This is a genomic window from Azospirillum sp. A23, assembly GCF_042938965.1.
Classification (GTDB): Bacteria; Pseudomonadota; Alphaproteobacteria; order Azospirillales; family Azospirillaceae; genus Azospirillum; species Azospirillum melinis.
In genome coordinates, this window is record NZ_CP170663.1 from 565,438 (window position 1) to 621,266 (window position 55,829).

The 55,829-nt window shown below is 67.9% G+C and carries 51 protein-coding genes and 3 pseudogenes (1 of these 54 running past the window's edge); 37 read left to right on the top strand and 17 right to left on the bottom strand.

Annotated features, from left to right (window positions below; all coding sequences use genetic code 11):
- Nucleotides 1–352: the final stretch of a cytochrome c oxidase accessory protein CcoG gene (ccoG, locus tag ABNQ40_RS02330; protein ID WP_109051182.1), read on the top strand. 1,130 nt of this gene lie to the left of the window's left edge; only the last 352 of its 1,482 coding nucleotides appear in the window; its start codon lies off the left edge, out of view; its stop codon occupies nt 350–352.
- Nucleotides 353–483: 131 nt separating this feature from the next.
- Entirely contained in the window at nt 484–1,980 is a 1,497-nt protein-coding gene (locus ABNQ40_RS02335; RefSeq protein ID WP_109051181.1) for a PLP-dependent aminotransferase family protein, read from the top strand.
- On the opposite strand, the gene ABNQ40_RS02340 is transcribed toward ABNQ40_RS02335, so the two are convergent.
- Nucleotides 1,977–3,197, bottom strand: coding sequence for an ROK family transcriptional regulator (locus tag ABNQ40_RS02340; RefSeq protein WP_391345442.1), 1,221 nt, complete (start codon nt 3,195–3,197; stop codon nt 1,977–1,979). The genes ABNQ40_RS02335 and ABNQ40_RS02340 overlap by 4 nt on opposite strands.
- A 450-nt stretch (nt 3,198–3,647) precedes the next feature.
- On the opposite strand from ABNQ40_RS02340, the gene ABNQ40_RS02345 reads away from it, so the two are divergent.
- The 20 genes and pseudogenes from ABNQ40_RS02345 to fabG all read left to right on the top strand — a co-directional run bounded on the left by ABNQ40_RS02345 (nt 3,648) and on the right by fabG (nt 22,946).
- Entirely contained in the window at nt 3,648–4,958 is a 1,311-nt protein-coding gene (locus ABNQ40_RS02345; protein WP_109051179.1) for a sugar ABC transporter substrate-binding protein, read from the top strand.
- A 127-nt stretch (nt 4,959–5,085) separates the two neighbouring features.
- Nucleotides 5,086–5,958, top strand: a complete 873-nt coding sequence (locus ABNQ40_RS02350; protein ID WP_109051178.1) for a carbohydrate ABC transporter permease — start codon at nt 5,086–5,088, stop codon at nt 5,956–5,958.
- Nucleotides 5,959–5,960: 2 nt separating this feature from the next.
- Nucleotides 5,961–6,791 carry a carbohydrate ABC transporter permease gene (locus ABNQ40_RS02355; protein WP_109051177.1) on the top strand — a complete coding sequence of 277 codons (831 nt, stop codon included), beginning with the start codon at nt 5,961–5,963 and terminating at the stop codon, nt 6,789–6,791.
- Between the two features lie 13 nt (nt 6,792–6,804).
- On the top strand, nt 6,805–7,833 hold the full coding sequence (locus ABNQ40_RS02360) for an ABC transporter ATP-binding protein (RefSeq protein ID WP_109051176.1): 1,029 nt from the start codon (nt 6,805–6,807) through the stop codon (nt 7,831–7,833).
- A gap of 26 nt (nt 7,834–7,859) precedes the next feature.
- Entirely contained in the window at nt 7,860–8,633 is a 774-nt protein-coding gene (locus ABNQ40_RS02365) for an L-iditol 2-dehydrogenase (protein WP_109491101.1), read from the top strand.
- A 71-nt stretch (nt 8,634–8,704) separates the two neighbouring features.
- A pseudogene (locus ABNQ40_RS02370) lies at nt 8,705–10,171 on the top strand (mannitol dehydrogenase family protein); the annotation flags it as partial.
- A gap of 72 nt (nt 10,172–10,243) precedes the next feature.
- Nucleotides 10,244–11,170 (top strand): annotated as a pseudogene (locus ABNQ40_RS02375) (PfkB family carbohydrate kinase); the annotation flags it as partial.
- Nucleotides 11,171–11,602: 432 nt separating this feature from the next.
- Entirely contained in the window at nt 11,603–11,878 is a 276-nt protein-coding gene (locus ABNQ40_RS02380) for a phosphopantetheine-binding protein (RefSeq protein ID WP_282187213.1), read from the top strand.
- Nucleotides 11,878–12,519 carry a hypothetical protein gene (locus tag ABNQ40_RS02385; protein WP_109051172.1) on the top strand — a complete coding sequence of 214 codons (642 nt, stop codon included), beginning with the start codon at nt 11,878–11,880 and terminating at the stop codon, nt 12,517–12,519. The genes ABNQ40_RS02380 and ABNQ40_RS02385 overlap by 1 nt, the downstream gene beginning before the upstream one ends.
- A 10-nt stretch (nt 12,520–12,529) precedes the next feature.
- Entirely contained in the window at nt 12,530–13,903 is a 1,374-nt protein-coding gene (locus ABNQ40_RS02390; protein ID WP_391345447.1) for an AMP-binding protein, read from the top strand.
- 11 nt (nt 13,904–13,914) lie between these two features.
- On the top strand, nt 13,915–14,250 hold the full coding sequence (locus tag ABNQ40_RS02395; protein WP_199235396.1) for a hypothetical protein: 336 nt from the start codon (nt 13,915–13,917) through the stop codon (nt 14,248–14,250).
- On the top strand, nt 14,247–15,224 hold the full coding sequence (locus tag ABNQ40_RS02400) for an acyl-CoA synthetase (RefSeq protein ID WP_109051171.1): 978 nt from the start codon (nt 14,247–14,249) through the stop codon (nt 15,222–15,224). The genes ABNQ40_RS02395 and ABNQ40_RS02400 overlap by 4 nt, the downstream gene beginning before the upstream one ends.
- Nucleotides 15,208–15,813, top strand: coding sequence for a LolA-related protein (locus ABNQ40_RS02405; RefSeq protein WP_109051170.1), 606 nt, complete (start codon nt 15,208–15,210; stop codon nt 15,811–15,813). The genes ABNQ40_RS02400 and ABNQ40_RS02405 overlap by 17 nt, the downstream gene beginning before the upstream one ends.
- A complete protein-coding gene (locus tag ABNQ40_RS02410) occupies nt 15,810–18,170 on the top strand; it encodes an MMPL family transporter (RefSeq protein WP_109051169.1) in 2,361 nt (786 codons plus the stop codon). The genes ABNQ40_RS02405 and ABNQ40_RS02410 overlap by 4 nt, the downstream gene beginning before the upstream one ends.
- Nucleotides 18,163–18,972 carry a polysaccharide deacetylase family protein gene (locus tag ABNQ40_RS02415; protein WP_109051168.1) on the top strand — a complete coding sequence of 270 codons (810 nt, stop codon included), beginning with the start codon at nt 18,163–18,165 and terminating at the stop codon, nt 18,970–18,972. Before ABNQ40_RS02410 ends, ABNQ40_RS02415 begins: the two co-directional genes overlap by 8 nt.
- Nucleotides 18,965–19,774 (top strand): class I SAM-dependent methyltransferase, encoded by an 810-nt coding sequence (locus ABNQ40_RS02420; RefSeq protein ID WP_109051167.1) that lies wholly within the window; start codon nt 18,965–18,967, stop codon nt 19,772–19,774. The genes ABNQ40_RS02415 and ABNQ40_RS02420 overlap by 8 nt, the downstream gene beginning before the upstream one ends.
- A 10-nt stretch (nt 19,775–19,784) precedes the next feature.
- Nucleotides 19,785–20,978, top strand: a complete 1,194-nt coding sequence (locus ABNQ40_RS02425) for a beta-ketoacyl-[acyl-carrier-protein] synthase family protein (RefSeq protein ID WP_391345449.1) — start codon at nt 19,785–19,787, stop codon at nt 20,976–20,978.
- Nucleotides 20,978–21,790: a beta-ketoacyl synthase chain length factor gene (locus ABNQ40_RS02430; RefSeq protein ID WP_199235394.1), complete on the top strand. Its 813-nt coding sequence runs from the start codon at nt 20,978–20,980 to the stop codon at nt 21,788–21,790. The genes ABNQ40_RS02425 and ABNQ40_RS02430 overlap by 1 nt, the downstream gene beginning before the upstream one ends.
- Complete coding sequence (locus tag ABNQ40_RS02435) at nt 21,781–22,230, top strand: hydroxymyristoyl-ACP dehydratase (protein ID WP_109051165.1); 450 nt, start codon at nt 21,781–21,783, stop codon at nt 22,228–22,230. Before ABNQ40_RS02430 ends, ABNQ40_RS02435 begins: the two co-directional genes overlap by 10 nt.
- Nucleotides 22,227–22,946: a 3-oxoacyl-ACP reductase FabG gene (fabG, locus tag ABNQ40_RS02440; RefSeq protein ID WP_109051164.1), complete on the top strand. Its 720-nt coding sequence runs from the start codon at nt 22,227–22,229 to the stop codon at nt 22,944–22,946. Before ABNQ40_RS02435 ends, fabG begins: the two co-directional genes overlap by 4 nt.
- On the opposite strand, the gene ABNQ40_RS02445 is transcribed toward fabG, so the two are convergent.
- The 3 genes from ABNQ40_RS02445 to ABNQ40_RS02455 are packed head-to-tail and all read right to left on the bottom strand — an operon-like array spanning nt 22,927 to nt 25,753.
- Complete coding sequence (locus ABNQ40_RS02445) at nt 22,927–23,712, bottom strand: glycosyltransferase family 2 protein (RefSeq protein ID WP_247879954.1); 786 nt, start codon at nt 23,710–23,712, stop codon at nt 22,927–22,929. The genes fabG and ABNQ40_RS02445 overlap by 20 nt on opposite strands.
- A complete protein-coding gene (locus ABNQ40_RS02450) occupies nt 23,709–24,491 on the bottom strand; it encodes a 1-acyl-sn-glycerol-3-phosphate acyltransferase (RefSeq protein ID WP_109051163.1) in 783 nt (260 codons plus the stop codon). The genes ABNQ40_RS02445 and ABNQ40_RS02450 overlap by 4 nt, the downstream gene beginning before the upstream one ends.
- The gene (locus ABNQ40_RS02455; RefSeq protein ID WP_109051162.1) at nt 24,440–25,753 is read right to left on the bottom strand and encodes an NAD(P)/FAD-dependent oxidoreductase; all 1,314 of its coding nucleotides are present in this window, start codon (nt 25,751–25,753) and stop codon (nt 24,440–24,442) included. The genes ABNQ40_RS02450 and ABNQ40_RS02455 overlap by 52 nt, the downstream gene beginning before the upstream one ends.
- A 547-nt stretch (nt 25,754–26,300) precedes the next feature.
- On the opposite strand from ABNQ40_RS02455, the gene ABNQ40_RS02460 reads away from it, so the two are divergent.
- Complete coding sequence (locus ABNQ40_RS02460) at nt 26,301–27,080, top strand: class I SAM-dependent methyltransferase (protein ID WP_247879953.1); 780 nt, start codon at nt 26,301–26,303, stop codon at nt 27,078–27,080.
- Nucleotides 27,081–27,223: 143 nt separating this feature from the next.
- Nucleotides 27,224–27,679, top strand: coding sequence for a hypothetical protein (locus ABNQ40_RS02465; protein ID WP_109051160.1), 456 nt, complete (start codon nt 27,224–27,226; stop codon nt 27,677–27,679).
- A 52-nt stretch (nt 27,680–27,731) separates the two neighbouring features.
- Here the strand turns inward: ABNQ40_RS02465 and rpoH are convergent, their stop codons facing one another.
- On the bottom strand, nt 27,732–28,691 hold the full coding sequence (rpoH, locus tag ABNQ40_RS02470; protein WP_109051159.1) for an RNA polymerase sigma factor RpoH: 960 nt from the start codon (nt 28,689–28,691) through the stop codon (nt 27,732–27,734).
- Nucleotides 28,692–29,414: 723 nt separating this feature from the next.
- Between rpoH and ABNQ40_RS02475 the strand changes: the two genes are divergently transcribed.
- Both ABNQ40_RS02475 and ABNQ40_RS02480 read left to right on the top strand, forming a co-directional pair.
- On the top strand, nt 29,415–30,668 hold the full coding sequence (locus ABNQ40_RS02475; protein WP_109051158.1) for a polysaccharide pyruvyl transferase family protein: 1,254 nt from the start codon (nt 29,415–29,417) through the stop codon (nt 30,666–30,668).
- 8 nt (nt 30,669–30,676) lie between these two features.
- Nucleotides 30,677–31,822, top strand: coding sequence for a hypothetical protein (locus ABNQ40_RS02480; RefSeq protein ID WP_109491098.1), 1,146 nt, complete (start codon nt 30,677–30,679; stop codon nt 31,820–31,822).
- A 42-nt stretch (nt 31,823–31,864) separates the two neighbouring features.
- On the opposite strand, the gene ABNQ40_RS02485 is transcribed toward ABNQ40_RS02480, so the two are convergent.
- Nucleotides 31,865–32,827, bottom strand: coding sequence for a LysR family transcriptional regulator (locus ABNQ40_RS02485; protein ID WP_391345452.1), 963 nt, complete (start codon nt 32,825–32,827; stop codon nt 31,865–31,867).
- 97 nt (nt 32,828–32,924) lie between these two features.
- On the opposite strand from ABNQ40_RS02485, the gene ABNQ40_RS02490 reads away from it, so the two are divergent.
- Both ABNQ40_RS02490 and ABNQ40_RS02495 read left to right on the top strand, forming a co-directional pair.
- Entirely contained in the window at nt 32,925–33,938 is a 1,014-nt protein-coding gene (locus tag ABNQ40_RS02490; RefSeq protein WP_391345453.1) for an NAD(P)-dependent alcohol dehydrogenase, read from the top strand.
- Nucleotides 33,939–34,014: 76 nt separating this feature from the next.
- A pseudogene (locus ABNQ40_RS02495) lies at nt 34,015–34,447 on the top strand (DUF1810 domain-containing protein).
- A 10-nt stretch (nt 34,448–34,457) separates the two neighbouring features.
- Here the strand turns inward: ABNQ40_RS02495 and ABNQ40_RS02500 are convergent.
- From ABNQ40_RS02500 to ABNQ40_RS02520, 5 genes are all read right to left on the bottom strand, one after another.
- Nucleotides 34,458–35,582, bottom strand: a complete 1,125-nt coding sequence (locus ABNQ40_RS02500; protein ID WP_391345454.1) for a malate/lactate/ureidoglycolate dehydrogenase — start codon at nt 35,580–35,582, stop codon at nt 34,458–34,460.
- Between the two features lie 148 nt (nt 35,583–35,730).
- Nucleotides 35,731–37,407 (bottom strand): methyl-accepting chemotaxis protein, encoded by a 1,677-nt coding sequence (locus ABNQ40_RS02505; RefSeq protein ID WP_391345455.1) that lies wholly within the window; start codon nt 37,405–37,407, stop codon nt 35,731–35,733.
- A gap of 85 nt (nt 37,408–37,492) precedes the next feature.
- Nucleotides 37,493–38,113: a histidine phosphatase family protein gene (locus ABNQ40_RS02510; RefSeq protein ID WP_109050098.1), complete on the bottom strand. Its 621-nt coding sequence runs from the start codon at nt 38,111–38,113 to the stop codon at nt 37,493–37,495.
- Nucleotides 38,114–38,124: 11 nt separating this feature from the next.
- Nucleotides 38,125–39,279, bottom strand: coding sequence for an alpha/beta fold hydrolase (locus ABNQ40_RS02515; RefSeq protein ID WP_391345456.1), 1,155 nt, complete (start codon nt 39,277–39,279; stop codon nt 38,125–38,127).
- A 120-nt stretch (nt 39,280–39,399) separates the two neighbouring features.
- A complete protein-coding gene (locus ABNQ40_RS02520; RefSeq protein ID WP_391345715.1) occupies nt 39,400–40,764 on the bottom strand; it encodes an MFS transporter in 1,365 nt (454 codons plus the stop codon).
- A 905-nt stretch (nt 40,765–41,669) separates the two neighbouring features.
- Between ABNQ40_RS02520 and ABNQ40_RS02525 the strand changes: the two genes are divergently transcribed.
- From ABNQ40_RS02525 to ABNQ40_RS02535, 3 genes are read left to right on the top strand one after another with little or no spacing between them, the layout of a single operon-like run.
- Nucleotides 41,670–42,035, top strand: a complete 366-nt coding sequence (locus ABNQ40_RS02525; protein ID WP_391345457.1) for a ferrous iron transport protein A — start codon at nt 41,670–41,672, stop codon at nt 42,033–42,035.
- 36 nt (nt 42,036–42,071) lie between these two features.
- Nucleotides 42,072–43,994 (top strand): ferrous iron transporter B, encoded by a 1,923-nt coding sequence (locus tag ABNQ40_RS02530; RefSeq protein ID WP_391345458.1) that lies wholly within the window; start codon nt 42,072–42,074, stop codon nt 43,992–43,994.
- A gap of 3 nt (nt 43,995–43,997) precedes the next feature.
- On the top strand, nt 43,998–44,207 hold the full coding sequence (locus tag ABNQ40_RS02535) for a hypothetical protein (protein ID WP_247879916.1): 210 nt from the start codon (nt 43,998–44,000) through the stop codon (nt 44,205–44,207).
- 16 nt (nt 44,208–44,223) lie between these two features.
- On the opposite strand, the gene ABNQ40_RS02540 is transcribed toward ABNQ40_RS02535, so the two are convergent.
- Both ABNQ40_RS02540 and ABNQ40_RS02545 read right to left on the bottom strand, forming a co-directional pair.
- Nucleotides 44,224–44,904: a pentapeptide repeat-containing protein gene (locus ABNQ40_RS02540; RefSeq protein WP_109050887.1), complete on the bottom strand. Its 681-nt coding sequence runs from the start codon at nt 44,902–44,904 to the stop codon at nt 44,224–44,226.
- A gap of 73 nt (nt 44,905–44,977) precedes the next feature.
- Nucleotides 44,978–46,894, bottom strand: a complete 1,917-nt coding sequence (locus ABNQ40_RS02545; RefSeq protein WP_109050888.1) for a methanol/ethanol family PQQ-dependent dehydrogenase — start codon at nt 46,892–46,894, stop codon at nt 44,978–44,980.
- A gap of 478 nt (nt 46,895–47,372) precedes the next feature.
- Here ABNQ40_RS02545 and ABNQ40_RS02550 point away from each other — a divergent pair, with 478 nt between their 5' ends.
- A complete protein-coding gene (locus ABNQ40_RS02550; protein ID WP_247879917.1) occupies nt 47,373–48,707 on the top strand; it encodes an ATP-binding protein in 1,335 nt (444 codons plus the stop codon).
- The gene (locus ABNQ40_RS02555; RefSeq protein WP_109050889.1) at nt 48,704–49,336 is read left to right on the top strand and encodes a response regulator transcription factor; all 633 of its coding nucleotides are present in this window, start codon (nt 48,704–48,706) and stop codon (nt 49,334–49,336) included. Before ABNQ40_RS02550 ends, ABNQ40_RS02555 begins: the two co-directional genes overlap by 4 nt.
- A gap of 6 nt (nt 49,337–49,342) precedes the next feature.
- Here ABNQ40_RS02555 and mntR read toward each other — a convergent pair whose 3' ends face one another.
- Nucleotides 49,343–49,780: a manganese-binding transcriptional regulator MntR gene (gene mntR / locus ABNQ40_RS02560; protein WP_109050890.1), complete on the bottom strand. Its 438-nt coding sequence runs from the start codon at nt 49,778–49,780 to the stop codon at nt 49,343–49,345.
- Nucleotides 49,781–49,894: 114 nt separating this feature from the next.
- Between mntR and ABNQ40_RS02565 the strand changes: the two genes are divergently transcribed.
- The 3 genes from ABNQ40_RS02565 to ABNQ40_RS02575 all read left to right on the top strand — a co-directional run bounded on the left by ABNQ40_RS02565 (nt 49,895) and on the right by ABNQ40_RS02575 (nt 52,680).
- Nucleotides 49,895–51,253 (top strand): Nramp family divalent metal transporter, encoded by a 1,359-nt coding sequence (locus ABNQ40_RS02565; RefSeq protein WP_109050891.1) that lies wholly within the window; start codon nt 49,895–49,897, stop codon nt 51,251–51,253.
- A 77-nt stretch (nt 51,254–51,330) separates the two neighbouring features.
- On the top strand, nt 51,331–51,768 hold the full coding sequence (locus tag ABNQ40_RS02570) for a hypothetical protein (protein ID WP_391345460.1): 438 nt from the start codon (nt 51,331–51,333) through the stop codon (nt 51,766–51,768).
- Nucleotides 51,769–51,852: 84 nt separating this feature from the next.
- Nucleotides 51,853–52,680, top strand: coding sequence for a MetQ/NlpA family ABC transporter substrate-binding protein (locus tag ABNQ40_RS02575; RefSeq protein WP_109050893.1), 828 nt, complete (start codon nt 51,853–51,855; stop codon nt 52,678–52,680).
- A 70-nt stretch (nt 52,681–52,750) separates the two neighbouring features.
- Here ABNQ40_RS02575 and ABNQ40_RS02580 read toward each other — a convergent pair whose 3' ends face one another.
- Nucleotides 52,751–53,248: a nuclear transport factor 2 family protein gene (locus ABNQ40_RS02580; RefSeq protein WP_247879918.1), complete on the bottom strand. Its 498-nt coding sequence runs from the start codon at nt 53,246–53,248 to the stop codon at nt 52,751–52,753.
- A gap of 293 nt (nt 53,249–53,541) precedes the next feature.
- On the opposite strand from ABNQ40_RS02580, the gene ABNQ40_RS02585 reads away from it, so the two are divergent.
- Complete coding sequence (locus ABNQ40_RS02585) at nt 53,542–53,919, top strand: hypothetical protein (protein WP_109050894.1); 378 nt, start codon at nt 53,542–53,544, stop codon at nt 53,917–53,919.
- Nucleotides 53,920–53,930: 11 nt separating this feature from the next.
- Here the strand turns inward: ABNQ40_RS02585 and ABNQ40_RS02590 are convergent, their stop codons facing one another.
- Both ABNQ40_RS02590 and speB read right to left on the bottom strand, forming a co-directional pair.
- Complete coding sequence (locus ABNQ40_RS02590) at nt 53,931–54,467, bottom strand: HD domain-containing protein (protein WP_109050895.1); 537 nt, start codon at nt 54,465–54,467, stop codon at nt 53,931–53,933.
- Between the two features lie 275 nt (nt 54,468–54,742).
- Nucleotides 54,743–55,795, bottom strand: a complete 1,053-nt coding sequence (gene speB, locus ABNQ40_RS02595) for an agmatinase (protein ID WP_109050896.1) — start codon at nt 55,793–55,795, stop codon at nt 54,743–54,745.
- Nucleotides 55,796–55,829 lie beyond the last annotated feature (34 nt).

A 55,829-nucleotide genomic window follows, 5' to 3' on the forward strand; every position in this document is an offset into this window, starting at 1 on the left:
CAACGACGTCTCCGTCCTGCGCGACCGGGCGCCGCTGTTCGTCACGCTCACCGATGGCCGCATCCAGAACGCCTACACCATCAAGATCGCCAACATGTCGCTGATGGACCGCCACTACCGCCTCAGCCTGTCCGGCCTTCCGCAGGCGAGCCTCAGCCTGTCCGGCGACGGCACCGAGACCGGCGAGCTGTCGCTGTCGGCCCGCGCCAACGCGGTGGAAACCTACCGCATCCAGGTCCGCGTGCCGCATTCCGCCCTGCCGGACTCCTCCACCCCGGTGACCGTCGTCCTGACGCCCGACAGCGGCGCCGGCCAGCCGGCCCGGCACGACAGCGTCTTCCTGGCACCGTGACCCTCCCCCCGGAGGACTGCCCCTCTCCCGTCGGGGAGAGGGGCACTGGACGCTTGCAGCACCATGATCGGAACGCGCATATGATGCCGACGGTGCCGCCGCAATCAGGCAAGGGAACGGCCAGGACATCCATGCAATCCGACACCCCGGAACACACCGGCCCGGCCGACCCGTCGGACACCGCCGTCTGGCAGCCCGACCTGACCAACCGCGCCAAGCCGGTCTATCTCGCCATCGCCCATGCCCTGGCCGACGACATCGCCGCCGGCCGGCTGGCGGCCGGGCAACGGCTGCCGCCGCAACGCCTGCTCGCCGACCGGCTGGGCGTGGACCTGACCACGGTCAGCCGCGCCTACAGCGAGGCCCGCCGCCGCGGCCTGCTCGACGCCCGCGTCGGCCAGGGCACCTTCGTCAGCGCGCAGGACGTTGCGCCGGACCGCCCGCTGCCCGAGACCGCCCGGCCCCGCCGCGAGGCCGCCGCCCCGCCCGCGGTCATCGACATGACCATGAACCAGCCGCCGCTGCCCGACGCGCCGGAGCTGCTGGACCGGGTGCGCCACAGCCTGTCGCAGGCGATGCTGCGGCTCGACCCGCAAACGCTGCTGCGCTATCCGGAAGCCGGCGCCGGCTTCCGCGCCGGGGAGGAGGATTGTGCCGCCGGAGCCCGCTGGCTCGCCAAGCGCCTGCCCGATCTGGACGCGTCCCCGCTCGGCGATCACAGCCGCATCGTCGTCTGCCCCGGCACGCAGAGCGCCCTCCTGGCACTGCTGTGCATGCTGACCAGCCCCGGCGATACCGTCTGTACGGAGGAGCTGACCTATCCCGGCTTCAAGGCCATCGCCCGGCAGCTCGGCCTGCGGGTGGTCGGGGTGGCGATGGACAGGGACGGCCTCGACCCCGACGCCCTGCGCGCCGCGGTGCGAGCCCATTCCCCCAAGGCGCTTTACTGCACCCCCACCCTGCACAACCCGACGACGGCGACCCTTCCGGCCGACCGCCGCGCCGCCATCGCGGCCATCGCCCGCGAGCACGGCTTCCCGATCATCGAGGACGACATCTACGGCGTGCTGCCGCAGGACGCCCCGCCGCCCATCGCAGCATTGGCGCCCGACGTGACCTTCCACGTCGTCGGCCTCGCCAAATGCGTAGCCCCCGGCCTGCGCGTCACCTATGTCGCCGCCCCCGATGCCCGTCAGGCCATGCGGCTGGCCGCCGCCCAGCGCGCCACCATCCTCGGCACGCCGCCGGTCCCGGCCGCGGTCGCCACCCAATGGATCGCCGATGGCACCGCCGATGCGCTGCTGACCGCCATCCGTGCCGAGGCGTCGGCCCGCCAGCGCATCGCCCGCGACCTGCTTCCGCCCGCCACGCAGACCGCACACCCCGAGGGGTTCCATCTGTGGCTGACCCTGCCTCCGGCCTGGACCCGTGGGGAGTTCGCGGCCCATCTGCGCAGCCACGGCATCGCCGCCGCGGTCAGCGACACCTTCCTGACCGCAGGCGCGGTGCCGGAAGCCCTGCGCATCTGTCTCGGCGCCCCGGTGACCCGCGCCGACTGCCGCCGCATGCTGGAGGTTCTCGCCGACGCCCTCGACCAGAGCCCCGCCCTGGCCGGCATCGTGATCTAAATCCGAACCTTCAGACCAGAATCCCGCGCCATGCCCGACCGGACCAGCAGGTCGGTGTCCGGCGAGAAGCGCGCCTTCAGCGGCAGCATCGCCGCCCCCAGCACGCGGGCCATCGGGCCGATGGATCCCGCCATCACCGGAGCGGACTTCAGCCCCGACCGGTTGAAGCGCTCCACCGCCGCCGTCAGCCTCTGGGTGAAGCGGTCGCGCCAGGATGGCGGCAGGAAGCCGTCGACCACCACCTCCTGAAAGTCGATGACGCTGAGCGCCGACACGACCGCGCGCGACAGCTCCGCGCACGCCGCTTCGGCCCAGGAATCGAAGATGGCGTCCGCCCGCTCGCCGCTGCCGTCGGCCAGCGCCGCCGACAGCGCCGCCGTCGGGTCGATGCCGGCGGCCTCCAGTTCGCGCTCCAGCAGGAAGATCGAGGCGGCATGGATCAGTTGCCCCGGCGGCGTGCCCGGCACGGCCGGGCGGGTCGGCATCGAGCCGATGGCCCCGGCATTGCCCTGCTCTCCGCGATAGAGCCGGCCGTCGATCACCACCCCGCCGCCGATGAAGGTGCCGAGATAGATGTAGAGCGCGCTGCGGCTGACGATGGCGTGGCCGGCGATCATCTCGGCCGCGCAGGCCGCCGCGGCATCGTTGTAGAGCGTCACCGGCAGCCCGGTCTCGCGCGCGAAGGCGCCGGCGATGTCGGCATCGCGCCAGCCGTCCAGCGCGCCCGGCGCCAGCCCCAGCTCCGCCGACCAGGCGTGGATTTCATCCGGCATGGCGACCCCCAGCCCGACCACCCGCGCGCGCCGCGCCGGCGACAGATGCGCCAGCAGCCCGGCCGCCTGGGCGATGGCGGTGGAGATCGTCGGCTCGGGCAGCGGCGCGTCGTAGCGCACCCGGCTAGCCCCCAGCTCCTCCCCCAGCAGGTTGATCAGGATGGCCTCGACGCTGCGCCGGCCGATCTTCACCCCCAGCGCATAGGCGCCGTCCGGGTTAGGCGCGATCGGGGTGGACGGCTGCCCGACCTGCCCGCGCACCTTGTCCAGCTTGACCAGCAGCCCGTCCTCCAGCAGCCGGTTGACGATCACCGACGCCGCCTGACCGCTGAGACCGGTCTCCCGCGCGATTTCCGCCTTGGACAGCATGCCGGCCTGCAACAGCGCATGCATGACCAGCCGCTCGTTGTAGGCGCGCAGCCCGGTGGTATCGCCGCCCCGCATCCTTCCGCCGCCTCCCCGCCCTTGAATTCGACAATAGTCCGTATAGCAACCAATCATAACAAAATCAAAGTGATTTATTTAATCCGACTCGGACACGGTTATGGCTGTTGGATCGATCAACTTTGGAACTTCGCCACCGTAGCAAGCGACTCACCAAAGGAGCAAGGCCGGCGGCAAATCCGGCTTAATCCTTAACTCCGCACTGCCGTCGGCTCCACTGTCCGAGCCACCTCCCCGCCTGCCCCGCAGAAAGTCCGGGCCATACGCTGCCGAATATCAAAATCAATGTGATTTATCTATTGCAGCCCCGAACCGTCTGCGCCATAGTGTTGGTGTGCCCTACAAACCGAATGCCGCAAATGCATCCGGGTGTCGGGCGACCAGTCGCAAAAGGCCGGCGGGACGAAAGCCAGGGCGCGGCCGGACAGGATTTTGGGGAGGAAAACAGGAATGAAGCGTGCGCTTTCCTTGATCGGCGCGGCCGTCGCCGCATTTCTCGGCAGCTCCGCCCAGGCGGAAACGCTGTCCATCGCCACGGTGAACAACGGCGACATGATCCGCATGCAGAAGCTGTCGGAGCATTTCACCAAGGCGCATCCCGACATCACGCTGAACTGGGTGACGCTAGAAGAGAATGTGCTGCGCCAGCGCGTCACCACCGACATCGCCGCCAAGGGCGGCCAGTACGACATCCTGACCATCGGCACTTACGAGGTTCCGATCTGGACCAAGCAGAAGTGGCTGATGCCGCTGACCAAGCTCGGCGCCAACTATGACGTCGAGGATCTGCTGCCCTCGATCCGCAGCGGCCTGACCACCGACGGCACGCTCTACGCCGCGCCCTTCTACGGCGAAAGCTCGATGGTCATGTACCGCAAGGACCTGTTCGAGAAGGCCGGCCTGACCATGCCGGAGGCGCCGACCTGGGCCTTCGTCTCCGACGCGGCGCGCAAGCTGACCGACAAGAAGGCCGAGGTCTACGGCATCTGCCTGCGCGGCAAGGCCGGCTGGGGCGAGAACATGGCCTTCCTCAGCGCCATGGCGAACTCCTTCGGCGCCAGCTGGTTCGACATGAACTGGAAGCCGCAGTTCAACACCGACGCCTGGAAACAGACGCTGACGACCTATCTCGGCCTGATGAAGGACGCCGGCCCGCCGGGCGCCTCCTCCAACGGCTTCAACGAGAATCTGGCGCTGTTCCAGTCGGGCAAATGCGCGATGTGGATCGACGCCACCGTCGCCGCCTCCTTCGTCTCCAACCCGGCGCAGAGCAAGGTGGCGGACAAGGTCGGCTACGCCCTGGCTCCTGACACCGGCCTCGGCAAGCGGTCCAACTGGCTGTGGGCCTGGAGCCTCGCGGTTCCCGCCAGCAGCAAGAAGGGCGACGCCGCGCAGGCCTTCATCTCCTGGGCGACCTCCAAGGACTATCTCGACCTCGTCGCCAAGGAAGAGGGCTGGGCCAACGTCCCGCCGGGCACCCGCAGCTCGCTCTACGCCAATCCCGAGTACCGCAAGGCCGCTCCCTTCGCCGACCTGACGCTGAAGTCGATCCAGGCCGCCGATCCGCAGCACCCGACGGTCCAGCAGGTGCCCTATACCGGCGTGCAGTTCGTCGCCATCCCCGAGTTCCAGGGCATCGGCACCGCCGTGGGTCAGGCCTTCTCCGCCGCGCTCGCCGGCCAGACGACCGCCGATCAGGCCCTGCAGACCGCCCAGACTCTCGCCACCCGCGAGATGACCAAGGCCGGCTACATCAAGTAAGCGGTCACGCCTGACCTTCTGTCCGTCCGATCACGGCAGAACCTCTGTCCGCCGCCGTCCCAGCCTTCGCCGGGACGACGGCGGCAGAAGGCCGCGCTCCACAACGCCGTTACCCAAGGGTCGAGCCATGGCCACCGCACATTCGCGTGCCGCCGCGCGCCTGACGATGACTCCGGCCGTCATCCTGCTGCTCGGCTGGATGCTGATCCCGCTCGTGATGACGCTCTACTTCTCCTTCCTGCGCTACAATCTGCTGATGCCGGGGACGGAGGAGTTCATCGGCACGCTGAACTACCAGTATTTCCTCACCGATCCGGCCTTCTTCGCCGCGCTCGGCAACACGCTGGCGCTCGTCGGCGGGGTGCTGGTGCTGACCATCGCCGGCGGGATCGGGCTGGCCCTGCTGCTCGACCAGCCCTTCTGGGGGCGGGGCATCGTCCGCCTTCTGGTCATCGCGCCCTTCTTCGTCATGCCCACCGTCTCGGCGCTGGTGTGGAAGAACATGCTGATGAACCCGGTGAACGGCCTGTTCGCGGCCATCGCCAAGGGTCTGGGCCTCCAGCCCTTCGATTTCCTGGCCGAGGCGCCGTTGTCCTCGATCATCCTGATCGTGACGTGGCAGTGGCTGCCCTTCGCCACGCTGATCCTGCTGACCGCACTCCAGTCGCTCGACCGTGAAAGGCTGGAGGCGTCGGAGATGGACGGTGCCGGAGCGGTCGACCGCTTCATCCACATCATCCTGCCCCATCTGGCGCGTGCGATGACGGTGGTGACGCTGATCCAGACCATCTTCCTGCTGTCGGTCTTCGCCGAGATCCTGGTGACGACCAACGGCGGCCCCGGCACCGCCACCACCAACATCACCTATCTCGTCTATGCCCAGTCGCTGCTGCAGTTCGATGTCGGCGGCGGCTCCGCGGGCGGCATCGTCGCCGTCGTCCTCGCCAACATCGTCGCCGTCTTCCTGATGAGGATGATCGGCCGCAACCTGGACATCTGACCATGGCGCGCGCCGCAACCAACCGCCAAAAGCTTGTCGTGACCCTGATCGCCTGGACCGTCGGGATCGTGATCTTCTTCCCGATCCTGTGGACCGCCCTCACCAGCTTCAAGACCGAGGCCGAGGCGGTGGCGACACCGCCGACCTTCCTCGCCTTCCACTGGACGCTGGAGAACTACACCGAGGTCCAGCAGCGTTCCGACTATTTCCTGCATTTCTGGAACTCGGTCGTCATCTCGGTGGGGTCCACGCTGCTCGGCCTGCTGGTCGCCGTCCCCGCCGCCTGGTCGATGGCCTTCGTCCCCGGCAAGCACACCCGCGACGTGCTGATGTGGATGCTGTCGACCAAGATGTTGCCGCCGGTCGGCGTGCTGATCCCGATCTATCTGCTGTTCCGCGACTTCGGGCTGCTCGACAGCCGCATCGGTCTGGTCATCGTGCTGACGCTGATCAACCTGCCGATCATCGTCTGGATGCTGTTCACCTACTTCCGTGAAATTCCGGGCGAGATCCTGGAAGCGTCCCGGATGGACGGCGCCGGCCTGCGCGACGAAATCCTGTTCGTGCTGCTGCCGATGGCGGTGCCCGGCATCGCCTCCACCCTGCTGCTGAACATCATCCTGGCGTGGAACGAGGCTTTCTGGACGCTGAACCTGTCCGCCTCGCAGTCGGCGCCGCTGACCGCCTTCATCGCCAGCTACTCCAGCCCGGAAGGGTTGTTCTACGCGAAACTGTCGGCCGCCTCGACCATGGCGGTCGCGCCGATCCTGGTTCTCGGCTGGTTCAGCCAGAAGCAGCTTGTGCGCGGCCTGACCTTCGGCGCCGTGAAGTAGGGGGGAACCCGCTATGGGTCAGATCACGCTCGACCGCGTCACCAAAAGCTTCGGCGACATCGACGTCATCCCGCCGCTGGATCTCTCCATCGGCAACGGCGAGTTCGTGGTGTTCGTCGGCCCGTCCGGCTGCGGCAAGTCTACGCTGCTGCGCCTGATCGCCGGGCTGGAGGATGTGTCGTCCGGCACCATCCGCATCGACGGCAAGGACGCCACCGCCCTGCCGCCCGCCCAGCGTGGGCTGGCGATGGTGTTCCAGTCCTACGCGCTTTATCCGCACATGACCGTGCGCAACAACATCGCCTTCCCGCTGAAGATGGCCCGGCTCGACAAGGCCGCCATCGACCGCAAGGTGGAGGCGGCGGCCAAGGTGCTGAACCTCACCAACTATCTCGACCGCCGCCCCGGCCAGCTCTCCGGCGGCCAACGCCAGCGCGTCGCCATCGGCCGCGCCATCGTCCGCGAGCCGACCGCCTTCCTGTTCGACGAGCCGCTGTCGAACCTGGACGCAGCACTTCGCGTCAACATGCGCCTGGAAATCTCCGAGCTGCACGCCAGCCTCGGCACCACCATGATCTATGTGACCCACGATCAGGTGGAGGCCATGACCATGGCCGACAAGATCGTGGTGCTGAACGCCGGCCGGATCGAGCAGGTGGGCTCCCCCATCGACCTCTACAGCCGCCCGCGCAACCGCTTCGTCGCCGGCTTCATCGGCTCCCCCCGCATGAACTTCATCGAGGGCGAGATCGCGCGCGGCGCCGGCGCCGACTGCATCGGGATCCGTCCCGAACATCTGGCGCTGTCGACCGAATCCGGCCTGTGGTCCGGCACCGTCACCGTGTCCGAACATCTGGGATCCGACACCTTCGTCTATGTGCAGGTGGACGGCATCGGCACGATGTTGGCACGGGCCGGCGGCGAGTTCCCGGTGCATCACGGCGACCGCGTCTGGCTGACGCCGCAAACCGAAAAGCTCCATCGCTTCGACGGTCAGGGCAACGCGCTGTCTTCCGTCGCCGCCGGTGTGAAAGTGGCATGAAAGGGTCCATTCCGATGACCAGTTCCATGAAACGTCTCGACGGCAAATCGGCCATCGTCACCGGCGCCGCCCGCGGCATCGGCCGCGCCTTCGCCGCCGCCTATGTCGCGGAGGGAGCCACCGTCGCCATCGCCGACATCAACCTCGCGGCGGCGGAGAAGGCGGCGGCGGAGATCGGTCCCGGCGCCTATGCCGTGGCGCTCGACGTGACCAGCCAGTCCTCCATCGACGCCGCCGTCGCCGCGGTGGTGGAGCGGGCCGGCGGCATCGACATCCTGATCAACAACGCCGCGCTGTTCGACCTCGCCCCCATCGTCGAGATCACCCGCGACAGCTACGACCGCCTGTTCTCGATCAACGTCGCCGGCACGCTGTTCACCATGCAGGCGGTGGCGAAGCGGATGATCGCGCAGGGCCGCGGCGGCAAGATCATCAACATGGCCTCCCAGGCCGGACGGCGCGGCGAAGCGCTGGTCGGCGTCTATTGCGCCACCAAGGCGGCGGTGATCAGCCTGACCCAGTCGGCCGGCCTCGATCTCATCAAGCACGGCATCAACGTCAACGCCGTCGCCCCCGGCGTGGTCGACGGCGAGCATTGGGACGGCGTCGACGCCCTGTTCGCCCGGCATGAGGGTCTCCAGCCCGGCGAGAAGAAGCGCATGGTCGGCGAAGCGGTCCCCTTCGGCCGCATGGGCCGGGCGGAGGATCTGACCGGCATGGCGATCTTCCTGGCGAGCCGGGAGGCCGACTACATCGTCGCCCAGACCTACAACGTCGACGGCGGCAACTGGATGAGTTGAGAAGACCTCCCTCTCCCGCCCCGGGAGAGGGCAACACATCTCCCTCCGCCGACTTCCGCAGGACCCCCATCATGACCATCGCCCTTTCCGCCGCCACCCTCCCGGACATCGCTGCGCGGGCATCGGTGCCGGCTTATGACCGTTCCGCTCTGTCCGCCGGGATCCTGCATTTCGGCGTCGGCAACTTCCACCGCGCCCATCAGGCGGTCTATCTCGACAGCCTGTTCGCCCAGGGCCGCGACCATGACTGGGCGATCCTCGGCGCCGGCGTGATGCCGTCGGACCAGCGCATGCGCGACGCGCTGGAAGGCCAGGACTGGCTGACCACCGTCGTCGAGCAATCCGGCGCACAGAGCCTCGCCCGCGTCACCGGCGCGATGATCGGCATGCTGCCGGTCGGCGACAGCGACGCCATCATCGCGAAGCTGGCCGATCCCGCCATCCGCATCGTCTCGCTGACGGTGACGGAGGGCGGCTATTACATCGACGCCGCCGGCAGGTTCGACGCCAGCCATCCGGCGATCCGCGCCGACATCGCCGTGCCCTCCCGCCCGACCACCGTCTTCGGCCTGATCGTCGCCGGTCTGGCCCGCCGCCGCGGCGACGGCACCGTGCCCTTCACCGTCATGTCCTGCGACAACATCCCCCATAACGGCGTCGTCACCCGCAACGCCGTGCTGGGCATCGCCAGGGGGATCGACGCCGATCTCGCCGCCTGGATCGACGGCTCGGTCGCCTTCCCCAACGGCATGGTCGACCGCATCACGCCGGCCACCGGCGTGCAGGAGCGCGAGACCCTCGACCGCGATTTCGCCATCGCCGACAACTGGCCGGTCTTCTGCGAGGACTTCACCCAGTGGGTGCTGGAGGACCGCTTCTCCGCCGGCCGTCCGGCGCTGGAGGCGGTGGGCGTGCAGTTCGTCCCCGACGTGACGCCCTTCGAGACGATGAAGATCCGCATCCTGAACGGCGGCCATGCGGTGATCGCTTATCCGGCCGGCCTGCTCGGCATCACCTACGCGCATGAGGCGATGGAAACCCCGCTGATCCGCGCCTTCCTGCAAAAGATCGAGCGGGAGGAGATCATCCCGACCGTGCCGCCGGTGCCCGGTACCGACCTCGCCGGCTATTTCGGCATCATCGAGCGCCGCTTCGCCAACCCCAAGATCAAGGACACCATCCGCCGGCTCTGCCTCGACGGCTCGAACCGCCAACCGAAATTCATCGTCCCGTCCATCGCCGACCGCCTGAAGGCCGGTGCCGGCATCGAGGGGCTGGCTCTGGAATCGGCGCTGTGGTGCCGCTACTGCTTCGGGACGACCGACGACGGCCAGCCAATCGAGCCGAACGACCCCAACTGGGACCGCCTGACCCAGGTCGCCGCCAAGGCCCGCACCGAACCGACCGTTTGGCTCGACCAGGAGGACATCTACGGCGAGGTCGGCAAGTCGCAAATCTTCCGCGAAGCCTTCTCCGCCGCCCTGCGCGCCCTGTGGACGGACGGCACCCGCGCCGTGCTCACCCGCTATGCCGGCGGATTCCAACTGAAGGACTTGCCCGCCATGACCGCTATGCCGCCCGACGCATCGCAACCCATCGACGTGCTGTGCCTGGGAGAGGTGCTGATCGACTTCATGCCCGCAGGCGCGGCGCAGCCCGGGGTGATCGGCGCCTTCGATCCGGCGCCGGGCGGGGCGCCGGCCAATGTCGCGGTCGGTCTGGCACGGTTGGGGGTACGCAGCGCCTTCATGGGCCGGACCGCGGCGGACGGCTTCGGCCGCTTCCTGGCTCGGGCGCTGACCGATGCCGGGGTCGATGTGTCCCACCTGCGCCGCGTGCCGGACGCCCGGACCCCGGTTGCCTTCGTCTCGCTCGACGAGGATGGGGAGCGGGAGTTCCTGTTCTACGGCGAGCCGATGGCCGGCTTCTCCGCCGCCGACCTCGATCTCGATGCCGTCGCGGCGATCCGCCTGCTGCATTCCGGCTCCATCGGCCTGATCGACCCGGCCGCCCGCGAGGCGAGCCTGCTGGCGGTGGAGACAGCGCGCCGCCACGGCCGGCTGGTGTCCTTCGACGCCAACCTGCGCCTTGCCCTGTGGCCCGACCGCGACACCGCGGAACGCCTGATCCGCCAGGGCATCGCCGCCGCCTCCATCGTTAAGCTGAGCGACGAGGAACTGGAGTTCCTGACCGGCAGCGCCGATCCGGACACCGCCGGCCGCAGCCTGTGGCATGAGGGCCTGCGCCTGCTGGTGGTGACGCATGGCCGCAACGGCTGCACCTTCCTGACCGCCGATGCGTCCGGCCATGTGCCGGGGATGACCGTCACCACCGTCGACACCACCGGTGCCGGCGACGCCTTCGTCGCCGCACTCCTGGCCGGCATTCTCGAAGATGCCGGGACCGCCTTCACCCCGGACCGGCTGCGCGAAATCTGCCGGTTCGCCAACGCCGCCGGAGCGCTGACCACCACCGCCCCCGGCGCCATCCCCTCCCTGCCCGACCGCGCCGCGGTCAACCGGCTGCTGAACCGCTGAGACAAGACGGATTTTGAAGCTTTCGTTTTTGAAGCTTTCGGTGGTCCGCACCCCAGCCTGGGGCTAAGATTTCCCGGTCACCGTTTCCCTCATCCGCACCTGCACCGAACGCCCTTTCCCGCAATGGGAGAGGGCGTTTCCGTTTGGCCAGATGAAACACTGAACACCACGCCGAAAACCGTTCCATAGCGTTCCAAATGTTCCATTTCAGGGGCGAACCCTTTCCTAACCCACACAGACGCAAAGAAACTCAATCTTTAACAAAACAAACTGATCACTCCAAAATAATGATGGCGTCGCCTCGGGTGCCTAGCTATCGTGACGTCTGAAATTGCGAATCCTGTCGCCCTAATACGGCTTTCTATACCTAATGGTTATATCCAAAGGGGTAGAATATCCCAACGGTAACAGGCGTTGCTTTAGTGAGGCATGATGAGTGACTTGAAGGCCCTGTCGCCGAGCGAACTCGATCTGGCGACGCTGATCGTGAACACCCTCACCCTGGAAGCCGACCCGGAGGATATCGATCCGGACGCCCCCCTCTATGGCGAAGGGCTGGGCCTCGATTCCATCGACATCCTGGAAGTGGCGCTCGCCGTCTCCAAGTCCTACGGGGTGAAGCTGCGGGCCGACGACGAGAACAACACGAAGATCTTCAGCTCTCTGCGCACACTGAACAGCCACATCCAGCAGCTCAAAGCCGCCTGATGCCGTCCGCCGCCTGCACCAGGGGTGGAGTCGCGGTGGGTGCCGGCCTGTCGCTCTTCGCGCTGTATCCCCTGCTGGTCCATGGCGCCATCGTCGCCGACCTCGACGCCGATACAGCACTGTTCCTGGCGCTGGTGCAGGCGGGGGTGACCGGGCTGGTGATCGGCCGGGCGGCGCCGCGCTTCCGCTGGATGGCTCTGGCCGGCGCCATCGCCCTGTTCGGCCTGTCCTGGCGCTCCGCCCGCGACGGGCTGCTGGCGGCTTCAGCGATCAGCCACGCCGCGATCTATGTTGGCCTGCTCGTCCTGTTCGGCCGCACTTTGCTGGCCGGGCGCGAGCCGCTGATCACCTGGATCGCGCGGCGAATCCGCGGCAGCCTGACCGACGATATGCTGGTCTACACCCGCCGCGTCACCATGGCGTGGTGCCTGTTCTTCGCCGGCCAGCTGGCGATGTCGGCCCTGCTGTTCTGCGCCGCGCCGCCGGCCGTCTGGTCCTTCTTCATCAATGTCCTCGACCTGCCGCTGGTCGCCGCGATGTTCCTGACGGAATACGCCTACCGCCTGCGCAAGTTCTGGAACCACTCCCACGGCTCCATCGCCGACGTCGTCCGCGTCTTTTCGGAGCGGCCAAATCCATGATGGTTTCGCAATGACGATGCTGTCCACCACCCGCCTGCCGCTGCTGCGCCATGGCAGCCCCGACGACCTGTTCGCTTGGCATGATGGCAAGCCGGTGACGGTGCGCAGCTACCTCGCCGCCGTGCGCGATCTGGCCCGCCGCCTGCCGGACGGCGCCTATCTGCTGAATCTGTGCGGCGACCGGCTGGGCTTCGCCGTCGCCCTCGGTGCGGCCCTGCTGCGCCGGCAGATCAGCCTGCATCCCCCCAACGACACGCCGGCGACGCTGCGCCAGCTCGACGAAAGCTATCCCGGCCTGATCTGCCTGACCGATGCCGGGGCGCACTATCCCGGCATGACCTGCGTCGCAGCACTTCCGACCGACGGCCTCGACAGCCTGACCGGTTCGCCCTTCGATGCCGACCTCGCCTTCCCGGCCGATCAGGTGGCCGCCATCGCCTTCACCTCCGGCTCCACCGGCCGGCCGATGCCGCAGGTGAAAAGCTGGGGCACCCTGGTCCGCAGCGTCCATGGCGCCGGCACCGCGCTTGAGATCGCCGGCCTCGGCCCTGCCGGCCATTCCACCTGTGGGCTGGTGGGCACCGTGCCGCACCAGCACATGTACGGCCTGGAATCGGTCATCCTGCTGGCGCTCCAGCACGGTCTGGTCCTGTACGGCAGCCGTCCGCTCTTCCCCGCCGACATCGCCGCCTGCCTCGCCGATTTGCCCGGCCGCCGCATGCTGGTGACCACGCCGGTGCATCTCCAGGCCCTGCTGGCCGACGGCACCGCCCTGCCGCCGCTGGATTTCATCCTCTGCGCCACCGCCCCGCTCGCCCCGCAGCTCGCCATCGACGCGGAAGCAAAGCTGGGCGCCCCGCTGCACGAGATCTACGGCTGTTCGGAAACCGGTCAGCTCGCTGTCCGCCGCACCAGCGCCACGGCGGAGTGGCTGTGCATCGACGGCATCCGGCTGCGCCAGGACGAGCAGGGTACCTGGGCATCCGGCGACTTCCTCGACGGCGAGACCCTGCTGGCCGACGTGATCGAGCTGAAGAGCGACACCCGCTTCATCCTGCACGGGCGCTCCGCCGATCAGGTCAACATCGCCGGCAAGCGCAGCTCGCTCGCCTTCCTGAACCACCATCTGAATTCGGTGGAGGGGGTGAAGGACGGCGTCGTCTTCATGCCGCAGGAGGGGGAGAGCGGAACCACCCGCCTCGCCGCCCTGGTGGTGGCGCCCGGCCTGACCGCCGAGACGCTGCTGGCCCGCCTGCGCGAGCGGATCGACCCGATCTTCCTGCCGCGTCCCCTGCGCTTCGTCGAAGCGCTGCCGCGCAACCCGACCGGCAAGCTGCCGCGCGAGGCTCTGCTGCGGATGCTCGACAACAGCCAGCGCGACTAGGTGCCGCCGCCGTGCCGAACCAGACCGACATCCAGTTCCCTGCCGACCATCCCACCGCCGCCGGCCATTTTCCCGGCAACCCGATCATTCCGGGTGCGGTCCTGCTCGACACCGCCCTCACCGCCATCGCCGCGGCGGAAGGGTCGGCGCCCGGACCCAGCCTCGGACCCTGCCACCTGCGCTCCGCCAAGTTCCTGCACCCGGTCCGCCCCGGCGACCGCATGCAAGTGGAATGGCAGGCCACCCCCGCCGGCGGCATCGCCTTCACCGGCAGCGTGGCGGGCCGTCCGGTGATGACCGGCGCCCTCATGGCCGGCCCCTTCATGGCCGGCAGCGTGACCCCATGAAGCTTCCCCTGCGCGCCAAACGGACGGCCGACGCCACGGCCTCTCCCATCGCTCCGCCGCCGCCGCGACGCCGCCGCCGGGAGTGGATGAACCGGCCGGAGCGCAGCACGACCGCCGCCATCAAATTCATCGTCTGGGTCGCCCTGCGGCTCGGCCGGCGGGCGGCGCGGCTGCTGCTCTATCCGATCTGCCTCTATTTCGTTCTGTTCTCGCGCAAGCCGCGCCGGGCATCGGCGCTGTTCCTGTCAAAGGCGCTGGGCCGTCCGCCCGGCTTCGGCGACCTGTTCCGCCACTATCACGTCTTCGCCGCCTGTCTGCTCGACCGCGTCTTCTTCCTGAACGACCAGTCCGACGATTTCGACGTCCGCGTCCATGGCGAGGACATCGTCATCGACCTGATGCAGCGCGGCGAAGGCTGCCTGCTGATCGGCGCCCATATGGGCAGCTTCGAGGCGATCCGCATGCTGGGCCACCGCCAGCGCGACCTGCGGGTCAGCCTGGTGATGTATGAGGAGAATGCCCACAAGATCAACTCGGTCCTCAACGCCATCAACCCGCTGCTGTCGATGGAGGTGATCGCGCTGGGCCGCCCGGATTCGATGCTGCGCGTGCGCGAAAGGCTGGACCAGGGCCATTTCGTCGGCATGCTCGCCGACCGCACCCTCGATGGAGAAGAGGAGGTCCGCTTGCCCTTCCTCGGCCAGCCCGCCGGCTTCGCACTGGGACCTTTCCAGCTGGCGGCGATGCTGAAGCGGCCGGTGGTGCTGATGGTCGGCATCTATCGGGGCGGGCGGCGCTACGATGTCCATTTCGAGCGCATCGCCGACTTCTCCGACCTGAAGAAGCATGACTGGCCCGTTCAGGAGCGGTCGGGCCTCGTGCGCTGGGCGGCCGGACGCTTCGCCGACCGGCTGGAGCATTACGCCCTGTCCTTCCCCTATAACTGGTTCAATTTCTATGATTTCTGGAAATAGACCGGCCCGCCGCCCGATCCTGGCGGCTCTGGCGACCCTCCTGCTGGCCGGCGGCGCCACGCCGTCGCTGGCGGCCGAGCCCTGGGGGCTGGAGGATCTGTTCGCGCGCCTAAAGCAGGTCGACAGTTCCAGCGCCCGCTTCACAGAAACCCGCGAGGTTGGCCTGCTGACGGCACCGCTGCACAGCAGCGGAACGCTGACCTACCGCCGCCCTGACTTTCTGGAAAAGCGCACCCTGCAACCGCAAGCCGAAAGCCTGCGGCTGGACGGCGACCGGCTGACGCTGACACAGGCCAACGGCGCCTCCCGGACGCTGTCGGTCTCATCGATGCCGGAAATCCAGACCTATGTGGAAAGCATCCGCTCCACCCTGCGCGGCGACGTGCCGACCGTCATGCGCTTCTACGAGGTGGTTCTGGAAGGCACGTTGCAGGACTGGCGCATGCAGCTGACGCCGCGGGCGGAGGAGGCGCGCAGGATTGTCCAGCGCATCGACATCGCCGGCCGCGACGCCAGCATCCGCCGGATCGAGCTTCTCCAGGCCGACGGCGACCGTTCCATCATGACCATCCAGCCGGACCCGGCATGACCGCTGCGGCGAGACGGGGCGGGTGGAACATCGCGCTGTGGCTGGCCGGGCTGGTTGTCTGCGGCCTGCTGGTGGCGCGCACCTCCGTCACCGCCGACCTCTCCGCCTTCCTGCCCCGCTCGCCCTCCGCCACTCAGCAACTGCTGGTCGACCAGCTGCAAGACGGCGTCGTCTCACGCCTGATCCTGGTTGCCGTCGAAGGCGACGCACCGGATCGCCTGACCGGCCTCAGCCGTGCGCTCGCCGCCCGGCTGCGCGGCAATCCGCTGGTCGCCGCGGTGGAGAATGGCGAGCGGACGGGGCGCAGCGCCGACGGCGCTTATCTCTGGACCAACCGCTATCTGCTGAGCCCCGGCGTCACCCCCGACCGCTTCACGGTTGAGGGGCTGCACGCCGCCTTGCAGAACGACCTGCGCCTTCTCCAGTCGCCGGCGGGCATGGCCCTGAAGCAGGCCCTGCCCGCCGACCCCACCGCCGAGATCCTGCGCCTGACCGACCGGATGCTGGGCAATACCGCCGGCCCGGCCAGCCGCGACGGCGTTTGGGTCTCGGCCGATGGGGCGCGGGCGCTGCTGCTGGTCCAGACCGCCGCTCCGGGTTTCGACATGGATGCCCAGCAGAAGACGCTGGATTTCATCCGGGGCGCTTTCGACGAGGCGCGCGGGCCGGCCGGCTCCGCCCGACTGGTGATGACCGGACCGGCGGTCTTCTCTGTCCAGACCCGCGACCGCATCGAGGCGGATGCCACCCGGTCCTCCATCGTCGCCACCGTTCTGGTAGCCGCCATTCTGCTGCTGGTCTATCGCTCCTTGCGCGTGCTCGCCCTGTCGCTGCTGCCGGCGGCGACCGGAACGCTGGCCGGAATCGCAGCGGTCGGGCTGGGCTTCGGCACGGTGCATGGCATCACGCTGGGCTTCGGCGTCACCCTGCTGGGCGAGAGCGTCGATTACGCCATCTACCTGTTCACCCAGACGCAGCCGGGAAGCCCGGCGCACCGCACCCTTCGGCGTATCTGGCCGACCGTGCTGCTGGGCATGGCGACCTCGGTCGTCGGGTTCGGCACGATGCTGTTCTCCAGCTTCAGCGGTTTGGCGCAGTTGGGCCTGTTTTCCATCACCGGGCTGGTCGTGGCGCTGGCCGTCACCCGCTGGGTGCTGCCGTCCCTGCTGCCGGACGGCTATGCGACCGAACGCCCGGCGCGGCTGGCGTCGGTGCTGACCGCATTGACCCGCGGCGCCCCTGCCCTACGCCTGCCGCTGGCCGCCGCGACGCTGCTGTCCCTGGCATGGCTGGCCTATCAGGGCTCGGCCATCTGGTCGACGGAGCTGTCCAGCCTCAGCCCGGTGACGGAGGCCGATCAGCGGCTGGACGAGGCGCTGCGCCGCGACCTCGGCGCCCCAGACGCCGGCCATCTGCTGGTGACCGGCGGCGCCACGGTGGAGGAGGCGCTCGCTGCCGCCGAACGGCTGGCCGTGCCGCTGGAGGCACTGACCCGCGACCACCTGATCGCCGGCTACGAGTCCCCTGCCCACACCCTGCCGAGCCAGGCAGCCCAACGTGCCCGGCAGGCCGCCTTGCCGCCACCCGACCGGTTGCGCGCGTCGCTGACCGAAGCTCTGCAAGGGCTGCCCTTCCGCCCTGACGCCTTCGCCCCGTTCCTGACCGATGCCGAGAAGGCCCGGACCATGCCGCTGCTGACACCAGCCAGCCTGGACGGCACCAGCCTGAAGCTGAAGTTCGAGTCTCTGTTGGTCCGCAGCGGCACCGGCTGGACCGCCATGCTGCCCTTGCGCGGCGTGACCGACCCGCAGGCGCTTGCCGCCCGGCTGTCCGGCGACCCGGCGGCACAAGGTGCGACTCTGCTGAACCTGAAGGAGGAGTCCGACAGCCTCTATCGTACCTACCGGCAGGAGGCGCTGACGCTCGCCCTGCTGGGAGGTGTCGCAATCACGCTGCTGCTCGCCCTTGCCCTGCGGTCAGTCCGGTCCCTGATCGCGGCGGTGTTGCCGCTGGCGGCTGCGGTGGTCATCACCATGGCGCTGGTGACCGCTCTGGGCCAGACGCTGACGATCTTCCATCTGGTTGGGCTGCTACTGGTGGTCGGTGTCGGCTCCAACTATTCCCTGCTGTTCGAGCGGCCGGAGCCTTCGCCTGCCTTGCGCGAGCGCACGGTCGCCTCCGTCGCCATCGCCAATCTCTGCACTGTCATCGGTTTCGGCACGCTGGCCTTTTCCAGCATCCCGGTTCTGCACGGCATCGGCATCACGGTGGCGGTCGGCGCCTTCCTCTGCCTTGCCTTCGCAGCGGTTCTGGGCCGGCAGCAGCCCGCCGAACCGGAGGGTGCCGGCCATGGCTGAGCGTCGGCGCTGGACCCCGCCGCCGGTGCTGCGCGCATCGGCCGCTCTGCACGCCGCCGCTGCGGCCGGGGTTGCGGTGGTGCCCGCGGTCTGGCCCTGGGCTCTGGCTGCGCTCGTGGGAAACCATGCCCTGCTCGGCGCCATCGGGCTTTGGCCGCGCAGCAGCCTGCTCGGCCCCAACCTGCGCCGCCTGCCGGCGGAGAATGCCCGGCTCGGGCAGGTCGGCCTCTGCTTCGACGACGGCCCCGATCCGGCAGTGACGCCCGCCGTCCTCGACCAGCTCGACCGCGCGAAGGCCAAGGCGAGCTTCTTCTGCATCGCCGAGCGTGCCGCCCACCATCCCGGCCTGATCGAGGCCATCGTCCGCCGCGGCCATACGGTGGAGAACCACAGCTGGCACCATTCCCACCGCTTCGCCGCCATGGGCATCGGCGCCATCCGCCGCGAGGTGGGGGAAGCGCAGCGCATCTTGACCGCTCTCGCCGGCCGGTCGCCACGCTTCTTCAAGCCGCCCGCCGGCCTGCGCAATCCCCTGCTCGACCCCGTGCTCGCCGGTCTTGGCCTGCATCTGGCGACCTGGACCCGGCGCGGCTACGACGCGGTTCGGCGAGATCCTTTGGCGGTGGAGCGGCGCCTGAGCCGCGGTCTCGCCGCCGGTGACCTGCTGATGCTCCATGACGGCTCCGCGGCCCGCGATGGCGATGGGCGGCCCGTGGTGCTGACCGTGCTGCCGCGCCTGCTCGACACCCTGGCCGTCCGCGGGTTGACGGCGGTTTCGCTGGAGGTGGTGGCCGATGACTGACGCCGTCTTCCGCGAACTGGTCGCCGCCGCCGCCCGCCCCTATCGTCCCTGCGGCCGCCATGCCTGGCATTTCGCCAAGGGCAAGCTGGCCGGCGACCCCGTCTTCCGTCACCTGTTGCGTCACCCGCTGCTGCCCGCCCGCGGGTGTCTGCTGGACCTCGGCTGCGGCCAGGGGGTGCTGACGGCGCTGCTGCGCGCCGCGGCCGACCGGCATGCCGGCGGCGGGTGGCCGGCGGAGTGGCCTGCTCCACCGTCCGCCCTCGCCACCAGGGGCGTCGAACTGTCGCCCAAGCGGGTGCGGATCGCCAGGACGGCGTTGGGCGGCGAGGCCGTCACCCAGGGCGACATCCGCGACACCGACCTGCCCCGCTGCGATGCCATCGTCATCCTGGACGTGCTGCTCTATCTCCAGCGCGATGAACAGGCGGCAGTGCTGGCCCGTTGCGCCGAGGCGCTGAACCCGGACGGGCTTCTGATCCTGCGGGAGGCCGACGCCGACGGCGGACTGCCGTTCCGGATCACCCGCTGGGCCGAACAGATCGCCTGCGCCGCACGGGGCCGCTGGCGCCAGCCCCTGACCTACCGCCCGGCGGCGGAGTGGTCGGAATTGCTGATCAGCCTTGGATTCGCAATCGAGGCTCTGCCGATGAGCCAGGGCACACCTTTTGCCAACACCTTGTTCATAGCCCGGCAAAGCAAAGCCTCAGTCCAAATTTGCCCTTCCTCGCATGATTTTGCCGGTGTTAGCATTCCATCGACAATGAAACCGCAACCGACCACCGGCACCGTCCAAAATTCATAAGAAGTCCATCGTGCAGCCACTTTCCCTAAGCCATATGAGCATCGTCAGCAGCCTTGGCGCTGGCCAGGATGCAACCCTGGATGCTCTACTCACCGGCCGGGGTGGCCTGAAACCTTGCAGGTTCGAGACGGCTGCACTGGACACGCACATCGGCGAGGTGGCGGGGGTGGAAGACACCCGCATTCCGGACGATCTCGCCAATTTCGACTGCCGCAACAACCGGCTGGCCGAGATGGCTCTGCATCGGGACGGTTTCGCCGCGGCGATCGCCGGTGCCCGCGAGCGCTATGGTGCCGACCGGATCGGCGTCTTCCTGGGCACCAGCACCTCCGGCATCCTGTCGGCCGAGCAGGCCTTCCGGGCGCGCGATCCGCAGAGCGGAGCCCTTCCCGCCGCCTTCAGCTTTGCCACCACCCACAGCACCGGTTCGCTCGCCGATTTCGTCCGCCGTCGCCTGGGGCTGACGGGTCCTGCCTTCGTCGTTTCCTCCGCCTGCGCCACCACATCGAAGGTTTTCGCCAACGCCGCCCGCATGATCGCTGCCGGCCTGTGCGATGCGGCGGTGGTCGGCGGTGCCGACAGCCTGTGCCTGACGACGCTCTACGGCTTCCACTCGCTGGAGCTGGTTTCCCCCACCCCCTGCCGGCCGTTCGATGCGGACCGCAGCGGCGTCTCGCTGGGCGAGGCCGCCGGCTTCGCCCTGCTGGAACGTGCCGCTGCCAAACCCGCCCCCGGCACCATCCACCTGCTGGGCGCCGGTGAAAGCAACGACGCGCACCACATGTCGACCCCCCATCCGGAAGGGCTGGGCGCCCGGCTGGCGATGGAGCGGGCGCTTGCCAGCGCCGGCCTGCGCCCGGCTGACATCGACTATGTCAACCTGCACGGCACCGCCACCACCTATGGCGACGCGGCGGAGGACCAGGCGATCACCGGCCTGCTCGGCACCCGCATCCCGGTCAGTTCGACCAAGGGCTACACCGGCCACACGCTGGGGGCCGCCGGCATCGTCGAGGCGATTATCAGCGTGCTGGCGCTCCGCACCGGATTGATCCCCGGCAGCCCGCAGACCCTGACCCTCGACCCTGCCCTGCGCAGCCGCTATCTACAGGCCAATGAAAAGGGCCGACTGGACCGCGTGATGACCAACTCCTTCGGCTTCGGCGGCAGCAACAGCAGCCTGATCTTCGGGTGGGCGGCCTGATGCGCGCCTATGTCGAGGGGATCGGCCTGCTCGGTCCGGGACTTCCCGGCTGGGAGCAGTCGCGTGCGATCCTGACGGGCGAGGCTGCCTATGTCGCCTCGCCGGCAGTGCTGACCGCCAGCCCGCTTCTGCCGCCCGCCGAACGGCGCCGCAGCGTGCCGACGGTGAAGCTCGCCATGGCGGTGGGGGCCGAAGCGCTGGCGCAGGCCGGACGCGATGCAGCCACCGTCGCCACCGTTTTCACCTCCTCCAGCGGCGATCCCGATACGCTGCACCAGATCCTGGACTCCCTGGCGTCGGAGGAGCGCGACATCTCGCCGACGCGCTTCCACAACTCCGTCCACAATGCACCGGCCGGTTACTGGAGCATCGCCACGCGCTGCCGCGAGCCCTCCACCAGCCTGTCCGCCCATGACGAGAGTTTCCAGACCGGCCTGCTGGAAGCGGCGGCGGAGGTTGCGAGCGATGGCTGGACCGTCACGCTGATCGCCTACGACCTCCCCTATCCGGAGCCGCTGAGCAAGGTCCGTCCCATCGCCGGGGCCTTCGGCATGGCTCTGGTCCTGACGCCGCAACCGACCGGACGCTGCCTCGCCAGCCTGGACATCGAGCTGTCGCGCGGGAACGAGCCGGTCAGCCGGATGGTCGACATCGGCCTGGAGGCACTGCGCACAGGCAACCCGACAGCCCGATCCCTGCCGCTGCTGGCCGCCCTTGCACGGGTCGGTGCAGGCGGCGCGCCGGAAGCGGTCGTGCTCGACCTGCCGCCGGGCGGACGGGTGGCCATCCGGGTGGGTGCGCCATGCCGATGACGCGCGACGAGCTTGCCTCCCTGATCCCTCATACCGGGACCATGTGCCTGCTCGACGGCGTGCTGTCCTGGGACCGCAGCCGCATCCGCTGCATCGCCCGCAGCCACCGTGCCGCCGACAACCCGCTGCGCCACGCCGGGCGGCTCGCCGCGCTGTGCGGAGTGGAATACGCGTCCCAGGCGATGGCGGTGCATGGCGGGCTGACCGCCGATGGCGGGCGCCCCGCCGCGGGCTATCTCGCCAGCCTGCGCGACCTGTCCTGTCAGGTCGCCCGGCTCGACGACATCGCGGAGGATCTGGTCATCGACGCCGAGAATCTGACCGGGGCGGGCAGCCGCGTGATCTACGCCTTCTCCATCGCGGCCGGCGACCGCGAGTTGCTGAGCGGCCGGGCGGCTGTGGTGATCGACGCCGGCGTCACGGATTTGGGGGCGGCATGAAACGCGCACTCGTCACGGGCGGCAGTGGGGCGCTGGGCGCCGCGATCTGCAAGGCGCTGGCCGCCGATGGCAATCACGTGCTGGTCCACGCCAACGGTTCCATCGCCCGCGCCGAGGCGCTGGCGGCGGAGATCGCCGCGTCCGGCGGATCGGCGGAAGCGGTGGCCTTCGACGTGACCGACGCCGAAGCGACCGCCGAGGCGCTGGAGCGGGTTCTGGGATCGGGACCTGTTCAGATCCTCGTCAACAATGCCGGCATTCACGACGACGCGGTGATGCCGGCGATGCGGCGGGAACAGTGGGGCCGTGTCATCGACGTGTCGCTGAACGGCTTCTTCAACGTGACGCAACCGCTGCTGATGCCGATGATCGGCACGCGCTGGGGCCGGATCGTCACGGTGTCGTCGGTGGCGGCCATCGCCGGCAACCGCGGCCAGACCAACTATGCCGCCGCCAAGGCCGGTCTGCATGGCGCGACCAAGTCGCTGGCGCTGGAACTGGCGCCGCGCGGCATCACCGTCAACGCGGTGGCGCCGGGCATCATCGCCTCGCCCATGGCCGACGCCGCTTTCGATGCCGACATGGTCAAGCGGATGGTGCCGATGAAGCGCGCCGGCCGGCCGGAGGAGGTGGCGGACCTCGTCGCCTTCCTGGCCTCCGACCGCGCCGCCTACATCTCCGGCCAGATCGTGTCGATCAACGGAGGGATGATCTGATCGGCCGGGACCGCACCCGCCGGACCGCCAGCATCGGCAGCCGCCCGATGAAGCCCAGCATCAGCCGCGTGTGCATCCAGGTCAGCAGGGCATTGTCGCGGACATAATTGAAGTGGGAAACGCCGCCCTCCTCCGCCTTGAAATAGCGGACGGGGGCCGGGACATTGATGGTCGTCAGGCCGGCCCAGCACAACCGCACGGCCGCCTCCGGATCGAAGTCGAAGCGCCGCATCCAACGATTGCGCCGCATCACCGCGCGCAGAGGCTTGATCGGGTAAACACGGAAGCCGAACAGGGAGTCGCCGATCCCGCCCCACAGAGTCTCCAGATTGGCCCACCAGTTGGAGATCTTGCGACCACCGACGCGCAGCCGCGGCGCTCCGGCATCGAACACCGGCCGGCCCAGCACCAGCGCATCGGGGTTGGCCAGCGACACGCCCTGGAACTGCGGGATCCGGTCGGCCGGGTGCTGACCGTCGGCATCCATGGTCAGCGCATGGGTGAAGCCGCAGCGCTCAGCCTCCTCCAGCCCATGCAGAACGGCGGCCCCCTTGCCGCGGTTGACCGGCAGTTCCAGCACGCGCAGATGCGGATCGTCCGCCGCCATCGCCCGCAGTTTTTCGCCGGTGCCGTCAGTGCTGCCGTCAACGACGACCCAGACCGGCGCCCAATGCGCGCGGGCCGCCCGCACCGTCTCGAACAGCTTCGGCCCGGTGTTGTAGCTGGGGATCAGGACAAGATGACTGGTGGAGGCGTCGGTGATCAAAGCTCTGCCCTGTAATGGCGTTCCACATCCCCGACCAGTTCGCGCACATCGGCCGGCGGATCGAAGCGGCGGCCGAGGCGAACGGTGTAGACCAGCGGGAACTCCGGCTTGCGGAGCAACGGCCAGCCCTTGCCGAGGAAGTTGGTGTTGGCCTCGATGAACACGGTCTGCACCGGCACGCCCGCCGTTTTGGCGATCAGCGCGAAGCCGCCCTTCAGCGGGTTGACCGGCGCCCGCTCCGTCCGGGTCCCTTCGGGGAAGATCAGCAGTTGGCGGCCCGCCCGCACCCGCTGCGCCGCCATCTTGACCAGCGAGTTGGGCGCATCGTTGCGGATGTAACCGGCCATCCGCGCCCCTCCGCCGAAGAGGAGGTTGTCGTAAACCGGGGCCTTTGCAATGCAGACGAGGTCCGGTACCCGCGAGATCAGCAGCACGGCATCAAGAATCGACGGATGGTTCGGACAGATCAGCAGGCCGCCGTCATCCTTCAGCGAATCCAGCGCCGACAGGTCGGTCCTCAGCACCCCGCAGGCCCGCAGCGTGTCGAGATAGAGGCTGAATCCCGTCCTGATCGCCTGCCGCCCGAGCGGCCCGGCGATCCGACGCGGCAGAAGCGGGTTGATCAGCGCCGCCGTCAGGCTCCAGGCCAGCGACATCAGGCCGAACAGGAACAGCAGGCCGTAGAACAGGGGATAGTCCCAGGCCCGCCGGACCGCGCCGAGAATGCCTAGACCGCGTCGCCCACGGGGGTGCGCACGTTCTGCCGCCGTTTCCGCCATGCCATGTAGTTCCTTTTCAAGTCCAGCAGGGCGTTCATGTAGTAGATCGCCTTGAATATCTTCAGCCGCGCCTTGATCGGCGACGGGCGGAAGACGTCGCCGGCCAGAAGCGACAGCAATGCCTCCTCCACCCGGAAGACATTGCGTGGTCCCATGAACAGGTTGCGCAGGGCCGGCGTCGTCACGCGGTAGATGTACCAGGAGAAGGTGCCGATGCCCTGACGGACGGTCTGCTCGAAACGCTTCAGCACCTGTTCCTGGCGGGCCGGTTCGCGCAGGCAGGCGTCGACCGCCTCGGCCCCTTCGAAGGCGCTGGTCATCGCCAGATAGACGCCGGTGGAGAAGACCGGATCGATGAAGGCGAAGGCATCGCCCAGCATGACATAGCCGGGGCCCGACATGCGGTCGGCCTGATAGGAGAAGTTGCCGGTCCCCGTCACCGGTCCGGTCAGCTCCGCCCCCTCCAGCCGCTCCGCCAGCGCCGGGCACAGGGCGATGGTGTCGAGGAAGAAGCGGGTCTGGTCGGTCTTGCGCGTCTTGAAGTAATAGGGCCAGCAGACCGCCCCGACGCTTGTGGTGCCGTCCGCGAGCGGGATGAACCAGAACCAGCCATGGTCGAACCAGAAGACGGTGATGTTGCCTTCGGCCTTGCCCGGCAACCGCTTGGCGCCGGTGAAATGGCCGAACATCGCCGCACTGTTGTGCTTGACGTTGCGCCGCTTGATGCCGAAGCGGGACGCCAGCAGCGTCTCGCGGCCCGACGCATCGACCAGAAAGCGCGTGCGCAGGGTGCGGATCGTGCCGTCCTCCTGCCGGGCGGTGACGGTGCTGCCGTCCGTTCCCCGGATATCGACATCCGTCACCTTGCAGCCTTCGATGACCGTCGCCCCCTTCGCCGCGGCATTGCGGATCAGGATATGGTCGAATTCCGACCGCCGGACCTGAAAGGCATAGGGCTTGGACTTGTCCCAGGCATTGGCGAAGTCGAAGGTGACGGCCTTGCCGTGATAGGGCGAAACGAACTCCGCGCCATATTTCAGCATGCCGATCCGCTCGACCTCCTCCAGCACGCCCAGCCGTTCCAGAAGTGGCAGGTTGCAGGGAAGCAGGGATTCGCCGATGTGGAACCGCGGGTGATGGTCCTTTTCCAGAAGAACCACCCGATGGCCCTTCCCGGCCAGCAGCGCCGCGGCGGACGAACCGGCCGGTCCGCCACCCACCACCAGAACATCGCAATCGTAATCGGAACCGTTCGACACCATGGGCTTTGCCGCTCTCCCGCTTGTCCCGCATTGGGGTGTTCGAGGTGGATACCCGTTTCTGGCTTTGTGACCGGTCACTCTCGCCAAAATTTACCGCAGCCCATCCCACGCAATCCAGGGACAAAACCCCGACACTGCCCTTTATCAGGGGACTAGCCGAAAGGATATATCCGCACGACTCTGATATTAGCGCCTGCTGTTCTCAACATTCCGGCAAGCAATGTTTCGGATTGATTTCAAAGCCACTGCACGCCGCGGTCTAATCCGACCGATGCACTTGAGACAATGCAACCGTCTTGATTGGTTACCCATTTGGTGACATGGAAACCCACTTGCCTGACGAGTTCCGCACCAACAAGATGTCGGCGACCTGAAAACGACCAACTCAACCGGGGATGCTTTACACGCGAACCGTCAACCTGTCGGTCAAGGCCGGCGGCTTCACCGTCTCGCTTTACCGGTCCGACAGCCGGACCAGCGCGGTGAGCGGCATTCTCGACTGATCCCAATGCCCATTGGCCCGCTCCCTTTCGAAGGAGACACTGCCGTGCCGACCGAATCCACGCCCCGCGTCGGCACCGCCGTCGAACCGCATCCCGTTCTGGACGCCTATTACGGCGACAGGACGCAGCGGCAGCGCTTCGTCCGTGGGCTGTTCAACCGCACTGCCCACCATTACGACCGCATCAACGCCATCTTCGCGCTCGGGTCCGGTTCCTGGTACCGGTCGCAATGCCTGCGGCGGGCGGGGTTGCAGCCGGGCATGCGGGTGCTGGACGTCGCCATCGGCACCGGTCTCGTGGCGCGCGAGGCCGTGTCGCTCTGCGGCAATCCCGGCGATGTCATCGGCCTGGATCTCAGCGAAGCGATGCTGGCGGAGGCACGGCGCAGCCTTCCCATCCCGCTGATCCAGGGCGTGGCCGATGCCCTGCCGCTGGCCGATGGCAGTGTGGATCTCGTCACCATCGGCTATGCGCTGCGCCATGTCGGCGACCTGACCGCCACCTTCCGCGAGTTCCGCCGCGTGCTGCGTCCGGGCGGAACCGTGCTGGTGATGGAGATCGGCCGGCCGCACCGTCCGGTCACCCGGCACCTGATGAACGCCTATCTCGGCATGGTGGTGCCGGCAGTCTCGCGCCTCAGCGGTGGCGGCGAGAGCGGACGGACGCTGATGCGCTATTATTGGGAGACGATCGACCGCTGCGTGGAGCCGGAGGTCATCACCGCCGCGATGGCGGCGGCCGGGCTGGCGCAGGTACGCTGCGACACCGATTATGACCTGTTCAAGAACTATACCGGCAAGCGCCAAGCCGAAGCCACGGTGTGAAGGGCTGACGGGCGGCGATCCGCCTGTTGTTACTACCCCTCTTAGGGGTTCTTCACCCGCCTTTGCCGATGCCTTCATCGGGTTATCGCACTCATAGTTGTCCCTACAGGGCAACAACCAGAACAGATTCGGTGAGGAAAGACATGCTGGGTAAAACGACTTGGGCGGCATTGTCGGTGGCGGCTTTGCTGGTCGGCTGTGCCGGGCAACAACAGGGTGCGGCGACCGGCGACGGGACAGGCGCCACCGCCTCATCCGCACCGTCGACGCCGGGGGGAAGAATGGTGAAGTCGCGCGACGGGCGCTATGAGGGCGAGGTGATCGGCACCCCCGCCCCCGGCAGCCGTTTCGCAAAATTGCAGATCGGCATGACGATGGAGGAGGTCTCCACACTGATCGGCGCGCCCGACAACATGATCCGGCACGAGACCGGCAAGCGCTGGATTCCGTTCTATTTCGGCAATGACGCCCAGCGGCTTCAGGTCATCTACCGCAACGAAGGCTGCCTGACCTACACCGGCGGCAACGTCTTCGGCGGCGGCGGGTCGGAACTGATCCGCATCACCGTCGCGCCGAAGGGCGGTTGCCTGGACACGTAAAGCCGCCGATGAAAGCCGCCGACTGGCCAAAGCGGGGGCGGTCCCACCCCGCTCAGGCATCGATCAGAAGGCGGTTCTTTTCCATCGTCACCTTCTCCGTCTTGGCGGTGGCGATCACCGCCTTCTGGAGCTTTTCGAAGGCACGCACCTCCAACTGGCGCACGCGCTCGCGCGAGACGTGGAAGGTCTGGCTCAGTTCCTCCAGCGTCAGAGGCTCGTCGCGCAGGCGGCGGGCGATCAGGATCTTGCGCTCGCGGTCGTCCAGCACGCCCAGCCCGAGCTTCAGGAACTGCTGACGCCGACGGCGCTCCTCGGAATCGGCCAGGGTCGTCTCCTGGTCCGGACGGTCGTCGGCCAGCAGGTCCTGCCACTCGGCATCGCCATCCTCCGACAGGCCGACATTCAGCGAGCGGTCGTTGCCCAGGCGGCGGTTCATCTCCACCACCTCGGCCTTCGACACGTTCAGTTCGGTGGCGATGCTCTCCACCGCTTCCGGCGACAGGTCGCCGCTCTCCAGCTCCTGCATCCGTGCCTTCAGACGGCGCAGGCTGAAAAACAGCTTCTTCTGCCCGGCGGTGGTGCCGATCTTCACCAGTGACCAGTTGTGCAGGACATATTCCTGGATAGCGGCACGCACCCACCACGAGGCATAGGTGGCGAAGCGGAACCCCTTGCCGGGATCGAACTTCTGCGCCGCCTGCATGACGCCGACATTGCCCTCCGCCACCAGATCGGACAGCGGCAGGCCATAGCCGAGATAGCCGCGCGCCATCTTGACGACGAGCCGCAGATGGCTGCCGACCAGCTTGTCGAGTGCCGACGGGTCCTGGTGGTCGTGCCAGCGGACCGCCAGATCATGTTCCTGTTCAGGCGTCAGATACTGATACTTGCGGGCATCCTGGAGATAGAGCTGCATCGGCTCGGCGGAGCGGGGTTCGGCAGGACGGGTTTGGGTGGCAGGAGTGGTTTGGGCGGTGGTCTGGGTCGTGCGGGTTTCAGCGTTTCGCTGCATGGTGTCTCTTATTCTCCCATCCGACGGGAGCGGCGCCGCGGGCAAAGGCCCCGGCGTTGTTCGGGTCGGTCCTGTTGAAAGGTCGATTTTTGGTTCGTTGCGTTACCGGCATTCGACGCTGCCGGACGGCGTTCACCGGGTCTCGGTGCTGGAACGGTCGGAGAAGGGGTCCTCTCCAGCCCCGCGGGCGGCGCCGCGACCGGGGAAGGAGGTCGCAGCAGCCAGCACGCCACAAGGGCCGGAGAGGAGCGGCAGGGCCACGCGATCAGCGCGACCGAACCGGGGGAAACTTAAGGATCATCGGGGCGAAAGCCATTCTGTCGGAGCCGGCGCCATCAGCGGCGCAACAGACTCTATATAGGAATTTTCACAACGCATAAAAGGGGCGCCCAGGCGAATTTTCCTGGCACCCCAACCGAAGCTTGGTTCCCGCGTCTGTCTTGGCGGAACGCTTTCGGAAATGGGACACGCCACCGCCGCTTTCAACCCCCTGCCGAAAAATCGATGATCTTTCGAATTTCGATGGACCTTCATAAGACAATCAACCGATCGTCGTTCAAATTATTCAAAACAAACTCCCAGATGAGATTTTGTTAGAAAGTCTAAACACTGTCTTCCAATGATCATGCCGTGTTATTTTTAGGTTGTCACTTGCAGTCTTACCTCTTCTGCGCTTACCGTCAGCCTGTTTCCAGCATCCACCGACCCGAGGCTAGAGCCGACATGCTTGAAGACATCGTGATCGACACCCCTGTCGACCGGCTGCACAATTCCGGCCAGACGTCTGAACGGATTTCCGGCCATGCGCCGTCCCAGCCTCTGCGCGTCGCGGTGCTGTGGAAGACGCCGAATCTCGGCCTCTATTCGAACGCCCCCTTCGACGACCTGTACAACGGGATCGGGCACAACAACGGCAACCTCGCCTTCGTGCATTCGATCTGCAGCCACATCACCAACCCCGTTAAGCATTTCAGCTGGGGCTCGTCGGCGGAGACGCTGCGGAACAACGCCGACATCATCGTCATTCCCTGCGCCAACCAGCTGGGCCGCCACACCGATTACGGCCAGATGGCGGAGAATCTGGAGAAATCCGGGCTTCCCGTCGTCGCCATCGGCCTCGGCGCCCAGGCGAACAGCTACGAGCATGACATCGAACTCAGCCCCGGCACACTGCGCTGGGCGCAGGTGATCGCGGCCTCCAACCCGTCCTCCGCGACCTCACCCAACATCTACACCCGCGGCGCCTACACCACCGCACAGCTGGACAAGCTGGGCATCGCGGGATCGCTGCCCGGCGGCTGCCCGTCGCATTTCCTCAACCAGGCGCCGGGCCTGGGCAGGAAGATCCATGCGAACTGGTCGGCGCTCGACCTGCCGCGCTCGGTCACCGTGGCCGGCGGCCATCAGGCCTGGGTGAAGACGCGGGAAATCGAGCACCAGCTGATCGCCCTGATGATGGACCCCATCGCCCCCGGCCAGTACATCGTCCAGTCGATGGGCGAGATGATCCGTGCCTCGCGCGGGCTGTTCGACAGCATCGACCCGCATGCGCTGAAGGAAATCCATCGCCACACCGTGCCGCATTACTCCTTCGAGGAGTTCAAGGCCTGGTGCCGGAACTATATGCGATCCTACTATGACGTGCCGGCCTGGATGGACACTCTGCGCCAGCAGGATCTGACCATCGGCTGCCGCTATCACGGCGTCGCCCTGGCGATCCAGGCGGAACGGATGGGCCTGACGGTCACCATCGATTCCCGCACGCGCGAGCTTTGCGAGAACACCGGCGTGCCCTATGCCGACGCCGCCGACCTGACGATGCCGTTGACGCGCAGCCGCCTGAAATCGCTGATCAATTTCGATCCGGACGCCTACGACCGCCACCGTGCCGAGTCGGCCGCCCGTTACCTGGACTTCCTGGTTGCCAACCGGCTGCAACCGGCGCCCTTCCTGAAGTCCATCGCGAACGGCAAGTGAAGGCCGCCATGCTCCGCCGGACCGCAGCGCTGGCGCTCACGCTGGGCATGGCCGCCGCACAAGCCCACGCGTTGACGATCAGGAAAACGGGGGAGCCGGAAACGGTCACCTCCTGGCAACGCGACGCCTGCGCCGAAAGCGACGCGCCGGACACCCCGGCGCGCGCCTTCCGGGATGCCGGCGGCACGGTGCACCTGATCGCCTCCCATTCCACCGCGCGGGCGCTGACCGGCCCGTCGCTGGATGCCGTGCGGCCCAACTGTGCGGTGATCTTCCAGGGCCACGGGCAGGACGACCCGCGCCTGCATGACGACCGCAGCTGGATTTCCTCCTTCTACACGCCGGACGGCAGCACGGTCTTCGCCCTGGTCAGCAACGAGTTCCATGCGCAGAAGCGGCGGGCGCTCTGCCCATCCGGCGAGTACATGCGCTGCTGGCGCAACAGCATCACAGCGGCGGTCTCCAGCGACGGCGGGGCCAGCTTCCGGCTGAGCGCCGCCCCGCCCAACCACACCGTCGCGACGCTGCCCTATCCCTACAGCGGCGATGTCGGCCAGCGCACCGGCTATTTCGCGCCCAGCAACATCGTCCGCAACGGCGACCACTGGTACGCCTTCCTGTGGGCCGAGCGGTTCGGCGCGCAACAGCGCGGCGCCTGCCTGATGCGCACCGACAACCTCGCCGATCCGCAGAGCTGGCGCGGGTGGGACGGCAAATCCTATTCCGTCCGCTTCGTGCGGGACGGCCAGAGCGGTGATGCGCCAGAAAACCATGTCTGCGCCCCGGTCGCTCCCGGTGTGTTGCAGGGCACCGTGCGCAGCATCGTCCGCCACCGCGCCAGCGGCCTGTTCATCGCCACCGTGGCGATGACCCGCGACGGCCGCACCGGCATCTGGACCACCACCTCCCCCGATCTGGTCAATTGGTCGAAGCCGGAGCTTCTGTGGGCCGCACCCCTGCTGTTCCGCTATGGCTGCGGCGATGCGGCGGCCTTCGACTACCCTGCCCTGCTCGACCCGGACAGCCAGAGCCGCAATTTCGAGGATGTCGGCAAGACCGCCTACGTCTACATGACGCGGTTGAACCTCGACAAATGCAGGATCACCTGGAACCGCGACCTTGTCCGCATGCGGGTGGAGATCGATGGAGGCTGATCGTCTATCGGTGATAAAGGGGCGGCGATAAAGGGAAAGCGCTCAGGACGGGTGGTTCCAGGGCGGTGGCGACAGCCGTTCCGCGATCCAGTCGGCGAAGGCTCGGGTCTTGCCAGCGGTGAAGCGCCCGGACGGGCGGACCAGATGGATGGCCGCCTCCCCGAATCCACCTTTGGCGCCGCCCCTGCCGGCATCGCTGCCGACCTCCCAATCCGTAAGGACGCGGACCAGACGCCCGCCGGCCAATTCCCGCCCGATCAGCCATTCCGAACACACCAGCAGCCCTTTTCCGGCCACCGCGGCATGGACGAGGCTGTCGACATTGTCGGTCAGCAGCGGCCCGGACAGCCGCACCCGCACCTGCTCGCGCCCCCGGCTGAAATGCCAATCCGAGGGCGAATCGAACAGCGCGAACAGCAGCGCGTCATGACCGGCCAGATCGGCCGGCTCCCGCGGGAACCCTCTGGCATCGAGATAGGATGGCGCGGCGCAGACCAGCCGGCGCTCCGCCCCCAGCCGGCGCGCCACCAGCGAACTGTCGGGCAGCCGACCGATGCGGATCGCGAGGTCGAACCCCTCCCCCACCAGATCGACGAAGCGGTCGCTGTAGAATGCCTCTATCCGCACGCGCGGGAAGGCGGTGAGGAAGTCGGGCAGAAGCGGCGCTACCCACAGCCGGCCGAACGCCTCCGGCAATGACAGCCTCAGTGTGCCCTGCGGGATGGCGCCAGCATCGGCGGCCTCCCGCTCGGCATCGGCCAGCAGGGTCAAGGCCGTGCGAGCCCGGTCGGCGAAACGGCGCCCGGCCTCCGTCGCCGTCACCCGCCGCGTCGTCCGCTCCAGCAGCCGTACCCCCAGCCGCCGCTCCAGGGACGAGACCCGGCGCGACAGCACCGAAGCGTCGCGGTTCAACACCCGCGCCGCTGGGGCGAAGCCGCCGGTGTCGAGAACCGCCAGGAAGGCGGCAACCTCCTCCAACCCTTGATCGCTCAATTCGTGCATCATGTGCAGTAATATCATGCACAGACGCCGGATTAAAGGATCTCACACAGCGGGATAGCTTCGCATCACACGACGATCACAACAAGCGAGGAACTGCCCGATGCGCGCCTATCAGCTTGAAGCCCCCCGTCTCGACGCCTTCCGCATCGCCGAACTGCCACGCCCCACGCCGGGTGCCGGCGAGGTGCTGGTCCGCCTGCATGCCGCCAGCCTCAACTATGTCGATCTCGCCGTGGCCACAGGCGCCTTCCCAGTGCCGTCGCTGCCGCTGATCCCCGCCGCCGATGGCGCGGGAGAGGTGGTGGAGACCGGTTCCGGGGTGACCGGGCTGGCGGAGGGGGATCGCGTTATCCCGCATTTCCTGCCGGACTGGTCGGCGGGAGCCCTGCCGCCGGTCGCCGGACGACGGATGCGTGGCATCACCATGCCTGGTTCGCTCGCCGATTATGCGGTGGTTCCCGCCGTCAGCCTTGTCCCGGTACCGCAACATCTGTCTTTCACCGAGGCCGCCACCCTGCCGATAGCCGCCACCACCGCCTGGCGGGCGATCCGCACCGGTGCCATCCGTCCGGGCAGCACGGTACTGCTGCTCGGCACCGGCGGCGTCAGCCTGTTCGCCCTGCAATTCGCCAAGGCGGCGGGCGCCCGGGTCATCATCACGTCGTCCTCCGACGCGAAGCTGGAGCGGGCGAAGGCGCTCGGCGCCGACGAGACGATCAATTACACCACCACCCCCGACTGGGATGTCCGGGTTCTTGAACTGACCGGCGGGGCCGGCGTCGAGCTGGTGGTGGAGACCGGTGGTGCCGGGACTTTCGCCCGCTCACTCAACGCCGCGGCGGAGGAAGGGACGGTTTTCGTGATCGGCTTCCTGAGCGGCGCCGACCTCCAGACGTCGCTGTTCCCGATCATCATGAAGATGCTGAAGGTCGTCGGCAGCAACACCGGATCGGTGGCGGACCTGCGCGAGGCCGTCCGTGCCATCGAAGCCGGCAAGCTCAGGCCGGTGGTCGACCGCGTCCATGATTTCGAGGATGCGGCCGGTGCCTATGCCGCCCTGTCGCGTGGCAGCCATTTCGGCAAGATCGCCATTGCGCTCGGCAACGGCGGCTGATCCGGCAGATAGCTGTTGCGAAGCGCCGTTCTGCGACCGATGTCTCGGCATGGCCCCAGGAACGAGGAGCGGCGCCATGCCGGACAGCGATCCCTTCGATCTTCAGCGCTTCGTCGAGGCTCAGGACCCGGTCTACGCGACCGTGCTGGCGGAGCTGAGCGACGGCCGCAAGCGCAGCCATTGGATGTGGTTCATCTTCCCGCAGTTGCGCGACCTCGGCCGCTCGCCCACCGCCCAGTTCTACGGCATCGCCGGCCTGGACGAGGCACGGGCCTATCTGGCGCACCCCGTCCTGGGCAACCGGCTGGCGCAGGCGACCGAGAGTGTGCTGGCCGTGCAGGGGCGGACGCTTCATGAGAATCTTCGGCTCGCCCGACGACCTGAAGTTCCGCTCCTCCATGACCCTGTTCACCCAGGCGGCGGCAGAGGAGGGTGACCTCTACCGGAAGGCACTCGACCGATTCTGCGACGGCCAGCCGGACGACGCGACCTTGAAGCTGCTGACCTGATAGCCGGCCGTCAGGCCAGCAAGTCGCCAAGAGCCAGCCCGCGCTCCCGCCCCAGACTGTCCAGCATCGCCAGCGTGGCGCCGTCCAGCGGGATGCCGTCGGCCAGACGCTGCCGGCGGGTGCGGGTCTCCGGCTCGCCCGGCATCTGGATGGCATCGACTCCGGGCGCCGTGGGCGTGTCGCGGACATAGGCCACCAGATCGTCGAGATCGGCGGCCCATTGCGCGTTGCCGCCGCGCGCCGGGTCGAAGACGATGGCGAACATGTTGTTCATCACCCGGCCGGAGTTCTGGTGGGACGGCGTACCCGGCATTGCCGATGCCAGCGCCCCCGCCAGCACGTCGCACATCAGCGCCAGCCCGAAACCCTTGTGCCCGCCCAGCGGCAGCAAGGCGCCCGACGGATCCCGGAACATCACGCCCGGGTCGCGCGTGGGGTCGCCCTGCGGATCGAGAAGCAGGCCCGGCGCCATCTCCTGCCCCTTGCCCATGGCGACACGGCATTTGCCGACGGCGACTGCGCTGGTGGCGAAATCCAGGATCAAGGCCGGCGTCGCCTGCGTGGCCGGAACCGCGATGCAGATCGGGTTGGTGCCCAGCCGCGGCCGGGTACCGTCATGCGGTGCCACCGCCGGACGGGTGACGACATTGACGAAGGCGAGCATGACCATCCCGGCATCGCTGCACTGCTCGCCGTAAGAGCCGACACGGCCGATATGATGGCTGTCGCGCAGGGACAGCACGGCCAATCCGTCCTGCCGCGCCTGCTCGATGGCAAGCTCCGTTGCCTCGCGCGCGATCACCTGCCCATAGCCGCTGTCGCCGCCGACCGCCAGGAAGGGGCCGGACCGGCCGATTACCGCCGCATGCCGGTTGGGCCGCAGCAGCCCTGCGGCAATCGCCGGCATATACATCGCCAGCATGCCGACACCGTGGCTGTCGTGCCCGCGCAGATTGGCCTCGACCAGATGGTCGGCGACGACCGCCGCTTCCTCTTCCTTGCTTCCGGCCGCTTGCAGCAGACGCCGCGCAGCCTCCGCCAGCCGCTCCGCCCGGACCGGCCGCAATCCGGTGCCATAGACGCCGGCATTGAAGGACGCCGCCGCGGCGAAGGGATCCTTTTGTGTTTCCGTCATCGTCTGCCTTCCCGTTCGATGGTCCCTATTTGGTTGCCGGTCCCAAGGCGGGGCAAGGGCTGAGTTGCGGCCGAAAAACAAAGGGGGCGGATCCCGGCAGCCTGAACCGCCGGAAATCCGCCCCGCGTCATCCGATCAGACCGTCCGGTCAGGCGGCGTTGACCTCCGCCACGAAGCGCCGGACTTCGTCCTTCAGCCGCTCGGACTGCTCCGAGACACTCTCGACGCTGGTGGAGACGAGGCGCATCCGCTCGCTGGTGGTGGTCATGGTGGACGACAGCGAACCGACGCTGCTGGTGACGCGTCGGGAGTTGTCGGCGGCGGCGCGGGCGTTGGCGAAGATCTGGTGGGTCGCCGCTTCCTGCTGCTGCACGGCCGACGCCACCTCGCCGTTCAGCGCGCTGAGGTTGGTGATCAGGCTGGCGATGCTTTCGATGGCGCCGATGGCGTTCGCGGTCGCCGCCCGGATAGCGCCCACCTGCGACTGGATATCCTCGGTGGCCTTCGCCGTCTGGGTGGCGAGGCTCTTCACCTCGCTCGCCACCACGGCGAAGCCCTTGCCGGCCTCGCCGGCGCGGGCCGCCTCGATGGTGGCGTTCAGCGCCAGCAGGTTGGTCTGGCCGGCAATCGAGTTGATCAGTTCCACCACCGCGCCGATCTGCTCGGCGGCCGACGCGAGGCCGGTGACGATCCCGGTGGTGTTGGAGGTCTCCGTCACCGCGCGGGACGCGGTCTGGGCGGCGCTTTCCACCTGACGGCTGATCGCGGCGATGGAGCCGCGCAGCTCCTCGCTGGCCTGGGCGGCGGATTCGACGCTGTCAGAGGCACCCTGCGCGGCGCCGGCGGCGGCATGCGCCTCGTCGGTCGTGCTGGCGGCGTCGTTGGTCAGGGCGGCGGTGCGCTCGTGCAGGGCCACGGTGGTGGTGCTGAGCGTCGCCACGACCTCGTCCATCGCGCGGGCGAACTCGGCGGCACGGACGGACAGGCGCTCGCGCTGAAGGTCGCGGGCGGCACGCTCCAGGTCGGCGCGCTGGCTCTCGTCGCGGGCACCCTGCAATGTGGTGGCGAGGCCGGCGACGGCGCGGGCCATGTCGCCGATCTCGTCGGGCCGGTCGGCATGGGGCACGGCAGCCGTCAGGTCGCCGCCGCCGATGCGTCCCAGCACGTCGCGGATCGCCAGCAGCGGACGCGACATCCCGCGCGACACCCAGATGCCGATGCCGACGCTGATCGCCAGCAGCAGCAGCGAGACTTCAAGCTCGCGCCAGATGCGGGCACGGAACTCCGCATCGACGTCGTCGGTGTAGACGCCGGTGCCGATCATCCACTGCCAGGGCTGGTAGCCGGCGGCATAGGCGATCTTCGGGGTCGGCTCGGCATCGTCGCTGCGCTTGTGGCGGAAGGCGACGAAACCGCCGCCGGCCTTGGCCGCCTCGGTCATCTGCACGTTGAAGGGGACGCCGTCGGGGTCCTTCAGGTTCAGCAAATTCTTGCCCTCGACCTGCGGGCGCAGGCCATGGACCAGGCTGACGCCTGCATAGTCATAGACGAAGAAATACTCGCTGTTGCCATAGCGCATGGCGCGCACGGCGTCGCGGGCACGCTCCTGCGCCTCCGCGCGCGGCAGCTTGCCAGACTTCTCCTGCTCGCCATAGAGCGCGATGACGGACGCGGCCGCATCGACCATCTCCTTGACCTTGGCCTTGCGCTGCTCGATCAGGTTCGTGCGCGTTCCCGTCAGGTGGACGGTGGCCCCGGCGAGCGTGCTGAGCAGCGCCACGCCGAAAACCAGCAGCATGAGCCGCGTACCAATCTTGAGCTTCATCGCCCTTCTCCTCACTCCTGATCCACGCGGCATCGCGCGGCATCCACGCATCGATTTTCGATTGTTGATCGGACCGGTTCTCCGGTCAGGCCGGGCAGCAGGCCCCGGCTTTCGCCTCCAGCGGAGACACCAGTGGGTCGCACCGCCACCATCCCGGCCCGCCCGGCGGGGCGGACAGGCGGGTGAAGTCCACGACCTCGCAATTCCCCAGCTCCACACCCGGCCGCCCGGCGAGCCGATGCAGCAGAATGCGGGCCACGCCCTTGCTGCCGACCAGCAGCGGCCGGTACTCCAGCAGTCCGGCGGGTCCGTTCGCCAATTCGTCGACCCCGTCCAGGACACGGGCGGCGAAGGCGCCTTCGCTCTCCCCGCCCGGCGGCGTCTCTCCGGCGGCGAACCAGGGGCGCGTCAGCTCGATCGGCAGGCCGTTCCAATCCCCCAGGCTGCGCTCGCGAAGCCAGTCCCGCCTGACAAGCTGAACGCCCAGCGTCTCGGCGAATACGGCGCCGGTCACGGCGGTGCGGTCCAGCGGACCGGCGATCACCAGACCGCAGGTCCGGCCGGACCGGCGGAGCCGCTCCGCCGCGTGCCGGGCCTGTTCGACCCCCCGTGGGGTCAAGGGAATGTCCCGATCGCCGCCGCAGCGCACGCCCCGGAGATTGTCGTCCGTCTCGCCGTGGCGCACGAAATGGAAACCGTCCGTCATCGCCAGCCCCCTCACCGGAACAGGATGCGGGCGGCGCCCGCGGTCCAGCCGATGGTGCTCTCCACCGGCAGGGTATGGGGGGCCGACATCCAGCGGGCCAGGGCGTCGATATGCAGAGGATCGCTCAGCGTCGGGGTATGGCCGACGTCCGGCACATGCAGGACGCTCAACCCCGGCTTGCCCATCATCCGGGCAATGGTCGCCTCCTGAAGGGCGTCGCTCATCATGCCGTGCACCAGCAGCACCGGGCAGTCGATGCGCTGCCAGTCGTCCCACTGGTCGTGGTCCTGGATGGCGCCGTCGCGGTAGCATTGCAGCGCCCGGATGTCGTGGCGGTAGACCCGGCCGCCATTTTCCTCCGACCAGCGGGTCTGGTGGAAACTGTTGTGCAGGAGAACGGTGTCGTCCACCGGCCCGTCGTTCTTCTGGGCCGCTCCGGTGCGGTGGAACAGCTGGGCCGGGTGGCGGAAGACATAGTGGCGGGCAACGGATTCGGCGCGGCGGCGCCGCCGTTCGGTCGGGATGAAGGGGCCGATGTCGTTCAGGATAAGGCGTTCCACCAGATCCGGAGCTTCCGCCGCCACCCGCATCGCCACGCTGCCGCCGAGCGAGGAGCCCAGCAGGGTGACCGGGCCCAACTGCTTGTGGCGGATCAGGGCCAGCACCTGGGCGACGGTTCCGTCGAAGCTGTAGTCCGACTGGTCGGCCAGCCAGCCGCTGCGGCCGCGCCCGGCCCAATCGAGGCACAGCACATGGTAGCGGTGCGACAGGGCGCGGGCGACATAGTCGAAGCGCCGGGCCGAATTCGCGATGCCCCCCAGGCACAGCAGCGCCGGATTCTGCGGGCTGCCCCATTTCGTGTAGGCAAGGCGGATGGTGTAGTCGGTGCGCAGCCGCTCCACCGTGCCGAGTTGCAGTGCCGCGCTGTGAGTATAATCGAAATGACGCAGGCGATGGCCGGCACCGATCAGCGGCTCGACCACACGCATGATGGTTTCATAGTTCTTCCAGGTCATCTCCTCGACGGATCCGATCCCGAGCGCCTCCAGGGTGACGCGCAGGGTTTCCATCGCGCCGTCGTGGCGGCCATGGACAGGAAGGGTTTCCCCGGCGAAGGAGGGGCAAGGCATCGTCAGAACAGGCTCCACGAGCATCTGGTCAGGCATGGGCGTCGAAGCCTCCGTGATCGATGGGTGTGGGGGCGAGGGACATAAGACGGTCGGGGTTTGCGACATCGACGGATGACGCACGGGGCTGGGGGAGGGGGCTGGGGGCGAGGGAATTCATCAGACGGCCTCTCCCGCTGCCGGCGAGGCGGACGGAACCACCAGGAAGACGACGCAGAAGGCCGTGCCGCACAGCATGCCGAGCGCACCGAGAGCCACCAGCGCAGCCTGCATTCCGAAGCGGTCGGCAAGCGCCGCAGCCAGCAACGGACCGATCACCGAACCGCCGCGCTCCAGCAGACGATAGACCGCGAAGACGCTGGAATCGCCCATGCGGGCACAGTCCGCGCGGCAGACCTCCGGGACCAAAGCCAGTTGGGTGGCGTTGTTGAGTGCATGGGCGACGCCGAGAGCGGCGATGCCGATCAGGATCCCGGCGACGCCCTGTTCCTGCAGGATCGCGAGCGTGCCGGCCCCGCCGATCAGCCCGCCCAGCCCGGCGAACAGGGCATGACGGCCGGTACGGTCGGCGACCTTCGACACCCATGGGCCGAGCAGGACGATGATCAGCCCATAGGTCATCATCAGACGGCCGATCCCGGCCGGCGTCGCACCCGCCGCATGCAGCGACACCGGGACGAGATAGAACAGGTATCCGGTCAGCATCAGCTTGGTCGGCACCGACGAGAACAGCAGCAACGCCAGGAACCGTGGATTGGCAAGCAGTGCGGCCGCATCGCCCATGCGGAAGGGGCGCCGTTGCACCCGTTCCGTCCGGTCGGCCGGAAGAAGCGTCACCGCCGCCGCGGCCGCCAGCGCCAGCAGCGCCGAAACCGCGAAGGTGGCGCGGTAGCCGAACTGATCGGCGAGAATGCCACCCAGCGGCGCGCCGCACAGGCCGGCGACGATCACCGCGGCGACGAATTGCGCCATGCCGCGCGCCCGCCGGTCCGCCGGGGTGTGGCGGGCGACGAAGCCCTGCGCGCCGATGAACATCACCGCATAGCCGAGCGCGCAGGCCCCGCGCCACAGCAGCAGTTCCGCCATCGACCCGGCCATCGCCGTTCCGATGAATCCCGCCACCGCAGGCAGGGTGCCGAGCAGCAGCGTGCGGCGGCTGCCGAACCGGTCGGCCCAATGGCCGGCGAAGGGCGTGAAGACGGCGACCAGCGCCATGAACAGCCCGATCGGCAGCCCCATCATCACGGTCTCGGACAGGCCGGGAACCGGGGTGTAGAGTTCGCGGGCGTAGAGCGGCAGGAAGGACCGCGACAGTTCCTCCGCCAACATGAACAGGAACAGGGCGGCACGCATGCGGCCCACCGCCGATGCCGGCTCCTGCTCCCCGCGACCCGGTCGTGTGGCGAGCAGGAGCAACCCTTCGAACACCAGAAGAAGGCAGACGACCAGCAGCACGGCGGCGTCATAGAAGAAGCCGCGCACCGCCTCGGCCGGCAGCAGACCCGCGAGCCCCGGCAAAGTCATGGCACAGAAGGCAAGCAAGGCCGCTGCCACAACCATCAGCCCCCGCAGGGGCGTGGCGCCGGCCAAGCGTCGGAAAGAAGGCAGCAGCAGGCCGGCTGACCATAAAGTCGCTGGAATTGCAGCCGCCAGGATCGCCATATGGTTGCGTTTTGAATCGAGCGCAATCTGCATAGAAGAAAAGGCGGAATCCTCAGCGGCATTTCCATAAAATTTTGCATAAATCAGACAAGAAAGCAGTGCGATCCCAATCATCGTCAGAGTAGGCAGCATCACGTGCGGGCGTATGCCTGATTTCGATTGCATTGTTAGCTCCAGACACACAACCGCTGCGCAGAAGTGCTTCGGAGGCTAGATCCTAACTCCAAAGAATTGGTAAATCGAAATTGCTTCGAAAATAAAAGCTCTGGATTCTAAACGCCATACCTGGGTATGTTTTTTGTTGGAGACACTGATACTGAAAATATTCGGACAAATGCAACGGTACTTCTCTTAATACATATTCCTGATATGATTTTTATATGAATTTCAATGTTTTTTGGCGGCACAGACAGCCGATGCCGAACAATCCGCGACGCTAGAGAAAGGAATGCACACGCTGGTTGCAGCGCAGCAAAGGTTGAGCTTTGCTATTTCGAATTGGAATCCCTTTCTGATTTTCACATAGAATGAGAGTGAGATTGCGAAAACGCACCTCGCTCCTTCGCTTTTTTTCGGAGAAAATCGAAAAAATTGCCGATCATGGGAAGCGCGCCTCGCCCCCCTCCAACGACATGCCGCGAGGACGGGACCGCTCCGCGGCGCTTCGCCACATCGCAAATGCAAATGATTCGCATCATTGTCGGGTCTGCGGCCCTTGCCGCCGATGCGCACGTCCTTTCCGGCGTGCCGCCCACAGGTGCCACACCATGATTCCGCCGCTAACCGGCCCCGCTCACGCCGCCCCTCCGTCTCCCACCACCCGTCAGGCTCCCGGCCCAGCGCCCGGCACCAGCTCCGATCCTCCCATCGGTGGCGATTGCTGCCGTCTCGGCGCGTTGCGCAAGGGCCAGCGCGCGGTTGTGACCGGTCTCGACGAGGCCGCCGTCGCAACCCCGTTGCCGCCCGGCGAACTGGAACGCCGCATGATCGAGATGGGCCTGATCGAAGGCGCCCGCGTGGAAATCCTGCATGAGGGCTTCCCCGGCGCCGATCCGCTTGCCGTGCGCATCAACGACCACACCCTGGCCCTGCGCCGGGCTGAGGCGCACGCCGTCCTGGTGACGCTCGGCTGAGCCGTCACCTCCTCTTCCTGCGGAAAGGTTTCCGCGATGTCCGATACCGTTCTATCCAACCCGGCCTTCACCGGCGCCCCGCCGCGCATCGCCCTGGTCGGCAATCCCAACTGTGGCAAGACCGCCCTGTTCAACGCGCTGACCGGCGCCCGCCAGAAGGTGGCGAACTATCCCGGCGTGACGGTCGAGCGCAAGATCGGGGAGTTCCTCAGCCCGGCCGGCACCCGCGTGCAGCTCGTCGACCTGCCCGGAACTTACAGCCTGCGCGCCCGCTCCCCCGACGAGGAGGTGACGCGCGACGTCGTGCTGGGCCGCTTCCAGCATGAAGCCCCGCCGGACGTGATGGTCTGCGTCGCCGACGCCACCAACCTGCGCTTGCATCTGCGGCTGGTGCTCGAACTGAAGAAGCTCGGGCGGCCGATCATCCTTGCGCTCAATATGATGGACGTGGCGGAGGCGCGGGGCTGCCGCGTCGATGCGGCGGCTCTGTCGGCGGCGCTGGGCGTGCCGGTGGTGCCAACGGTTGCGATCAAGCGCACCGGCGTGGTCGGGCTGCTCGACCAGATCGACCGCAGCATGGTCGCGATGACCCCCACGCTGGCCCCCTCCCCCGGTACCTCCTCCTGCGGCTGGAGCGAACCCTCCGCCCTCGACCTGCGCGCCTATCATCAGGAGGTCGAAACCATCCTGGCCGCCGCATTGCGCGATGCCGGCCGGCCGTCGCTCGCGACCCGCCGCATCGACGCCGCCCTGCTGCATCCGGCCATCGGCCTGCCCTTCCTGTTCCTGGTGCTGTTCCTGATGTTCCAGGCGGTGTTCGCCTGGGCCGCCGTGCCGATGGACATGATCGACAAGTGCCTGGGCTGGATTCAGTCCGGCGCCGGAGCGGCCCTGCCCGACGGCCTGTTGAAAAGCCTGCTGACCGACGGCATCATCGCCGGTGTGGGCAGCGTGGTGATCTTCCTGCCGCAGATCCTGGTGCTGTTCTTCTTCATCCTGATGCTGGAATCCACCGGCTACATGGCGCGGGCGGCCTTCCTGCTCGACCGGCTGATGGGCGGGGTCGGGCTGCATGGCCGGGCCTTCATCCCGCTGCTCTCCAGCTTCGCCTGTGCCGTCCCCGGCATCATGGCGGCCCGCACCATCGAGAACCGTGCCGACCGGCTGGCCACCATCATGATCGCCCCGCTGATGACCTGCTCGGCCCGGCTGCCGGTCTATACGCTGATCATCGCCGCCTTCGTTCCCGACCGGACCGTGGCCGGCGGCATGATCGGCTTGCAGGGGCTGGTGATGTTCACCCTCTATGCCGCCGGCATCCTGTCGGCGCTGGCGGCCGCCTTCGTGCTGAAACGCACGATCTTCAAGGGTGCGCGCGAGCCGCTGCTGATGGAACTGCCATCCTACCGGCTGCCCAGCCCGCGCGACATCCTGCTGGGGCTGCTGGAGCGGGCACGCATCTTCCTGGCCCGCGCCGGCACGGTGATCTTCTCCATCATGATCCTGCTGTGGTTCCTCGGCAGCTTCCCGGCGGCGCCCGACGGCGCGACCGGACCGGCCATCGACTACAGCTTCGCCGGGATGCTCGGCCATGCGCTGGCCCCGCTTCTCGCCCCCATCGGCTTCACCTGGCAGATCGCCATCGCCCTGGTGCCGGGCATGGCGGCGCGCGAGGTGGCGGTGGCGGCACTCGGCACCGTCTATGCGTTGAGCGAGACGGGCGACGCACTCTCCGGCTCGCTGGCCGGCGTGCTGGCGGCGGACTGGAGCCTGCCGACGGCGCTGTCGCTGCTGGCGTGGTTCGTGTTCGCCCCGCAATGCGTCTCCACCCTGTCGGTGGTGAAGCGGGAAACCAACAGCTGGTTCTGGATGCTGGTGATGATCGTCTACATGACGGCGCTCGCCTATGGCGCCGCCTTCGTCACCTTCCACCTGTCCAGCGCTCTGCTGGGAGGGTGAGCCATGATGGAAAGTCTTCCCGAAACCATCCTTGTCGGCCTGATCGTCGCCGCCGCCTTCGCCTGGGTGGCCTGGACCATCCTGCTGCCCACCCCCTTGCGCAACCGGCTGCGCCGGCTGGCCGGGAGGCCGGTCCCCTCGCAGGCGGGCGGCTGCTCCGGCGGTTGCTGCGGCTGCGAGGCGGCGGGACCCAAACACGGCAAGCGCTGCTGACGGTCCCGCCGCACCGTCACCAGCCGGTCGGGCAGGACCGGCAGCCGGTCATCAGTGCGTCCTGGAAGATGGCGAAGCGCAGCTTGGCTCCGTCCATGTTCGCACCGGACAGGTTGGACAGGGCCATCTTCGCTTCCTGAAGGTTGGCCCCCTCCAGGCTGGCGCCGGCAAGATTGATCTTGTCGGCGCGGATCGCCTCCAGATTGGCGGCGGTCAGGTCGCTGCCGGTGAAGTCTGCACCGGTGGCACGGGCGAATTCCAGATTGGCGCCCCGCAACCGCGCACCGGACAGGCGCGCTCCCTGAAGAAAGGCGGTACGCAGGTCGGCGCCGTCCAGAATGGCGCCGGTCAGGTCGGCGCCGCGCAGGTCCGCCTTGCGCAGGTCGGCCCGCATCAGGTTGGCCCCATGCAGATCGGCCCCGGCCAGCGACAGCCCGCGCAGATTGCGATGCCGCAGATCCAGGTTGGGGCAGACGATGCGGGGACCGAGCGTGCATCCGTTGACGACGCTCGCCCGCTCCTCCTCGCCGCCGCCGACCGGCTGTCCGGCCTCCTCGACAGCCGCCGGAATCGCCGCCGTCTCCATCTCCGCCGCCAGGACGGCGGGAACCGGCGCTGCGAGACAGACGGCCAGGGCGTTCAGAGCCAGGATCCGGCAGAGTTTTCTCGGCAGCACGGCCTTGCTGTGCGACGTCATGATGATGCCTCCGATGAAAAGGACCGGGGCGGCGACCGCCCCGGCGCTCCATGCTCCGGTTTCGCGGAGCCGGTCACTTGCTGCTGGAGACCTTCACGTCGGCCAGCTTGAACACCCAGAAGGAACCGCCCTGGGTCACGCGGGTGGTCAGGTCGGCCAGATCGCCGCCCCACAGCGGCACCGCGCCGCCATAGCCGGTGGTGATGCCGACATACTGCACCCCGTCCTGCTCCCAGGTGATCGGGGAGGAGACGATCCCCGACCCGGTCTGGAAGTGCCACAGCTCCTGTCCGGACTTGGCGTCGAAAGCCTTGACGAAGCCGTCGCCGGTGCCGGTGAAGACCAGATTGCCGGCGGTCGCCAGCGTGCCGGCCCACAGCGGCAGTTCCTCCTTATGCTCCCAGACGATCTTGCCGGTCTTCGGATCCAGCGCCCGCAGGCTGCCGACATGGTCGTCGAACATCTTGTGGATGCGGAACCCCATGCCGAGATAGGCCGAGCCGGGGTTGTAGCCGACATGCTCGGTCCAGTAATCCTCCTTCCAATGGTTGGCGGCGATGTAGAACAGCTTGGTGTCCTCGCTGTAGGACATCGGGTTCCAGTTCTTGCCGCCCAGGAACGGCGGCGACACCTCGACCGGCTTGCCGCGCTTCTCGCCTTCGGCCGGCAGCGGCGGACGCTGGCCCTCATTCTCGATCGGACGGCCGGTCTTCAGGTCGATGCCCTTGGCCCAGGTGATGCCGTCGACGAAGGGATAGGCCGCCAGCACGCTGTTGGGCTTGTTCGCCTCGCCGCCGGCCGTCGCCAGCTTGGTCCGGTCGGTGACGTAGAAGAAGCCGTTGCGGTCGGCATGGGCCGTCGCCTTCACCGTCTTGCCCGACGCGTCGGTGTAGTCGAACAGCACCAGCTCGTTGTTGCCGGAGAAGTCCCAGGTGTCGTTCGGCGTGTGCTGGTAGAAGCCCTTCAGTTCGCCGGTGGTCGGGTCGACATAAGCCTGACCGGAGGTGTAGAGGCTGTCGCCCGGCCAGCGCGCCCAGCCGTTCCAGGGTGCCGGGTTGCCGGTGCCGATGACGATGGTGTTGGTCTCCACGTCGAAGGTGGCGCTCTGCCAGGGCGCGCCGCCGCCGTGGTTCCACGCCTCCACCAGATTGCCGTCCTTGTCTCGCGGCCAGGAGGGGGCCTTGTCGCTGCCGGTCGGCGTGCTGTCCTTGCCGTTCAGCCGGCCCATATGGCCCTCGACCAGCGGACGCATCCAGATCTCGTCGCCGGTGTCTGGATCGCGGGCGAACAGCCGTCCGACCACGCCGAACTCGTCGCCCGACGACCCGTGGATCAGCAGAACCTTGCCGGTCTTCTGGTCCTTCACGATGGTCGGCGCGCCGGTCATGGTGTAGCCGACCTTGTGATCGGCGAACTTCTTCTTCCAGACGACCTTGCCGGTGTCCTTGTTCAGCGCGACGACGGACGCGTCGAGCGTGCCGAAGAACACCTTGTCGCCATAGATCGCGGCACCGCGGTTGACCACGTCGCAGCAGGGCCGGATGTCGTCGGGCAGCCGGTGGGAATAGCTCCACAGCCGCTTGCCGGTCTTGGCGTCCAGCGCGAACATCCGCGAGTAGGAGCCGGTGACGTAGATCACCCCATCATGGACCAGCGCCTGGGTTTCCTGCCCGCGCTGCTTCTCGTCGCCGAAGGAGAAGGACCAGGCGGGGACCAGACGCGACACGCTTTCGGTGTTGATCTGCTTCAGGGTGCTGAAACGCTTGCCTTCCACCCCCATCCCGTACATCAGCACGTCGCCGGGATTCTTCGCATCGTTGGCAATGGCATCCCAGGTGACGTCGGAGGCCAGCGCCGGACCGGCAGGCGCCGCAGCCAGGAACAGCGTGGCGGCCACGGCCGCGATCCCGGCCAGATGGGTCCCGCGGAAGCGGTGTCGCGGCTTGCCGCCGGTGACGGCCGCAATCGTGCTGTAGGACGAAAGTGTCATGCGTTTCCCCCGATGATTGGCCGCGAAGCGGCGGTTACGGACACGGCCTTGCGAAGCCGTGCCGGCGATGGCGTCACGCCGGTTCGATCCCGTTCCTGCGGGCGGCGGGAGGCGATGCCGCCCCCGGTACCGGGATGAGCCGAGCGTGACGATGTCGCGCCAGAAAGCCGTTGCTTTCTGAATGGCAGGGCCCTTTTCAGGCCGGTCTGTGCATCCCGCCCGGCGCACAGCACCATGTCTTGCCGGCTCCAATAGTCTCCCGGGCGGAGCCATGGTTCCATTCGACAATCCGGGGAAGAATTTCTTGACCCGATCCCATGATGACATCCCGGATCAGCCGGGATTTTTTCCCGTTCGGTGCCGTACACGGCCAGGATCGGCATCCGCACTGTGGCTCGATTGTGCGAAGGGCGGATGGCGCCCAAACAGATGGATGGTTTAGCATTCCGTCGATGGTCGTATTTCGGAGTGGACGCTGGTGTCGCTGAGGATGCGCATCCTGGCCTTGATCGGGCTTTTCCTTCTGCTGATGGCAACCGCCGGCGGGGCGGTGATGGTCGCCAATGCCCGCGACGCCGTCCGCGCGGAAATGGCCTCTGCCCTGGAATTGGGCGGCGCGCTGAGTCTCGCGGTGGCGGAGCGCGGTGACATCCCCGGCGGCATCGCCATGCTGAACGGGCTGGGGCTGCGTCATCTGCGCTTCATCGGGGCCGACGGCCTGCCGCGGCCGGAACCGGCGGAACGGCGCGCACCGGACTGGTTCGCCGCGCTGATCGGCGTGGATTTGCAGGAACGGATGTTGGCGGCGGGCAAGCTGCGCATCGTTGCCGAGCCCTGGGACGAGATCGCCGAGGTCTGGGAAGACATGACCGATCTCGCCGCCGCAACGCTGACGGTCGGGCTGCTGCTGATGGGAGCCGCCTATCTGGCGGTCGGACGTGCCCTGGTTCCGCTGTCGCGGCTGGAAGCCGGGGTGGAAAGGCTGCGCGCCGGCAATTACGCCTTTTCCTTCGATGGCCGCGGCGTTCCCGAACTCGACCGGCTGGGGACCGGAATCGCCGCGCTGGCCCATGGGCTGGCAGCGGCGGAGGCGGAGAACCGGCGGGCCGGCCAGCGCATCGTCGCGGCGCAGGATGCCGAAAGGCGGGAGGTCGCCCGCGAAATCCACGACGAACTCGGCGCCGCCCTCTTCGCGATCAAGGTCGATGCCGGCCGTATCCTGCGCCTGCAGGACGTTGGAAACGATGGGGACGCTACCAGTGAAGCGGCCGAACGCGCCGGCAAGATCCTAGACACCGCGGCGGAGGTCCACCGGCTGAGCCGCCGCCTCCTGGCCCGCCTGCGCCCCGCCCTGCTGGACCAGTTGCCGCTGAGCGAGGCGCTGACCGAACTGGCCGACGACTGGATGCGGCGCCAGCCCGATGTCGCCTTGACCCTCGCCATCGAGCCGGCCGCGGCGCTGGCGGAGTTGGACGGCTGCGACGACGTGCTGCGGCTGACCGTCTACCGGCTGGTGCAGGAATCGTTGCTCAACGCCTTTCGCCATGCCAAACCGTCGGCTGTCGCCGTCAATCTGAGCATCGATCCGCAGGCGGTGGAGATCGTCGTTGCCGATGACGGACCCGGCCTGCCGGATGGCGACGAACCGGCAAGGAACGGCTTCGGGATTCCCGGCATGGCGGAACGGGTGCACACTCTGGGCGGCAGCCTGTCGATCGGAACCGCGGCCGGCGGCGGTACCCGTGTGTCGGCCCGCCTGCCGCGGACTGCCCTGTCGCCCGCCTCGCCGTCAGCATTGGAGCGCATGGCGTGACCCACACCATTCTTCTGGTCGACGACCATCCGATCGTCCGGGCCGGCTGCCAGCGCCTGCTGGCCGAAGCGGCGCTCGGCCGCGTGGTGGAGGCGGAGGATGTCGGCAGCGCGCTGGAGCTGTGGCGGGCGGAGCGGCCGGACGTCGTCGTCCTCGACCTCAATATTCCGGGCGACGGCGGCGGCATGGCCGTGCTGCGCACCATCCGCGAGGAAAACCCGGCGGTGCCCGTCCTGATTTTCAGCATGCACGAGGATCCGGCCATCGCCGCCCGCGCGCTGAAGGCCGGTGCCCGCGGCTATGTCACCAAGAACGACGCGCCGGACAGCCTGGCCTCCGCCATCGGCACGGTTCTGGCCGGGCGCATCCATTTGGACAGCGGGCTTGCCCGCGAACTGGCGCTGATGAGCCTGTCGCCGCCGTCCGATCCGCTGGCCGTCCTGACCCAGCGGGAGCGGGAGATCCTGGCCCTGGTCGGACGCGGCATGACCGCGGCGGCCATCGCGGAGCGGCTGGGGATAAGCCAGAAGACGGTGGCCAACAGCTGCACCCAGATCAAGGACAAGCTGGGCGCCGACAGTGCCCGCGCCCTGATCCGCATCGCCATCGACAACGGTCTCGCCGACTGAAGAGCGTCAGCCGCCCTGGGCCAGCGCGCGGCGGAAGGCGTCCAGCGTCTCGGCGCTGACATGGTGTTCGATGCCTTCGGCATCGATGCGCGCCGTGTCGGCGCTGACGCCGAGGGAGCGGAGGAAGGCCACCACCGTCCGGTGCCGCTCCCGGCTTTCCTCGGCGATCCGCCGGCCGGCATCGGTCAGGAACACCGCCCGATAGGGCTTGCGATAGACCAGCCCGTCGGCCGCAAGCCGGTCCAGCATGCGGGCGACTGTTGGCTGCGCCACCCCCAGCCTTGCGGCGATGTCGACCTGCCGGGCCTCCTGCCCGCTTTCGATCAGGTCGGCGATCAGCTCCACGTAATCCTCGGCCAGGGCGGTCCGCTGGGCCTCCCGCGTCTTGCGGAAACCCTCGGCATGGAGTTCGGCATCGGGAAGGTCCGCATCGCTGTCAGTCACGCCCCACCCGCCCGGAAAAATGTTCGGATGCTGAAAGTATAGCACCTTGCATACTCATTGTCCCGGTACATACTTGATTGATACCAGTTCGCATCTTGGCCGGGAGTCACGCCGATGTCGGAAGCCGAAGCCGCCCTGCCGCCACAACGGGCCTGGAGATATTCCAGCCCGGACGGGGAAGTCCGGCCGAGCCTGCCGGAGGTCCATGCCTCCATCGCGGTGCCGCAGGGCGGCCTGTGGCTGCGCCGGCTGCTGGCCTTCGCCGGGCCGGGCTACATGGTGTCGGTCGGCTATATGGACCCCGGCAACTGGGCGACCGACCTCGCCGGCGGGTCGCAGTTCGGCTATACGCTGCTGTCGGTCATCATGCTGTCGAACCTGATGGCGATCCTGCTGCAATCGCTGTCGGCCCGGCTGGGCATCGTCACCGGGCGCGATCTGGCGCAGGCCTGCCGCGACCACTACCCGCGCCCGATCAATTTGATGCTGTGGGTGGCGTGCGAGGCGGCGATCATCGCCTGCGACCTTGCCGAGGTCATCGGCACCGCCATCGCGCTGAACCTGCTGTTCGGCATCCCGCTGATCGGCGGTGCGCTGATCACGGCGCTCGATGCCTTTCTGGTGCTTCTGCTGATGCAGCGGGGTTTCCGCTATCTGGAGGCTTTCGTGGTGGCCCTGCTGACGGTCATCGCCGGCTGCTTTCTGGTGCAGATCATCGCCGCAGCCCCGCCGGTGGCCGCCGTGCTGCATGGCTTCGTGCCGACGACGCAGGTGGTGACCAACCCCGGCATGCTCTATGTCGCCATCGGCATCCTGGGGGCGACGGTGATGCCGCACAATCTCTACCTCCACTCCTCCATCGTGCAGACGCGGGCCTATCCGCGCACGGACGAGGGGCGGCGCGACGCCATCACCTGGGCCACCGTCGACAGCACCATCGCGCTGATGCTGGCCCTGTTCGTCAATGCGGCGATCCTGATCCTGGCGGCCAGCGTCTTCCATGGCAGCGGCCATACCGAGGTGGCGGAGATCGGCGAAGCGTTCGAACTGCTGTCGCCCCTGCTCGGGCTGGGCATCGCCTCGACCCTGTTCGCGGTGGCGCTGCTGGCGTCGGGCCTCAATTCCACCGTCACGGCGACGCTGGCCGGGCAGATCGTGATGGAAGGGTTCCTGCGGCTGCGGCTGCCGCACTGGATGCGCCGGCTGCTGACCCGCGGCCTCGCCATCATCCCGGTGGTGGTGGTAACGGCGCTCTACGGCGAAAGCGGCACGGCCCAGCTGCTGGTGTTCAGCCAGGTCGTGCTGTCGATGCAGCTCCCCTTCGCGGTCATCCCGCTGGTCCGCTTCGTCACCGACCGCGGCAAGATGGGGCGCTTCGTCGTGCCCGGCTGGGTCGCCGCGCTGTCCTGGATCGTCGCCGGCCTGATCGTCGTTCTGAACCTGAAGCTGCTGTACGACACCGTTCTGGGCTGAGCGCTGTTGTCATCGGGCGAGACGCGTTATGTGAAAGACTGTCCCAAACGGTTGCGCATCGCCGCGGAGGATCGGACATGACCATCGGCCGTCAGCGAATGATGTTGGTATGGCGCGGCGGGCTTCTCGCCGCGGCCACCCTGCTGTCCGCCTCCTGCGCCAACCCGCAGGCCGAACTGGCGTTGCGAGCGCCCGAGGCGATGGTGGGGATGAACAAGGGCAGCCTGCTGTCCTGCGCCGGCGTGCCGGAACGCTCCGCCGTCAACGGCGATGCGGAATATCTGGTCTACACGCGCCGGCAGACCCTGGTCGACCGCGACGTGGATTGGGAGCCCAGCCCCTGGCTCGGCCCGCGCGGACCGCTGCTGTGGCAACCCGACGTGACGACCTGGTCCCGGACCTACAGTTGCGAAGCGACCTTCGAACTGCATGGTGGGCGGGTCACCGCGGTGCGCTACAACGACAGGCGCGATCCCACGCTGTGCTACCAGATCGTCGGAAATTGCATGCGCTAGGCGCCGGCCGGTCAGGCTATCTGGCAGCCTCTCGGCACCCCGTCAACGACCGGGGGCCGCCGAGCCAAAGATCAAGGATTCGACATGCAAGGCAAAACAACGTCATGGCTGCGCCGGGCCGGACTGGCCGGCGGCATTGCGCTGGCCCTCTTCGCCGCCCAGATCGCCGCCCAGATCGCCGAAGCCGCGGCCGAGACCGTGAAGCTCGGCGTCATGGGCGGTGCGGAGGAGGAAATCGCCGAGGTGGCGAAAACGGTGGCGGCCGGCAAGGGTCTGACCGTCGAACTGATCACCTTCTCCGACTACAACATCCCCAACGCGGCGCTGGATGCCGGCGACCTCGACGCCAACGCCTTCCAGCACAAGCCCTATCTTGAGGCCCAGATCGCCGCGCGCGGCTATAAGATCGTGCCCATCGGCTTCACCATCGTCGAGCCGATGGGGCTCTATTCCCGCAAGATAAAATCCGTCGGCGATCTGAAGCCCGGTTCCAGCATCGGCATTCCGAACGACCCCAGCAACGGCGGCCGTGCGCTCAACCTGCTGGCGGCCAACGGCCTGATCAAGCTGGCGCCCGGCAAGGGCCTGTCGCCGAGCATCCTCGACATCGCCGAGAATCCGAAGGCGCTCAAGCTGGTGGAACTGGAGGCGGCGCAGTTGCCGCGCGCCTTGGAAGACTTCGACGCGGCGATCATCAACACCGACTATGCGGTGAATTCCGGCCTGACCCCGTCGAAGGACGCGCTGATCCAGGAGCCGCGCGAAGGCAACCCCTACGGCAACTTCATCGCCGCGCGGGAGAAGGACAAGGACCGTCCCACCCTGAAGACGCTGGTCGATTCCTTCCAGTCCAAGGAGGTCCGCGACTTCCTGGAGACCCGGTTCAAGGGCGCGATCCTGCCGGCCTGGTGACCGATGCCCTGCCGCCTCCCCACCTTTGCGGTTGGGAGGCGGCAGAAGCGGCGATCAGGTGGTCGGGCGGTCAGGCGGCCGGAAGCGGCGAGGCCTGGCGGGCGAGCAGCTTCCAGGCTCCGTCGACCTTCTTCCAGACCTGCAGCACCTTGATGTGGGCGGTGTTGGTCTTGCCGTCCGGCAGGTTGTTGACCGAATCGAAGGTGTGGCGGGCAACCGCGATGTCGCCGACCACCTGGATCGCATGGTCGCTGAGGTCCAGCGCCTTGAAGGCGTTCTTGCCGTCGAGGCTGCCGACGAAGGCGGCCTTGTCCTCCAGCCGGCTGTTCGAATGGCCGTAGGTCAGCTGGTCCATCGTCATCGCCCGCAGCGTGGCACCGTCGCCCGCCAGCATGGCGTCGCGAAGCCCGTTCACCGCCTTCGCCACCGCCTGCTGGTCGTCATCGGCGGCAAGGGCGCCGCCCAGCGGTGCGATGGCGGCGGGCATCGCCAGTCCGGCAGCGGCAGCGGCGAGCAGAGTGCGGCGCGAGCGGATGTGGCCGGATTTGAACGCAGTCTTCTTGAGCATGGTGACCCTCCCATTCGATTGCAGTCACGCCCACCCGAAACGTCGGCGGGCCCGCAATGTAATATACTAGTATCCACGTCAGTTCTACAAACCGTTCGGGTGTGCGCCGGTTCGCCGCAGAGGAACGGATCGGCCCCCCGATGGATTCCGGCCCATGGATTTCCAGTTGGCATGCCCCCATCCGCATGGGCTATGTGACTTTCCGGAGATCATCTTGTGATTGGCTGCGCCGGACGGGGCGGGCGGCTATGCTCCCGGCCGCGGAGACGGATTTGAGAGCGGGGGAGAGGGGCATGACGACCAGACGGCGAAAACTGCCGCGCAAGCGTAAGGGCCGGCAGGCGACCGCGGTTCGCGGGTCGGCAGGGGAGCCGGTCAACACCGGACGGCCGTCCCAGGGTGGTTTGACGACGGCCATCAGGGGGACCGCGGCGACCGCGGGCATGGCGGCCAAGGGCCGCGGCCGGGTGCGCTACGTGCCCACGCCGGATGCCGCCGCCGGCCGCTTCCTCAGCCCGGAACAGCAATTTCTGCTGAAGAAGCGGCGCGAGGCCGAGCAGCGCGAGGCGAAGGACCGGCGCACCGCCTTCGCCATCATCCTGGTGCTGGTGCTTCTGGCGGCGGGTGCGGTCGCCGGTCTGGTCTGGCTCTGGCGGTCGTCAGCCCTCTGACATCGCCGCGCTCAATGCGTCGCCCCGGCCAGCGCCGCGGCATAGCGTTCGGCCAGCAGCGGGCTGGCGGCGGCACAGGCCTCCGCCACGAGGCGGGAGCCCTGGACATAGGCGTCGGCCCGCTCGACGCTCCAGGACAGCGGGCGTTCGACCGCCAGCGCCTGCAGGATTGAAATCTGCTCGGCAAGCTTGATGCGCTTGGCCCCTTCGGGTGCGGCGGCGAGGCGGGCGGCCTGGATCGCCTTGCGCTCGGCAATCGCCTTGCCGACATCCTCTGGCGCGTCGCTGACCGCGGCGACGAGGTCGGCGACCTCCTGCCCGAATCGTCGGGCCAGATCGGCGACGTTGGTCAGCCCATCCTCGACCGCGTCGTGCAGCCAGGCCGCGGCGATCTCGGCGGGCGTGCCGCCGGCCTGCGCCACGAGTTCCGCCGTTTCCGACAGATGCGAGACGAAGGGCGTGCGCGCCCGGTCGGGCCGATAGGTGCCGTCATGCAGTTCCGCCGCATAACGCAGCGCCGCGATGACCACTTCCTTGTCCATAGACATGTGCTCTCCTCCGCGCCGCGGGCGGGCGGCGGAGGCCATGGCCCGTCCCGGCGGCGACAGTCCGCAAGGATGCCCGGCCGGGCTGCGCCCGCGGTGAAGGCGCGGCGGCGACCGATCCCGAATGTTCGCAACCGGGTAGGGAGATGGTCCGCCCTCGTACGGCCGAAGTCCAGGCCCTCGGCCGGCGGCACATCGCCGCGGTCTGACCTCCAGGGTTAGCGGAGCAAGGCGGAAACCGCCTTCGCCCGCTACACGCGCACCTTCGGCTGCCGGCCTCAGCCCCGCCGCTGCTCCAACGCCTTGACGGCAAGGCACAGGATCTCGAACAGCATCTGCGCACCGGCCTGGGCCGTGGTGGTGTTGGCGTCATACTGCGGCGCCACCTCCACCACATCGCCGCCGATGACGTCGAGCCCAGCCAGACCGCGCAGAAGCTCGATGGCCTCCCGCGTGCTCAGCCCGCCGACCTCCGGCGTGCCGGTGCCCGGCGCGAACACCGGATCGAGGCAGTCCACATCGAAGGAGACATAGACCGGCCCGTCGCCGACCACCCGGCGGGCCTGCTCGATCACCGCGGGAATGCCGCGCTGCGCCACCTCCTCGGCATGGATCACCGTCATGCCGGACTCGTAGGAGAACTCCCAGAGGAACTCGGTGCTGCCGCGGATGCCGATCTGCACCGTGCGCTCCGGATCGAGCACGCCGTCCAGCACCGCCTGGCGGAAGGGGCCGCCATGGTGGAACTTGGACCCTTCGTAGGGGCCGCCGGTGTCGCAATGGGCATCGAAATGGATCATGCCGACCGGCCGGTCCCGTCCCACCGCCTTCAGGATCGACTGGCTGATCGAATGGTCGCCGCCGACGGACAGCGGGATCACCCCGGCATCCCTCACCTTGTTGTAGAAGCTCTCGATGTCGTGGTGGCAGGCCTCCAGGCTGAAGCGGCTGGACAGCGGCACATCGCCGACATCGGCCATCCGGCAGGCCGCCGCCGGCACCATCTTCAGCACATATTCGTAAGGACCGATCCGCTCGATGGTCCGCACCGCCCGCGGACCGAAGCGGGCACCGGCGCGGTTGGTCACCCCCAGATCCATCGGCACGCCGATCAGCGCAACCTCCAGCCCGCCGAAATCGGGCAGTTCGGGCGCGTCGGGACGGTATGGCGCGTCGAGCAGGGTGGAGACACCGGCGAAGGGCTGGGTCCGCCGCCCCCCGGCGGAGAATTGCAGGGCCGCGACACGCTGGAACTCGGGAGAGTGGATGTCGGCACCGCCGCTGCCGCTGTATTTCTCGCGCAGACGGTTGAGCTTGTCCGGATCGATCATTTCGAAAGGTCTCCTGTCAGAAGGTCAGTCGGCC

What these genes read in the sequence shown, in the direction of transcription:
- ABNQ40_RS02345 (WP_109051179.1), top strand. Translation starts at nt 3,648, where the DNA reads ATGAAGCGTGCGCTTTCCTTGATCGGCGCGGCCGTCGCCGCATTTCTC.
- ABNQ40_RS02505 (WP_391345455.1), bottom strand. Translation starts at nt 37,407, where the DNA reads ATGAAGCTCAAGATTGGTACGCGGCTCATGCTGCTGGTTTTCGGCGTG.
- ABNQ40_RS02380 (WP_282187213.1), top strand. Translation starts at nt 11,603, where the DNA reads ATGAGTGACTTGAAGGCCCTGTCGCCGAGCGAACTCGATCTGGCGACG.
- fabG (WP_109051164.1), top strand. Translation starts at nt 22,227, where the DNA reads ATGAAACGCGCACTCGTCACGGGCGGCAGTGGGGCGCTGGGCGCCGCG.
- ABNQ40_RS02405 (WP_109051170.1), top strand. Translation starts at nt 15,208, where the DNA reads ATGATTTCTGGAAATAGACCGGCCCGCCGCCCGATCCTGGCGGCTCTG.
- ABNQ40_RS02415 (WP_109051168.1), top strand. Translation starts at nt 18,163, where the DNA reads ATGGCTGAGCGTCGGCGCTGGACCCCGCCGCCGGTGCTGCGCGCATCG.
- ABNQ40_RS02545 (WP_109050888.1), bottom strand. Translation starts at nt 46,894, where the DNA reads ATGACACTTTCGTCCTACAGCACGATTGCGGCCGTCACCGGCGGCAAG.
- ABNQ40_RS02420 (WP_109051167.1), top strand. Translation starts at nt 18,965, where the DNA reads ATGACTGACGCCGTCTTCCGCGAACTGGTCGCCGCCGCCGCCCGCCCC.
- ABNQ40_RS02510 (WP_109050098.1), bottom strand. Translation starts at nt 38,113, where the DNA reads ATGACGGACGGTTTCCATTTCGTGCGCCACGGCGAGACGGACGACAAT.
- rpoH (WP_109051159.1), bottom strand. Translation starts at nt 28,691, where the DNA reads ATGCAGCGAAACGCTGAAACCCGCACGACCCAGACCACCGCCCAAACC.
- ABNQ40_RS02360 (WP_109051176.1), top strand. Translation starts at nt 6,805, where the DNA reads ATGGGTCAGATCACGCTCGACCGCGTCACCAAAAGCTTCGGCGACATC.
- ABNQ40_RS02520 (WP_391345715.1), bottom strand. Translation starts at nt 40,764, where the DNA reads ATGACTTTGCCGGGGCTCGCGGGTCTGCTGCCGGCCGAGGCGGTGCGC.
- ABNQ40_RS02535 (WP_247879916.1), top strand. Translation starts at nt 43,998, where the DNA reads ATGATGGAAAGTCTTCCCGAAACCATCCTTGTCGGCCTGATCGTCGCC.
- ABNQ40_RS02515 (WP_391345456.1), bottom strand. Translation starts at nt 39,279, where the DNA reads ATGCCTGACCAGATGCTCGTGGAGCCTGTTCTGACGATGCCTTGCCCC.
- ABNQ40_RS02335 (WP_109051181.1), top strand. Translation starts at nt 484, where the DNA reads ATGCAATCCGACACCCCGGAACACACCGGCCCGGCCGACCCGTCGGAC.
- ABNQ40_RS02430 (WP_199235394.1), top strand. Translation starts at nt 20,978, where the DNA reads ATGCGCGCCTATGTCGAGGGGATCGGCCTGCTCGGTCCGGGACTTCCC.
- ABNQ40_RS02385 (WP_109051172.1), top strand. Translation starts at nt 11,878, where the DNA reads ATGCCGTCCGCCGCCTGCACCAGGGGTGGAGTCGCGGTGGGTGCCGGC.
- ABNQ40_RS02400 (WP_109051171.1), top strand. Translation starts at nt 14,247, where the DNA reads ATGAAGCTTCCCCTGCGCGCCAAACGGACGGCCGACGCCACGGCCTCT.
- ABNQ40_RS02410 (WP_109051169.1), top strand. Translation starts at nt 15,810, where the DNA reads ATGACCGCTGCGGCGAGACGGGGCGGGTGGAACATCGCGCTGTGGCTG.
- ABNQ40_RS02435 (WP_109051165.1), top strand. Translation starts at nt 21,781, where the DNA reads ATGCCGATGACGCGCGACGAGCTTGCCTCCCTGATCCCTCATACCGGG.
- ABNQ40_RS02575 (WP_109050893.1), top strand. Translation starts at nt 51,853, where the DNA reads ATGCAAGGCAAAACAACGTCATGGCTGCGCCGGGCCGGACTGGCCGGC.
- ABNQ40_RS02570 (WP_391345460.1), top strand. Translation starts at nt 51,331, where the DNA reads ATGACCATCGGCCGTCAGCGAATGATGTTGGTATGGCGCGGCGGGCTT.
- ABNQ40_RS02355 (WP_109051177.1), top strand. Translation starts at nt 5,961, where the DNA reads ATGGCGCGCGCCGCAACCAACCGCCAAAAGCTTGTCGTGACCCTGATC.
- ABNQ40_RS02340 (WP_391345442.1), bottom strand. Translation starts at nt 3,197, where the DNA reads ATGCGGGGCGGCGATACCACCGGGCTGCGCGCCTACAACGAGCGGCTG.
- ABNQ40_RS02540 (WP_109050887.1), bottom strand. Translation starts at nt 44,904, where the DNA reads ATGACGTCGCACAGCAAGGCCGTGCTGCCGAGAAAACTCTGCCGGATC.
- ABNQ40_RS02490 (WP_391345453.1), top strand. Translation starts at nt 32,925, where the DNA reads ATGCGCGCCTATCAGCTTGAAGCCCCCCGTCTCGACGCCTTCCGCATC.
- ABNQ40_RS02390 (WP_391345447.1), top strand. Translation starts at nt 12,530, where the DNA reads ATGACGATGCTGTCCACCACCCGCCTGCCGCTGCTGCGCCATGGCAGC.
- ABNQ40_RS02365 (WP_109491101.1), top strand. Translation starts at nt 7,860, where the DNA reads ATGAAACGTCTCGACGGCAAATCGGCCATCGTCACCGGCGCCGCCCGC.
- ABNQ40_RS02500 (WP_391345454.1), bottom strand. Translation starts at nt 35,582, where the DNA reads ATGACGGAAACACAAAAGGATCCCTTCGCCGCGGCGGCGTCCTTCAAT.
- ABNQ40_RS02485 (WP_391345452.1), bottom strand. Translation starts at nt 32,827, where the DNA reads ATGATGCACGAATTGAGCGATCAAGGGTTGGAGGAGGTTGCCGCCTTC.
- ABNQ40_RS02475 (WP_109051158.1), top strand. Translation starts at nt 29,415, where the DNA reads ATGCTTGAAGACATCGTGATCGACACCCCTGTCGACCGGCTGCACAAT.
- ABNQ40_RS02580 (WP_247879918.1), bottom strand. Translation starts at nt 53,248, where the DNA reads ATGCTCAAGAAGACTGCGTTCAAATCCGGCCACATCCGCTCGCGCCGC.
- ABNQ40_RS02585 (WP_109050894.1), top strand. Translation starts at nt 53,542, where the DNA reads ATGACGACCAGACGGCGAAAACTGCCGCGCAAGCGTAAGGGCCGGCAG.
- ABNQ40_RS02450 (WP_109051163.1), bottom strand. Translation starts at nt 24,491, where the DNA reads ATGGCGGAAACGGCGGCAGAACGTGCGCACCCCCGTGGGCGACGCGGT.
- ABNQ40_RS02480 (WP_109491098.1), top strand. Translation starts at nt 30,677, where the DNA reads ATGCTCCGCCGGACCGCAGCGCTGGCGCTCACGCTGGGCATGGCCGCC.
- ABNQ40_RS02525 (WP_391345457.1), top strand. Translation starts at nt 41,670, where the DNA reads ATGATTCCGCCGCTAACCGGCCCCGCTCACGCCGCCCCTCCGTCTCCC.
- ABNQ40_RS02465 (WP_109051160.1), top strand. Translation starts at nt 27,224, where the DNA reads ATGCTGGGTAAAACGACTTGGGCGGCATTGTCGGTGGCGGCTTTGCTG.
- ABNQ40_RS02455 (WP_109051162.1), bottom strand. Translation starts at nt 25,753, where the DNA reads ATGGTGTCGAACGGTTCCGATTACGATTGCGATGTTCTGGTGGTGGGT.
- ABNQ40_RS02590 (WP_109050895.1), bottom strand. Translation starts at nt 54,467, where the DNA reads ATGTCTATGGACAAGGAAGTGGTCATCGCGGCGCTGCGTTATGCGGCG.
- ABNQ40_RS02350 (WP_109051178.1), top strand. Translation starts at nt 5,086, where the DNA reads ATGGCCACCGCACATTCGCGTGCCGCCGCGCGCCTGACGATGACTCCG.
- ABNQ40_RS02530 (WP_391345458.1), top strand. Translation starts at nt 42,072, where the DNA reads ATGTCCGATACCGTTCTATCCAACCCGGCCTTCACCGGCGCCCCGCCG.
- ABNQ40_RS02565 (WP_109050891.1), top strand. Translation starts at nt 49,895, where the DNA reads ATGTCGGAAGCCGAAGCCGCCCTGCCGCCACAACGGGCCTGGAGATAT.
- speB (WP_109050896.1), bottom strand. Translation starts at nt 55,795, where the DNA reads ATGATCGATCCGGACAAGCTCAACCGTCTGCGCGAGAAATACAGCGGC.